The 57,671-nt window shown below is 44.5% G+C and carries 45 protein-coding genes and 5 tRNA genes (2 of these 50 running past the window's edge); 33 read left to right on the top strand and 17 right to left on the bottom strand.

Annotation, left to right across the window (positions count from 1 at the left end; all coding sequences use genetic code 11):
• The 18 genes from gspN to rplL form a co-directional block, all read left to right on the top strand.
• Positions 1–697, top strand: the 3' portion of a protein-coding gene (gene gspN / locus F897_RS01670; RefSeq protein WP_005232542.1) for a type II secretion system protein N. Its footprint begins 47 nt before the window's first position; the window shows 697 of its 744 coding nt (coding positions 48–744); its start codon lies off the left edge, out of view; the stop codon is at positions 695–697.
• Positions 697–1,554 carry a type II secretion system protein N gene (locus tag F897_RS01665; protein ID WP_005232540.1) on the top strand — a complete coding sequence of 286 codons (858 nt, stop codon included), beginning with the start codon at positions 697–699 and terminating at the stop codon, positions 1,552–1,554. The genes gspN and F897_RS01665 overlap by 1 nt, the downstream gene beginning before the upstream one ends.
• Before the next feature lie 38 nt (positions 1,555–1,592).
• On the top strand, positions 1,593–3,842 hold the full coding sequence (gene gspD, locus F897_RS01660; protein ID WP_005232538.1) for a type II secretion system secretin GspD: 2,250 nt from the start codon (positions 1,593–1,595) through the stop codon (positions 3,840–3,842).
• Between the two features lie 62 nt (positions 3,843–3,904).
• Positions 3,905–4,564 (top strand): FHA domain-containing protein, encoded by a 660-nt coding sequence (locus F897_RS01655; protein WP_005232536.1) that lies wholly within the window; start codon positions 3,905–3,907, stop codon positions 4,562–4,564.
• Positions 4,565–4,642: 78 nt separating this feature from the next.
• The gene (gene gph / locus F897_RS01650; protein WP_005232534.1) at positions 4,643–5,311 is read left to right on the top strand and encodes a phosphoglycolate phosphatase; all 669 of its coding nucleotides are present in this window, start codon (positions 4,643–4,645) and stop codon (positions 5,309–5,311) included.
• Between the two features lie 108 nt (positions 5,312–5,419).
• Positions 5,420–6,913: an anthranilate synthase component I gene (trpE, locus tag F897_RS01645; RefSeq protein ID WP_005232532.1), complete on the top strand. Its 1,494-nt coding sequence runs from the start codon at positions 5,420–5,422 to the stop codon at positions 6,911–6,913.
• 98 nt (positions 6,914–7,011) lie between these two features.
• Positions 7,012–7,087: transfer RNA gene (locus F897_RS01640), tRNA-Thr, on the top strand.
• 56 nt (positions 7,088–7,143) lie between these two features.
• Positions 7,144–7,227: transfer RNA gene (locus F897_RS01635), tRNA-Tyr, on the top strand.
• A gap of 36 nt (positions 7,228–7,263) precedes the next feature.
• A tRNA-Gly gene (locus F897_RS01630) sits at positions 7,264–7,339 on the top strand.
• A gap of 21 nt (positions 7,340–7,360) precedes the next feature.
• Positions 7,361–7,435 (top strand) — tRNA-Thr (locus F897_RS01625).
• 151 nt (positions 7,436–7,586) lie between these two features.
• Positions 7,587–8,777: an elongation factor Tu gene (tuf, locus tag F897_RS01620; protein ID WP_004781663.1), complete on the top strand. Its 1,191-nt coding sequence runs from the start codon at positions 7,587–7,589 to the stop codon at positions 8,775–8,777.
• A 46-nt stretch (positions 8,778–8,823) separates the two neighbouring features.
• Positions 8,824–8,899, top strand: a tRNA-Trp gene (locus F897_RS01615).
• A 76-nt stretch (positions 8,900–8,975) separates the two neighbouring features.
• Entirely contained in the window at positions 8,976–9,416 is a 441-nt protein-coding gene (gene secE, locus F897_RS01610) for a preprotein translocase subunit SecE (RefSeq protein ID WP_005232531.1), read from the top strand.
• 7 nt (positions 9,417–9,423) lie between these two features.
• On the top strand, positions 9,424–9,957 hold the full coding sequence (nusG, locus tag F897_RS01605) for a transcription termination/antitermination protein NusG (protein WP_005232530.1): 534 nt from the start codon (positions 9,424–9,426) through the stop codon (positions 9,955–9,957).
• Between the two features lie 117 nt (positions 9,958–10,074).
• On the top strand, positions 10,075–10,503 hold the full coding sequence (gene rplK, locus F897_RS01600) for a 50S ribosomal protein L11 (RefSeq protein ID WP_004781668.1): 429 nt from the start codon (positions 10,075–10,077) through the stop codon (positions 10,501–10,503).
• Between the two features lie 3 nt (positions 10,504–10,506).
• Positions 10,507–11,202: a 50S ribosomal protein L1 gene (rplA, locus tag F897_RS01595; RefSeq protein ID WP_004781669.1), complete on the top strand. Its 696-nt coding sequence runs from the start codon at positions 10,507–10,509 to the stop codon at positions 11,200–11,202.
• A gap of 298 nt (positions 11,203–11,500) precedes the next feature.
• Entirely contained in the window at positions 11,501–12,007 is a 507-nt protein-coding gene (gene rplJ, locus F897_RS01590; RefSeq protein WP_004781671.1) for a 50S ribosomal protein L10, read from the top strand.
• A gap of 48 nt (positions 12,008–12,055) precedes the next feature.
• A complete protein-coding gene (gene rplL, locus F897_RS01585) occupies positions 12,056–12,424 on the top strand; it encodes a 50S ribosomal protein L7/L12 (protein ID WP_004781672.1) in 369 nt (122 codons plus the stop codon).
• 62 nt (positions 12,425–12,486) lie between these two features.
• Here the strand turns inward: rplL and F897_RS17650 are convergent, their stop codons facing one another.
• Positions 12,487–12,738, bottom strand: coding sequence for a hypothetical protein (locus F897_RS17650; protein WP_034170979.1), 252 nt, complete (start codon positions 12,736–12,738; stop codon positions 12,487–12,489).
• Here F897_RS17650 and rpoB point away from each other — a divergent pair.
• The 3 genes from rpoB (at position 12,732) to F897_RS01570 (ending at position 21,788) form a co-directional block, all read left to right on the top strand.
• Positions 12,732–16,820 carry a DNA-directed RNA polymerase subunit beta gene (rpoB, locus tag F897_RS01580; protein WP_005232527.1) on the top strand — a complete coding sequence of 1,363 codons (4,089 nt, stop codon included), beginning with the start codon at positions 12,732–12,734 and terminating at the stop codon, positions 16,818–16,820. The two genes, F897_RS17650 and rpoB, sit on opposite strands and share 7 nt — an antisense overlap.
• A 143-nt stretch (positions 16,821–16,963) precedes the next feature.
• Positions 16,964–21,163, top strand: a complete 4,200-nt coding sequence (gene rpoC, locus F897_RS01575; protein ID WP_004781676.1) for a DNA-directed RNA polymerase subunit beta' — start codon at positions 16,964–16,966, stop codon at positions 21,161–21,163.
• Between the two features lie 259 nt (positions 21,164–21,422).
• Positions 21,423–21,788 carry a hypothetical protein gene (locus F897_RS01570; protein ID WP_005232525.1) on the top strand — a complete coding sequence of 122 codons (366 nt, stop codon included), beginning with the start codon at positions 21,423–21,425 and terminating at the stop codon, positions 21,786–21,788.
• Positions 21,789–21,855: 67 nt separating this feature from the next.
• Here the strand turns inward: F897_RS01570 and F897_RS01565 are convergent, their stop codons facing one another.
• Entirely contained in the window at positions 21,856–22,350 is a 495-nt protein-coding gene (locus F897_RS01565; RefSeq protein ID WP_005232524.1) for a DUF4442 domain-containing protein, read from the bottom strand.
• 117 nt (positions 22,351–22,467) lie between these two features.
• Between F897_RS01565 and F897_RS01560 the strand changes: the two genes are divergently transcribed.
• The 6 genes from F897_RS01560 (at position 22,468) to F897_RS01535 (ending at position 28,849) form a co-directional block, all read left to right on the top strand.
• Complete coding sequence (locus F897_RS01560; protein ID WP_005232522.1) at positions 22,468–23,349, top strand: alpha/beta fold hydrolase; 882 nt, start codon at positions 22,468–22,470, stop codon at positions 23,347–23,349.
• 98 nt (positions 23,350–23,447) lie between these two features.
• Positions 23,448–24,815 carry a Na+/H+ antiporter family protein gene (locus F897_RS01555; protein WP_005232521.1) on the top strand — a complete coding sequence of 456 codons (1,368 nt, stop codon included), beginning with the start codon at positions 23,448–23,450 and terminating at the stop codon, positions 24,813–24,815.
• 333 nt (positions 24,816–25,148) lie between these two features.
• Positions 25,149–25,784, top strand: coding sequence for an OmpW/AlkL family protein (locus F897_RS01550; RefSeq protein WP_005232519.1), 636 nt, complete (start codon positions 25,149–25,151; stop codon positions 25,782–25,784).
• Between the two features lie 175 nt (positions 25,785–25,959).
• Positions 25,960–26,304 carry a lysozyme inhibitor LprI family protein gene (locus tag F897_RS01545; protein WP_005232518.1) on the top strand — a complete coding sequence of 115 codons (345 nt, stop codon included), beginning with the start codon at positions 25,960–25,962 and terminating at the stop codon, positions 26,302–26,304.
• 154 nt (positions 26,305–26,458) lie between these two features.
• Positions 26,459–28,378, top strand: a complete 1,920-nt coding sequence (gene htpG / locus F897_RS01540) for a molecular chaperone HtpG (protein WP_005232515.1) — start codon at positions 26,459–26,461, stop codon at positions 28,376–28,378.
• Between the two features lie 198 nt (positions 28,379–28,576).
• Positions 28,577–28,849, top strand: coding sequence for a hypothetical protein (locus F897_RS01535; RefSeq protein WP_005232514.1), 273 nt, complete (start codon positions 28,577–28,579; stop codon positions 28,847–28,849).
• Positions 28,850–28,919: 70 nt separating this feature from the next.
• Here F897_RS01535 and F897_RS01530 read toward each other — a convergent pair whose 3' ends face one another.
• The 4 genes from F897_RS01530 to F897_RS17645 form a co-directional block, all read right to left on the bottom strand.
• Entirely contained in the window at positions 28,920–30,083 is a 1,164-nt protein-coding gene (locus F897_RS01530) for a hypothetical protein (protein ID WP_005232512.1), read from the bottom strand.
• A 94-nt stretch (positions 30,084–30,177) separates the two neighbouring features.
• The gene (locus tag F897_RS01525; protein WP_005232510.1) at positions 30,178–31,596 is read right to left on the bottom strand and encodes a hypothetical protein; all 1,419 of its coding nucleotides are present in this window, start codon (positions 31,594–31,596) and stop codon (positions 30,178–30,180) included.
• A gap of 9 nt (positions 31,597–31,605) precedes the next feature.
• Positions 31,606–31,785: a hypothetical protein gene (locus tag F897_RS01520; protein ID WP_005232508.1), complete on the bottom strand. Its 180-nt coding sequence runs from the start codon at positions 31,783–31,785 to the stop codon at positions 31,606–31,608.
• Positions 31,786–32,036: 251 nt separating this feature from the next.
• Positions 32,037–32,204, bottom strand: a complete 168-nt coding sequence (locus F897_RS17645; protein ID WP_004781698.1) for a hypothetical protein — start codon at positions 32,202–32,204, stop codon at positions 32,037–32,039.
• 415 nt (positions 32,205–32,619) lie between these two features.
• Here F897_RS17645 and F897_RS01515 point away from each other — a divergent pair, with 415 nt between their 5' ends.
• Positions 32,620–32,820 (top strand): dodecin family protein, encoded by a 201-nt coding sequence (locus F897_RS01515; RefSeq protein ID WP_005232506.1) that lies wholly within the window; start codon positions 32,620–32,622, stop codon positions 32,818–32,820.
• A gap of 60 nt (positions 32,821–32,880) precedes the next feature.
• Here the strand turns inward: F897_RS01515 and F897_RS01510 are convergent, their stop codons facing one another.
• The 4 genes from F897_RS01510 to ompR all read right to left on the bottom strand — a co-directional run bounded on the left by F897_RS01510 (position 32,881) and on the right by ompR (position 38,036).
• A complete protein-coding gene (locus tag F897_RS01510) occupies positions 32,881–33,576 on the bottom strand; it encodes a DsbA family oxidoreductase (protein ID WP_005232505.1) in 696 nt (231 codons plus the stop codon).
• A 201-nt stretch (positions 33,577–33,777) separates the two neighbouring features.
• Positions 33,778–35,295 carry an acetyl-CoA hydrolase/transferase family protein gene (locus F897_RS01505; RefSeq protein WP_004781704.1) on the bottom strand — a complete coding sequence of 506 codons (1,518 nt, stop codon included), beginning with the start codon at positions 35,293–35,295 and terminating at the stop codon, positions 33,778–33,780.
• Positions 35,296–35,500: 205 nt separating this feature from the next.
• A complete protein-coding gene (locus tag F897_RS01500; RefSeq protein ID WP_005232503.1) occupies positions 35,501–36,961 on the bottom strand; it encodes an ATP-binding protein in 1,461 nt (486 codons plus the stop codon).
• A 310-nt stretch (positions 36,962–37,271) separates the two neighbouring features.
• Positions 37,272–38,036 carry an osmolarity response regulator transcription factor OmpR gene (gene ompR, locus F897_RS01495; RefSeq protein ID WP_004781707.1) on the bottom strand — a complete coding sequence of 255 codons (765 nt, stop codon included), beginning with the start codon at positions 38,034–38,036 and terminating at the stop codon, positions 37,272–37,274.
• A gap of 336 nt (positions 38,037–38,372) precedes the next feature.
• Between ompR and F897_RS01490 the strand changes: the two genes are divergently transcribed.
• Together F897_RS01490 and F897_RS01485 are read left to right on the top strand one after the other, a co-directional pair.
• Positions 38,373–40,724 (top strand): Tex family protein, encoded by a 2,352-nt coding sequence (locus F897_RS01490; RefSeq protein ID WP_005232501.1) that lies wholly within the window; start codon positions 38,373–38,375, stop codon positions 40,722–40,724.
• An 81-nt stretch (positions 40,725–40,805) separates the two neighbouring features.
• Positions 40,806–42,773 carry a DUF2075 domain-containing protein gene (locus tag F897_RS01485; RefSeq protein WP_005232499.1) on the top strand — a complete coding sequence of 656 codons (1,968 nt, stop codon included), beginning with the start codon at positions 40,806–40,808 and terminating at the stop codon, positions 42,771–42,773.
• A gap of 36 nt (positions 42,774–42,809) precedes the next feature.
• Here F897_RS01485 and F897_RS01480 read toward each other — a convergent pair whose 3' ends face one another.
• The 6 genes from F897_RS01480 to F897_RS01455 form a co-directional block, all read right to left on the bottom strand.
• On the bottom strand, positions 42,810–43,127 hold the full coding sequence (locus F897_RS01480) for a hypothetical protein (RefSeq protein ID WP_004781714.1): 318 nt from the start codon (positions 43,125–43,127) through the stop codon (positions 42,810–42,812).
• A gap of 61 nt (positions 43,128–43,188) precedes the next feature.
• Positions 43,189–44,265: a patatin-like phospholipase family protein gene (locus F897_RS01475; protein ID WP_005232497.1), complete on the bottom strand. Its 1,077-nt coding sequence runs from the start codon at positions 44,263–44,265 to the stop codon at positions 43,189–43,191.
• A gap of 158 nt (positions 44,266–44,423) precedes the next feature.
• Positions 44,424–46,043 carry an ABC1 kinase family protein gene (locus F897_RS01470; protein ID WP_005232495.1) on the bottom strand — a complete coding sequence of 540 codons (1,620 nt, stop codon included), beginning with the start codon at positions 46,041–46,043 and terminating at the stop codon, positions 44,424–44,426.
• Positions 46,044–46,055: 12 nt separating this feature from the next.
• A complete protein-coding gene (locus tag F897_RS01465) occupies positions 46,056–46,769 on the bottom strand; it encodes a ubiquinone biosynthesis accessory factor UbiJ (RefSeq protein WP_005232493.1) in 714 nt (237 codons plus the stop codon).
• 14 nt (positions 46,770–46,783) lie between these two features.
• Positions 46,784–47,728: a bifunctional demethylmenaquinone methyltransferase/2-methoxy-6-polyprenyl-1,4-benzoquinol methylase UbiE gene (ubiE, locus tag F897_RS01460; protein ID WP_005232491.1), complete on the bottom strand. Its 945-nt coding sequence runs from the start codon at positions 47,726–47,728 to the stop codon at positions 46,784–46,786.
• A gap of 260 nt (positions 47,729–47,988) precedes the next feature.
• Positions 47,989–48,693 carry a DUF8198 family protein gene (locus F897_RS01455; RefSeq protein ID WP_005232490.1) on the bottom strand — a complete coding sequence of 235 codons (705 nt, stop codon included), beginning with the start codon at positions 48,691–48,693 and terminating at the stop codon, positions 47,989–47,991.
• 206 nt (positions 48,694–48,899) lie between these two features.
• Between F897_RS01455 and pap the strand changes: the two genes are divergently transcribed.
• Entirely contained in the window at positions 48,900–50,321 is a 1,422-nt protein-coding gene (gene pap / locus F897_RS01450) for a polyphosphate:AMP phosphotransferase (RefSeq protein WP_005232488.1), read from the top strand.
• A 48-nt stretch (positions 50,322–50,369) separates the two neighbouring features.
• Here the strand turns inward: pap and F897_RS01445 are convergent, their stop codons facing one another.
• The gene (locus tag F897_RS01445) at positions 50,370–50,873 is read right to left on the bottom strand and encodes a hypothetical protein (protein ID WP_004781723.1); all 504 of its coding nucleotides are present in this window, start codon (positions 50,871–50,873) and stop codon (positions 50,370–50,372) included.
• A 177-nt stretch (positions 50,874–51,050) separates the two neighbouring features.
• Here F897_RS01445 and F897_RS01440 point away from each other — a divergent pair, with 177 nt between their 5' ends.
• Both F897_RS01440 and F897_RS01435 read left to right on the top strand, forming a co-directional pair.
• Positions 51,051–54,761: an exodeoxyribonuclease V subunit gamma gene (locus F897_RS01440; RefSeq protein WP_005232486.1), complete on the top strand. Its 3,711-nt coding sequence runs from the start codon at positions 51,051–51,053 to the stop codon at positions 54,759–54,761.
• Positions 54,761–57,671: the 5' portion of a UvrD-helicase domain-containing protein gene (locus F897_RS01435; protein WP_005232484.1), read on the top strand. It continues 1,208 nt past the right edge of the window; the window shows 2,911 of its 4,119 coding nt (coding positions 1–2,911); it begins with the start codon at positions 54,761–54,763; the stop codon falls past the right edge of the window. The genes F897_RS01440 and F897_RS01435 overlap by 1 nt, the downstream gene beginning before the upstream one ends.

Raw genomic sequence — 57,671 nt, 5'->3', positions numbered from 1 at the left:
AGCCTTTTTTGTCTTTGTAATTCTGCAAGTTCCTGCAGCTTGGTTAATTTCAAAATTTTATAAGAATAATCAGGTCTTACATAATGTTAGCGGGAATATCTGGCAGGGAAGTGCGGACTGGAAAAAAGGTAATCTTCAGGGAAGTCTGAACTGGCAGGTTCGTCCTTTGGACCTGTTGTTGCTGAGATTAGGGGCGAATATTGATCTGCATAGCGGTAATACCCAGTTTTCGGGTGTGATGGGCTATGGTCTGAATAAAACTTTAACCGTCAAAAATCTTGAGGGACAACTTGCACCTGAAACTTTAAAGAAGATAGCTGACTGGCAATGGCCAACCAACCCGATTCAGTTTAAAGAACTTGATTTTAAATATAAAAAAGAGCAAGGCTTTAGCCATGTAGATGGCCAGATGCAGTGGAGCGGTGGTGAGCTCATTTACACGTTTGCCCAGCGTCAGGAGCGTATGAATGTGCCAGTTCTGAGTGGTCAGCTATCCGATGAGAATGGTCAGTTGCTGCTGGACGTGCGCGACAATCGCGATCAACGTATGTTGAGTATTAAACTGGATCCAAGCCTGATGCTGGATATTCAACTGACACAGCGCTTTTTACTCAATACCCCTTCTTATACCGGTAAAGCTGGACTGGATACTTATGTGATTAGTACCCGTCAGCCTTTAATGGGGGGCTTCAACTGATGGCAAGCCCACTTGATTATTTTAAAAATATTGATTTGAAACAGACAGAGCGTATCGCTCCAATTTTACTGTTTCTGCTGATTCTGTATTTATGCTGGAAATTGGCTGCTTTATTCTGGCTTCTGGTGGCTCCACCACAAGCGATGCAGATTGATCAGGTAGAACTGGGGTCACAACAGGCTCAAGTGCCGAACATTAGTGCCTTTTCACTATTTCAGGAAAATACTTACGCAACGAATACTGCTGAAACTGCCAATATTGTCTTGCAGGGGGTTGTGGTAGCGAGCCCAAGCTATAACTCTTCAGCAGTCTTGAAAATTAATGACCAGTCTGACCGTTATCGGGTCGGAGAAGTATTAGGGAATAGCGGTTTTACGCTGGCTGAAGTGTATTGGGACCGGGTGATTTTGCGTAAATCAAGCGGTGCTACCCAAGAAATCCTGTTTAAAGGGTTGGAAAATGGTTTAAACCAGCCAATCGTGCCGGATACCTCAGCAGCATCTTCAAATTCGATGCCTCCGACACATACGGAAAGTGATATGCCCGAACAACCTTCGCCACAGAGTGAAATCAATCGAGCCATCCAGCAGATGCAGGAAAATAAGGACCAGTATTTACAGAATATGGGGGTAAGTGCAGCAGAGGGTGGTTATGAAGTCACTTCACGGACACCGGCTGCACTGCGTAATCGCTTGGGATTAAGACCGGGAGACCGGATTTTGTCTTTGAATGGTCAGACCCTGTCACAAGGACAAACCGAAGCACAGTTACTGGAACAGGCTCGACGTGAAGGTCAGGTCAAACTCGAAATAAAACGTGGTGATCAGGTGATGACCATACAACAGGATTTGAAGTGATGTGTCATCACGCATAGGGTTAGGAAACACAAAAGTTTATGGCTTTATTTAATAATAATCGATCAGCATGGGCATTCTGTGTGGCCGCACCATTGGTTGCTATGGTCAGTACGGCAAGTTATGCGCAAACCTGGAAAATCAATCTTCGGGATGCAGACTTAACCGCATTCATTAATGAAGTGGCGGATATTACCGGTAAAAATTTTGCGGTAGATCCCCGGGTTCGAGGCAATGTCACGGTCATTTCCAACAAGCCACTGAATAAAAATGAAGTTTATGACCTGTTTTTAGGGGTCTTGAATGTCAATGGTGTAGTGGCCATCCCTTCAGGAAATACCATCAAATTGGTTCCAGATAGTAATGTCAAAAGCTCCGGGATTCCTTATGATGCACGTCATCGTGCGACTGGTGACCAGATTGTCACACGTGTGATCTGGCTGGAAAATACCAATCCGAATGACCTGATTCCGGCCCTGCGTCCATTGATGCCACAGTTTGCTCATTTGGCTGCTGTTCCAGGTACCAATGCACTGATTGTGTCGGACAGGGCGACCAATATCTATCAGCTGGAAACCATCATCCGTAATCTGGATGGCACGGGTCAGAATGATATTGAAGCCATTAGTCTGCAATCCAGCCAGGCCGAAGAAATGATCGAGCTGATTGACTCTATGGCAGCAACTGGTGCAGCTAAAGATTTGCGTGGTTCGCGGGTGCGGGTCATGGCAGATGTGCGTACTAACCGGATTCTGATTAAGGGTGATCCGGCGACACGCAAGCGCATTCGTCAGATTATTGAAACGCTGGATGTGCCTGCAGCAGACCGTCTGGGTGGCTTAAAAGTCTTCCGTTTGAAATATGCCAGTGCCAAGAATCTTTCGGAAATTTTGCAGGGATTAGTGACAGGGCAAGCAGTCAATACTGGTTTAGATAATTCTTCTTCTAGTTCGTCTTCATATAATCCGACTAATAACCTGAATAACAACAGTACTACTAACTCAAACAGCTCAACCGCATCCAATATTCAGCTCAATACTGGCATGAAAACCGAGCAAGGCGGGATTAGCAGCTTTAATGCCAATGGCGTCAGTATTATTGCGGATGCCACGCAGAATTCTCTGGTGGTTAAAGCAGACCCGCAACTGATGCGTGAAATCGAATCTGCCATTGATCAGTTAGATGTACGCCGTCAACAGGTTCTGATTGAAGCTGCAATTATTGAAGTAGAAGGGACAGATGCGGATCAGTTGGGTGTGCAATGGGCCCTGGGTGATATCAGCAGCGGAATTGGTCTGATCAATTTTGATAATTTTGGCACCAGCCTGAAAAATATTGCAGCGGGTTATCTTACTGGCGGTGGTACGGGTGCAGCGAGTACCGTAGGCGCAGGCAGTTCGCTAGTGATTGGTGATTATCGTGAAGGCAGTGATGGTTCACGCCGTTTATACGGCGCGATGATTCAGGCCTTAAAAGAAACCACCAAGTCTAATCTGCTGTCTACACCGTCGATTGTGACCATGGACAATGAAGAGGCTTACATCGTTGTCGGTGAAAATGTACCCTTTGTGACAGGTTCAGTTTCTACAGGAGCCGCAGGTGTTGCTAATCCTTATACCACCATTGAGCGTAAAGATGTCGGCGTAACCTTAAAAGTCGTGCCGCACATTGGTGAAGATGGTACGGTACGTCTGGAAGTTGAACAGGAAGTTTCAGATGTAAAAGCCAATAAGGGTCAAGCGCAAGATCTGGTCACTAGCAAACGTGCGATCAAAACCTCGATTCTGGCAGAACATGGACAAACGATCGTATTAGGTGGCTTGATTTCGGACAATACCAGTTATGGACGCCAGGCAGTACCAGGTCTGGGAGCAATTCCAGGGGTGGGACGTTTGTTTCGCTCAGAAGGTAAGTCTAATCAGAAACGTAACTTATTGATCTTTATCCATCCAACGATTGTGGGAGATAGAAATGAAGTGCGTAAACTGACGCAGCAACGTTATGGTCAACTCTATAGCCTGCAATTGGCACTCGATTCAGACGGTAATTTTGCCAAGCTACCGGAAAGTGTTGAAGATGTGTATCAACAGCGTATTCCAGTTTCCAAGACACCACTGACGAATTCGTCCTACCAGAATGTTCCGAGTGCGCCAACGCCGTCAGCCTCAGTAGTGGCTACACCGGTAGCAATTGAGCCGGGGATTCAGCGACAAGTGGTAGAGCAGCCAGTCCAGCAGGTTGAAAAAAGTAGAAATACCGTTACAACAACCACACTTAGACCCAAAAGCTAGACCATTCGCATTTGCATACAGCATGTTATGATAATGTCAAAGAGAATAGAGAAGTAGATTTCATGATTTGGAAAATACAGGCAATTACCGACGATTTGACCGGACAGGAAATAGCGATTGACCGTGACATGCTGGTGGGGCGTCATCAGGCGGCTGATATTGTGCTGCAGGCTGCGGAAATCTCGCGTAAGCATGCTGCTTTTCTACTGAAAGACGATGCACTGTGGGTACAGGATCTAGGCTCATCTAATGGCACTTTCGTGAATGACTTGCGTATTGAGCAGGAAACGCGATTAAAACAAGACGATGTAGTCCAGTTTGCCAGCTTGAAATTTCTGGTTTTTGAACCTGTAGCGCCTGTTGAAGTGGCGCCAGAAGTTGAAGAAACAGCAGAGCAAGTGGTTGAAGAAATCGAAACGGTTGAGAAAACCCCTGCCCAGCAGATGAATGATCAGGGTATTCCAGAATTGAGAGAGCGTGGTGCTTCAGTCAACTTGACCCGTGATGGTATGCCGACCAATGTAGGTATCCCAAAACCTGCGCCTATTGCTGAGGGTGTAGACCTGAGCTCAGTTAAGCCAGAACCAGCCCCAATTCCGGTGGAACAGCCTGTTTCTCGTGTAGAGCAGGAAAAAGAAGCACAGAAAAATGCATCTATTGGACTGATTTCACTGATCGTTCTGATTATTTTGGCGATTATCGCTTGGGTGTTGTTTAAATAAGCCCATGATTGGTTACAATCGAGGCATGCATCACGCATGCCTTTTTTATGGCTGCAAATAAAGAAAATGAGGGTCAGGATGTCAATTGCACAACTAGAACAACGTAAGCTGATTTTATTCGATCTGGATGGCACCTTGGTGGATTCAGCCCATGATCTGTATCGGGCCATGAATATGAGCCTGAATGTCTTGCAGCTACCACTGGTGACTGAGGAACAGGTACGGGTCTGGATCGGTAAAGGAACGTCCAAGTTCTGTGAAAGTGTACTCCAACATCTGGTGGGAGAAGTATTACCTGCCCAGCATCAGGAATTACTTACGACGTTCCTGGAAATTTATAATGCCGATCCTTGTGTAGATACCAAGCCATTTGATGGAATTATCGAGTTTCTGGAATGGGGTAAGGCTAATGACAAAAAACTGATCTGTGTGACCAATAAACCAGAAGAACCGGCACGCAGTATTCTGGATATCCTCGAAATGGCGAAATACTTTGATGACACCATTGCTGGTGATCGCTTTGCCGAGCGTAAGCCAGATCCGCGTCAGTTGTTGCATTGTGTGGAACATTATGGTGTGACCAAAGATCAGGTGCTGATGATTGGTGATTCGGTCAATGACATTGAAGCTGCGCGCCGTGCGGGTATAGATTGTATTGTAGTCAGCTATGGCTATAATCATGGTGAAAATATAGCAGACTGTGATCCTCAAGAAATTGTCGATGATCTACGTGAGTTGCTTGCTTAAATAAGGTACGAAGGAAATAAGATGAATAGTTGTAAGGTTTTTCGATGGCGTCGCTCAGTCCAATTCCATTTTCATACTGAGTAACTCCAATTTAAAGAGAAAAACCGAATGACAACGTCAGCTCAATTCCAGCAACTTGCATCTCAAGGCTACAACCTGATTCCTGTATACCGTCAGCGTCTAGCCGATACAGATACTCCTTTATCTATCTTTGCCCGTCTGAAACAACACCAACAGGCTTATCTGTTCGAATCTGTGGAAGGGGGAGAGAACTGGGCGCGCTATTCAATTATCGGTTTGGGTGAATCTACTGTGTTTTCCTGCAATGCAGGTGAACTCACAGTTCAGCATCCAGATGGCTCGATTGAAAAGCAGCATTGCAGCGATCCTTTCCAATATATTCGTGATTTCCAGAAGCAGTTTAAGGTGCCAACCCAGGCAGAGCTGCCAAGTCTGCCAAGCTTCACCGGTGGTCTTGTCGGTTATTTTGGTTATGACTCAGTACGTTATATCGAACCTAAGCTAAAAAATGTGCCTGAAGCCGATCCTGTAGGCTTGCCAGATATCTGGATGATGCTGTCCAAAACCGTCATCGTATTTGATAACCTGAAAGATACTCTGTTCCTGATTGTACATGCCGATGCAACGGATCCGGCAGCTTATGACAAAGCACAGCAGCAGCTGGATGAGCTGGAAAATATTCTGGCCACACCGGTAAGCCTGAAAGCAGAAAAACATACAGCACCGCATTTTGAGTCTTTAACTGGACATGACAACTTTATTGCCTCCATTGAAAAGGTAAAAGAGTACATTCGTGCCGGAGATGTGATGCAGGTCGTGCCAGGTCATCGTATGGTTTCTGATTTCGATGGTGAGCCTTTACAGGTCTATCGCGCATTACGTCACCTTAATCCATCGCCTTATTTGTTCCTGGTACAAGGGCAGACCCTAGAAAACAATACGCCGTTCCATATTGTGGGTTCTTCGCCTGAAATTCTTTCTCGTCTGGAAAATGGCATTGCGACTGTTCGTCCACTGGCGGGTACGCGTCCACGTGGCAAGACCAAAGAAGAAGATCTGGCACTGGAAAAAGATTTGCTGTCTGATGAAAAAGAAATTGCCGAGCACTTAATGCTGATTGACTTGGGCCGAAATGATGTCGGTCGTGTATCCAAAATCGGTAAAGTACAAGTCACTGATCAAATGGTGATCGAACGTTACTCGCATGTGATGCACATTGTGTCGAATGTACAAGGTGAAGTACGTGATGATGTCGATGCACTGGATGTTTTTAAGGCAACTTTCCCTGCGGGAACACTTTCTGGTGCGCCAAAAATTCGTGCCATGGAAATTATTGACGAAGTTGAGCCAGTAAAACGCGGAATTTTTGGCGGCGCTGTCGGTTATTTAGGCTGGCATGGTGAAATGGATATGTCGATTGCCATTCGTACCTGCGTGATTCGTGAAAATAAGGTCTATGTTCAGGCGGGAGCAGGGCTGGTTGCGGACTCAAATCCTGAGTCAGAATGGAATGAAACCCAAATAAAAGCTCGCGCAGTGATCAAAGCGGTTGAATTATCATCAAACGGATTGATTTTGTGAGTTTTTGGCGTTTTTTTTGAAAAAAACACTTGCACGGATTCTAAGTTTTGCTAAACTGCACACCGTTCCGATACGAAACGTACGAAACACTAGGAAACGCCGGCATAGCTCAGTTGGTAGAGCAACTGACTTGTAATCAGTAGGTCCACAGTTCGAATCCGTGTGCCGGCACCATCTTAGAGAGTTTGGAATGCGAAGTAAAGAACGACACTGATGTAAGTGTAAAAAATGGTGAGGTTCCCGAGCGGTCAAAGGGGGCGGACTGTAACTCCGCTACGAAAGTTTCGAAGGTTCGAATCCTTCCCTCACCACCAATTTTAAGACTTCAAAGTGGTAAGTACCAACATCGTGCGGGAGTAGCTCAGTTGGTAGAGCGGCAGCCTTCCAAGCTGCATGTCGCGAGTTCGATCCTCGTCTCCCGCTCCATTGTTTGAAGTACTAATATTTGCTCTTATAGCTCAGTGGTAGAGCACTCCCTTGGTAAGGGAGAGGTCTCGAGTTCAAATCTCGATAAGAGCTCCAGATTACAGTTTGGCAACGTGGTTGCAAAAATATTTCAAAAGCAGGCTATTTAGTCTGCTTTTCAAGTATTTGGTGTTTGGTTTTTTTTAAACGATATGTCGGAGCTGGGTTTTACTCAGAATTGTGTTCGACGTAAACGAGGAAGATTAACATGGCTAAGGCTAAGTTTGAACGTAATAAGCCACACGTTAACGTGGGCACAATCGGTCACGTTGACCATGGTAAAACAACTTTAACAGCTGCGATTGCAACTGTATGTGCTAAAAAATTCGGTGGTGAAGCGAAAGACTACGCTGCAATCGACTCTGCACCAGAAGAAAAAGCACGTGGTATTACAATTAATACTTCACACGTAGAATACGATTCTCCAACTCGTCACTACGCTCACGTAGACTGCCCGGGCCACGCCGATTATGTTAAAAACATGATTACTGGTGCTGCTCAGATGGACGGCGCGATCCTTGTATGTGCTGCGACTGACGGTCCAATGCCACAAACTCGTGAACACATCCTGCTTTCTCGTCAGGTAGGTGTACCTTACATCGTTGTATTCTTGAATAAATGCGACCTTGTAGACGACGAAGAGCTTCTTGAGCTGGTTGAAATGGAAGTTCGTGAACTTCTTTCTACTTACGACTTCCCAGGTGATGACACTCCTGTAATCCGTGGTTCAGCACTTGCTGCACTTAACGGTGAAGCTGGTCAATACGGTGAAGACGCAGTTGTAGCTCTTGTTGAAGCGCTTGACTCTTACATCCCAGAACCAGAACGTGCAATCGACCAAGCATTCTTGATGCCAATCGAAGACGTATTCTCAATTTCTGGTCGTGGTACAGTTGTAACTGGCCGTGTTGAAACTGGTATCATCAAAGTTGGTGAAGAAGTTGAAATCGTGGGTATCAAAGACACAGTTAAGACTACTGTAACTGGCGTTGAAATGTTCCGTAAACTTCTTGATGAAGGTCGTGCTGGTGAGAACTGTGGTATCTTGCTTCGTGGTACTAAACGTGAAGACGTACAACGTGGTCAAGTACTTGCTAAACCAGGTTCTATCAAACCGCACACTAAATTCGATGCAGAAGTATACGTACTTTCTAAAGACGAAGGTGGTCGTCACACTCCATTCCTTAACGGTTACCGTCCACAGTTCTACTTCCGTACAACTGACGTAACTGGCGCGATTTCTTTGAAAGAAGGCGTTGAAATGGTTATGCCTGGTGACAACGTAGAAATGTCAGTAGAACTAATCCACCCAATCGCAATGGACCCAGGTCTACGTTTTGCGATCCGTGAAGGTGGTCGTACAGTTGGTGCTGGTGTAGTTGCTAAAGTAACTGCATAATCATAGAATAGAAAATAAGCTGGAGTTTCGGCTCCAGTTTATCTACAGGCCAGTAGTTCAATTGGTAGAGCGTCGGTCTCCAAAACCGAATGTTGGGGGTTCGAGTCCCTCCTGGCCTGCCAAGTTTTTTTCAAAAGACGCTTGATGTCGGCAAAACTGGTCATATAATAAGTCGCGAAACCTACGACGAGTACAAAAATGTCGAATGATAAATCACGCGACGCATTAAGCGAAGCGGCAATTCCTCAAAGAAATAATCCTGCTGTAGATGTAAGTTCTAGTTCTCCATTAGACATTGTTCTATGGGTTATCGCCTTGATTTTATTGGTCGGTGCTATGATGGTAAACCAATACTTACCTGCATACTGGGCGCCTGCGAATGATATTTGGGTGCGCGTTGGGGTAATTTTGGCTTGTATCGTTGTGGCATTCGGTTTATTATACGCCACCCATCAAGGCAAAGGCTTTGTTCGTCTTCTTAAGGATGCACGAATCGAGTTAAGTCGAGTGACCTGGCCTACCAAACAAGAGACTATGACCACATCTTGGCAAGTCCTTGCTGTTGTAGTGATAGCAGCCATTGTTCTATGGTGCTTTGACTATGTTTTAGGCTGGTTAATGAAGTTTATTATCGGGTAAGAGAGCTATGAAACGTTGGTACATTATTCATGCCTATTCAGGTTATGAAAAACAAGTAATGCGTTCGCTTAATGATCGAATCCAGCGTAGCGCTGTTGCCGATAGCTTTGGTGAAGTCCTTGTTCCTACCGAAGAAGTGGTAGAAATGAAGGATGGCAAGAAGCGTAAATCAGAGCGTAAGTTCTTTCCTGGCTATGTATTAGTCGAAATGGAAATGAACGATGACACTTGGCATATCGTGAAAGAATGTCCAAAAGTGCTGGGCTTTATTGGCGGTACGGCTGAAAAACCGGCTCCAATTACGCAAAAAGAAGCTGATGCAATTCTTGCACGTGTACGCAATACTGGTGAAGCACCGCGTCCTAAGACCATGTTTGAACCAGGCGAAGAATTACTCGTAATTGACGGTCCATTCACTGACTTTAAAGGTGTGGTGGAAGAAGTGCTTTACGACAAGTCACGCTTAACGCTGACTATTAACGTATTTAACCGACCAACTCAGGTTGAACTGGAATTTCGCCAAGTCGAAAAAACAGTTTAATTTGTTCGGGTTGAAAACGCCTGATTTGCGTGCAAATCAGGCATTGTTATTGTAACGGTATCGTTACTTGAAATCATTGGGGAGCCTAGCGGCGTTTGCACCCAGAGGTAATTTGAAATGGCTAAGAAGATTGACGGCTATATCAAGCTGCAAGTTCCAGCTGGTAAAGCGAATCCATCTCCACCGATTGGTCCTGCACTAGGTCAACGTGGTGTTAACATCATGGCATTCTGTAAAGAATTCAATGCTGCTACACAAAAAGTTGAAGCTGGTCTGCCAATTCCAGTCGTGATCACTGTGTACAACGACAAGTCGTTCACATTTATCATGAAAACTCCACCTGCTGCTGTTCTTCTTAAGAAAGCTGCTGGTATCCAAAAGGGTTCTTCTGTACCTAACAAAACTAAAGTTGGTAAGTTGACTCGTGCTCAATTGGAAGAAATCGCGACTACTAAAGAACCAGATTTAACTGGTGCTGATTTAGACGCGCGTGTACGTACCATCGCTGGTTCTGCACGTTCTATGGGCTTGGAAGTGGAGCTATAAGACATGGCAAAGTTAACTAAACGTCAAAAAGCCATTGCTGCTGCTGTAGAAGCACAGAAAGTTTACACTTTAGAAGAAGCTGTAGAAGTTCTTACTAGCCTTCCAGCTGCGAAATTCAAAGAATCTTTGGACATCGCTGTAAACCTGGGTGTTGACCCTCGTAAATCTGATCAGGTTGTTCGTGGCGCGACTACTCTTCCTGCAGGTACTGGTAAAACTGTACGCGTAGCTGTATTTGCTCAAGGCGCTGCTGCTGAAGCTGCGAAAGAAGCTGGTGCAGACGTTGTTGGTTTCGACGATCTTGCTGAAAGCATCCAAGGCGGAAACCTTGACTTCGACGTAGTGATTGCTGCTCCTGATGCAATGCGCGTTGTTGGTAAACTGGGTACGATTCTTGGTCCACGTGGCTTAATGCCAAACCCTAAAGTGGGTACTGTAACTCCTGACGTTGCTACTGCAGTTAAAAATGCAAAAGCTGGTCAAGCACGTTACCGTGTAGACAAAGCGGGTATTATCCACGCTGCGATCGGTCAAGTAGGTTTCTCTGCTGAAGCTGTTCGTCAAAACGTTGAAGCTCTTGTAGCTGACCTTAAGAAAGCAAAACCTGCTACTTCTAAAGGTGTTTACATCCAAAAGATCACTCTAAGCTCTACTATGGGTCCTGGTCTGATCGTTGATGTAGCAAACGTTTCTAAATAAGTTTTAAACTTATACAGAATTTTAAAGCCCTGAGTAAAAATCAAAGCGCTGCTTTGATTTTTACGCAAGAAACGCTCCGTCTCTTGCGAACTTAGGCAGACTTTGAATTGATAAATGTAAATTTATCAGCGTCAAAGACCTCAGGCGAGGGGAGTTTTATGCTTCTTTCTTAATATTTCAGCCTGCGTAGACGCGGTGGTGTGATTTGTTCATCCTCCGCGTGTGATTTCAGAGATGAATTCACGAATTGGGAGTGTGCTTGTATCAGGCACATAAATCACCGTTAGGAGGTTTTACAATGGCTCTTCTTATTGAAGGCAAAAAACAGATCGTAGCTGAAGTAAGTGAAATTGCTTCTACTGCATTTGCCGCTGTTGTTGCTGACTACCAAGGTTTAACAGTTGAGCAATTAACTGCTCTTCGTGTTGAAGCTCGTAAACTAGGTGTTAAAACACGTATCGTGCGTAACACTCTGGCTAAACGTGCTCTTCAAGATACTCAATTCAATATCTTGAACGACAGCCTTGTTGGCCCAACAATCTTAGCTTTCTCGACTTCTGAAGACGACATGGGTGCAGCTGCACGCTTGTTCGAAGAATTCGCAAAAACTAACAAAGCATTCGAACTTAAAGCTGCTGCATTTGATGGCAAAGTTTACGAAGGTGCTGAAGTTAGCGTAATCGCGAACCTTCCGAACCAAGAAAAAGCGCTTACTATGCTTGCAAACGTTCTTCAAGCTCCTATTTCGAAATTGGGTCGCCTTATTACTGCGCTCAAAGAGAAAAACGAGTCAGAAGCTGCATAAGCTTAAATTTATTTCCACACCATTCAATTTCCATTTGGAGTTATTCTCATGGCTTTAACTAACGAAGAAATCCTAAACGCAGTTGCAGAAAAAACTGTTCTTGAACTTGTTGAACTAATCTCTGCTTTCGAAGAGAAATTCAACGTATCTGCTGCTGCTGTTGCTGTTGCTGCTGCTCCTGGCGCTGCTGCTGCTGCTGAAGAACAATCAGAATTCAACGTTGAGTTGACTTCTTTCGGTGCTAACAAAGTTGCTGTAATTAAAGCAGTTCGTGAAGCTACTGGTCTTGGCTTGAAAGAAGCTAAAGACATGGTTGAGGGCGCACCTACAGTTCTTAAAGAAGGCGTTTCTAAAGAAGAAGGCGAAGAGCTTAAGAAAAAACTTGAAGAAGCTGGTGCTACAGTTACTCTTAAGTAATTTCTTAAAGGAGCCGGTTTTTTATAATCGGCTCCAAAAATTGGCTGATGGCTCTTGGGTCATCAGCCTTTTTGCGTTACAATAATCGGCTCGATTTTTGTTTGCATGATATAAAATTCATACAAATTAAAAATAAACATAATGAACAAACGCTTACCAATATTTTTCATTAAAAAAATATTGTTAAGCGTTTTAATACCACTAAAAATTGCAGCATTTGTAAAGAGTGGTGGCCATATCGGCCAGCGTAATTCCTTCTGAGCCCGTTCTGCAGGCGGGCTTGGTTTACACTTTCCGAGGACTCCAGATGGCATACTCATATACCGAAAAGAAACGGATCCGTAAGAATTTTGGTAAATTGCCTAGCGTCATGGATGCTCCGTACCTGCTCGCGATTCAAGTCGACTCGTACAGAACATTCTTACAAGATGGCAAATCACCAAAAAACCGCGAAGATATCGGTCTCCAAGCCGCATTTCGTTCAGTTTTTCCTATTGAAAGTTATTCTGGCAATGCTGCTTTAGAATTCGTTGAGTATAGTCTTGGTAAGCCTGAGTTTGATGTACGCGAATGTATCCTTCGTGGCTCAACTTATGCAGCACCAATGCGCGTAAAAATTCGTTTGATCCTGAAAGATCGCGAAACTAAATCAATCAAAGACGTACGTGAACAAGAAGTCTACATGGGCGAAATGCCGCTTATGACAGACAACGGTACTTTCGTGATTAACGGTACCGAGCGTGTAATTGTATCGCAATTGCACCGTTCACCGGGCGTATTCTTTGACCACGATAAAGGCAAGACTCACTCAAGCGGTAAAGTCCTTTATTCAGCTCGTATCATTCCTTACCGTGGTTCATGGTTAGACTTTGAATTCGATGCCAAAGACCTGGTCTACGTACGTATTGACCGTCGTCGTAAATTGCTTGCGACTGTGGTGCTTCGTGCGTTGGGTTATGCCAACGAACAAATTCTCGACATGTTCTACGAGAAAGTACCTGTGTATCTGGACATGGGTAGCTATCAGATTGATCTTGTTCCAGAGCGCCTGCGCGGCGAAATGGCACAGTTCGACATTGCTGACAAAGACGGCAAAGTCATTGTTGAACAAGGTAAACGTATTAACGCACGTCATGTACGTCAAATGGAAGCATCTGGTCTTGAGAAGCTTTCTGTTCCTGATGAGTACCTGTACGAACGTATCACTGCTGAAGACATACCACTGAAAGATGGTGATGTGATTGCAGCCAATACTGTTCTGAGCCATGAAATCATGGTGAAAATTGCAGAAGGCGACGTGAAACAGTTCAATATCCTGTTTACTAACGATATCGACCGTGGTCCGTTTATTGCGGATACATTACGTGCTGATACCACAGTAAGCCGTGATGAAGCGCTTGTAGAAATCTACAAAGTCATGCGTCCAGGTGAGCCACCAACAAAAGAAGCTGCTGAGAACCTGTTCAACAACCTGTTCTTCTCTTCTGAGCGTTATGATCTGTCTCCAGTCGGCCGTATGAAGTTCAACCGTCGTTTGGGTCGTCCTTACGAAGTGGGTACTGACCAGAAGTCACGCGAAGTTGAAGGCATTCTCTCGAACGAAGATATCACTGATGTATTAAAAACATTAGTAGAAATCCGTAACGGTAAAGGTGAAGTCGACGATATCGACCACTTGGGTAACCGTCGTGTCCGTTCTGTGGGTGAAATGACCGAGAACCAATTCCGTGTAGGTCTGGTTCGTGTAGAACGTGCTGTTAAAGAACGTCTGTCTCAAGCTGAAACTGATAACCTGTCTCCGCAAGACCTGATCAATGCGAAGCCAGTGGCTGCTGCAATCAAAGAATTCTTTGGTTCAAGCCAGTTGTCTCAGTTCATGGACCAAAACAACCCGTTGTCTGAAATTACACACAAACGTCGTGTATCAGCACTGGGGCCTGGTGGTTTGACTCGTGAACGTGCGGGCTTCGAAGTACGTGACGTCCATCAAACTCACTACGGTCGTGTATGTCCAATTGAGACTCCTGAGGGTCCAAACATTGGTTTGATCAACTCGCTGTCTGTTTATGCGAAATGTAACAACTTCGGTTTCTTGGAAACTCCATACCGTAAAGTGGTTGATGGTCGCGTAACTGATGACGTTGAATACCTATCTGCGATTGAAGAAGTAGGTACTGTGATTGCACAGGCCGACTCTGCAGTAGATAAAGATGGCAACCTGTCTGAAGAATTCGTTTCTGTACGTCACCAAGGTGAATTCGTACGTATGCCTCCTGAAAAAGTGACGCATATGGACGTATCTGCTCAGCAGGTTGTATCTGTAGCAGCATCACTGATTCCGTTCCTTGAGCACGATGACGCCAACCGTGCATTGATGGGTTCGAACATGCAACGTCAGGCTGTTCCTACGTTAATTGCTGATAAACCACTGGTTGGTACCGGTATGGAAGCGAACGTAGCACATGACTCTGGTGTATGTGTAATCGCGAAACGTGGTGGTCGTATTGAATTTGTTGACGCTTCGCGTGTTGTAATTCGTGTCAACGAAGACGAAATGGTTGCGGGCGAAGCAGGTGTAGATATCTATAACCTGATCAAATACACACGTTCTAACCAGAACACTTGTATCAACCAGAAAGTTCTTGTGAACCTGGGCGATAAAGTAGGTCGTGGTGACGTTCTGGCTGACGGTCCATCAACTGATGGCGGTGAGCTTGCGCTTGGTCAAAACATGCGTGTAGCGTTCATGACCTGGAATGGTTACAACTACGAAGACTCGATCTTGTTATCTGAGCGTGTTCTTCAAGAAGACCGTTTAACCTCTATTCACATCCAGGAACTTTCATGTGTTGCACGTGATACCAAATTGGGTGCTGAAGAAATTACTGCCGATATTCCGAACGTGGGTGAAGCAGCGCTTTCTAAACTGGACGAATCAGGTATCGTTTACATCGGTGCTGAAGTGACTGCGGGTGACATCCTGGTAGGTAAGGTGACGCCTAAAGGTGAAACTCAGTTAACTCCTGAAGAAAAACTGCTTCGTGCAATCTTCGGTGAAAAAGCGGCTGACGTAAAAGATTCTTCTTTACGTGTTCCATCGGGTACTAAAGGTACTGTGATCGACGTTCAAGTGTTTACACGTGACGGTCTTGAAAAAGACGAACGTGCTCAAGCAATTGAAAAAGCTCAGCTTGATGCTTACCGTAAAGACTTGAAAGAAGAATACAAAATCTTCGAAGAAGCAGCACGTGAACGTATTGTACGTCTGTTGAAAGGTCAGGAATCTAACGGTGGCGGTACTACTAAACGCGGTGACAAACTGTCTGAACAATTGTTATCTGGTTTAGAGCTTGTTGATCTGCTTGATATCCAACCAAGTGATGAAGCAATTGCTGAACGTTTAACTCAAATTCAAGTGTTCCTGAAAGAGAAGAGTCTTGAAATTGATGAGAAATTTGCTGAGAAAAAACGCAAACTTTCTACAGGTGACGAACTGACAACTGGCGTATTGAAAGTTGTTAAGGTTTACCTGGCAGTTAAACGTCGTATCCAGCCTGGTGATAAGATGGCGGGTCGTCACGGGAACAAGGGTGTAGTTTCTAACATCCTGCCTGTTGAGGACATGCCGCACGATGCCAATGGTGTACCAGTAGATATCGTACTGAACCCGCTCGGTGTACCATCACGTATGAACGTGGGTCAGATTCTGGAAACTCACTTGGGTATGGCTGCTAAAGGTCTTGGCGATCAAATCGACAAGATGCTGAAAGAACAGCGTACAGTTCTTGAACTGCGTGATTTCCTAGACAAGATTTATAATAAGGTTGGCGGTCAGCAAGAAGATCTTGACAGCCTGACTGATGAAGAAATCTTGAAACTGTCTGGTAACTTGCGTAAAGGTGTTCCTCTGGCAACTCCAGTATTTGATGGTGCTGAAGAAGGTCAGATCAAAGAATTACTTGAGCTTGCTGGCTTGTCACGTACGGGTCAAACTGTATTGTACGATGGCCGTACTGGTGAACGTTTCGATCGTCCTGTAACTGTAGGTTACATGTACATGCTGAAATTGAACCACTTGGTTGACGACAAGATGCATGCGCGTTCTACTGGTTCTTACTCTCTAGTAACGCAACAGCCGCTGGGTGGTAAAGCACAATTCGGTGGTCAGCGTTTCGGTGAGATGGAAGTCTGGGCACTGGAAGCATACGGTGCAGCATATACGCTTCAAGAAATGCTTACTGTGAAGTCGGATGACGTTGAAGGTCGTACCCGTATCTATAAGAACATTGTAGATGGTAACCATTATATGGACCCAGGTATGCCTGAATCGTTCAACGTATTGACCAAAGAGATCCGTTCTTTAGGTATCAACATTGAACTGAAAAATGGTGATTAATTAATCCCCCGGCCCCCTTTTTCAAAGGGGGAGTTCCCCTCTTTAGTAAAGAGGGGTTAGGGGAGATTCCAAATTTCAGTTAAAAAACAATATTTGTGACCCAGTCGGGAAGTGAAAATCTCCTCGACACACGGAGAAAAAAATTGAAAGACTTGCTCGATATCATGCGCAAAAAGACGGATTCCGACGGTCATGCTCCAGTAGAGTTTGATCGCATCCGTATTGGTCTTGCGTCACCAGAAATGATTAAGTCGTGGTCTCATGGTGAAGTTAAAAAGCCAGAAACCATTAACTACCGTACGTTCAAACCAGAACGTGACGGTTTATTCTGTGCCAAAATCTTTGGTCCAGTAAAAGATTACGAATGCTTGTGTGGTAAATACAAGCGTATGAAATACAAAGGCGTCATTTGTGAAAAATGTGGCGTTGAAGTAACAACTGCGAAAGTTCGTCGTGAGCGTATGGGTCACATCGAGCTTGCGTCTCCAGTTGCGCACATCTGGTTCCTGAAATCACTGCCTAGCCGTATCGGTCTTTTATTAGACATGACGCTACGTGATATCGAACGCGTATTGTATTTCGAATCTTATGTTGTCACTGACCCAGGTATGACTCCATTTGAGAAATACCAACTTCTTAACGATGAAGAATATTTCAATGCGTTAGAAGAACACGGTGACGAATTCACCGCGAAAATGGGTGCAGAAGCAGTTCAAGACTTGCTTAAAGATATCGATCTTGAAGCTGAAATTGCGCGTCTACGTGAAGAAATTCCAAATACAACTTCAGAAACTAAGCTTAAAAAAGCCTCTAAGCGTCTGAAATTGATGGAAGCATTTAACGATTCGAACAACAAGCCAGAATGGATGGTGATGAACGTACTTCCAGTACTTCCACCAGATCTTCGTCCGCTTGTACCACTTGAAGGTGGTCGTTTCGCGACTTCTGACCTGAACGACCTTTACCGTCGTGTGATCAACCGTAACAACCGTTTAAAACGTCTTCTTGATCTTGCGGCTCCAGACATCATCGTACGTAACGAAAAACGTATGTTGCAAGAATCTGTAGATGCATTGCTGGATAACGGTCGTCGTGGTCGTGCGATTACTGGTTCTAACAAACGTCCGCTTAAATCTTTGGCAGATATGATCAAAGGTAAACAAGGTCGTTTCCGTCAAAACTTATTGGGTAAACGTGTCGATTACTCTGGTCGTTCGGTAATTACCGTAGGTCCAAGCCTGCGTTTACACCAATGTGGTCTTCCTAAGAAAATGGCGCTTGAACTGTTCAAGCCATTCATCTTTGCGAAACTGCAAGCATCTGGTCAGGCTACAACCATTAAAGCTGCGAAGAAAATGGTTGAGCGTGAAACTCCAGAAGTTTGGGACGTTCTAGCATCAGTCATTCGTCAGCATCCAGTGATGTTGAACCGTGCGCCGACGCTTCACCGTCTAGGTCTTCAAGCATTTGAACCTATCCTGATTGAAGGTAAAGCGATCCGTCTTCACCCACTCGTATGTGCTGCGTTCAACGCCGACTTCGATGGTGACCAAATGGCGGTACACGTACCATTAACACTTGAAGCTCAGTTAGAAGCTCGTGCGTTAATGATGTCGACCAACAACATTCTGTCTCCAGCGAACGGTGAGCCAATCATTGTACCGTCTCAGGACGTTGTCTTGGGTCTTTACTACATCACTCGTGATGCGGTAAATGCCAAAGGTGAAGGCATGGTGTTCGCGGATACTGACGAAGTAAACCGTGCGCTTGCGACTGGTCAGGTGGATATGCACGCTCGCGTGAAAGCACGTGTACATCAAACCGTGATCAACGAAAACGGCGAACGTGAACAGCAAACGATTATCGTAGATACGACTCCTGGTCGCTGTCTGCTTTGGGAAGTTGTGCCTGAAGGTATGGACTTCCAGCAAATTAACGTTGAGATGACCAAAAAGAACATCTCTAAGTTAATCAACTCTTGCTACCGTAAACTGGGTCTGAAAGACACTGTTATCTTCGCTGACCAATTGATGTACCTTGGCTTCCGTCAAGCGACTCGTTCTGGTGTTTCTGTTGGTATGGAAGACATGGTCATTCCACCACAAAAACAAGCGATTATCGGGAAAGCAGAAGCTGAAGTTCGTGAAATCGAACAACAGTTCGAACAAGGTTTCGTAACTGCTGGCGAACGTTATAACAAAGTGGTCGATATCTGGGCGCGTACTAACGACCAGGTAGCGAAAGCGATGATGGACAACTTGTCATTCACAACTGTTAAGAACAAACAGGGTGAAGACGAGAAACAGAAATCATTCAACAGCATCTACATGATGTCTGACTCTGGTGCCCGTGGTTCCGCAGCTCAGATTCGTCAGTTGGCTGGTATGCGTGGTCTGATGGCGAAACCGGATGGTTCGATCATTGAGACTCCAATTAAAGCAAACTTCCGTGAAGGTTTGACAGTACTTCAGTACTTCATTTCAACACACGGTGCGCGTAAAGGTTTGGCCGATACAGCACTGAAAACAGCGAACTCTGGTTACCTGACTCGTCGTCTGGTAGACGTTGCGCAAGACTTGGTCATCACTGAGCCGGATTGTGGTACGTTGTCTGGTCTTGTCATGACTCCGTTCATTCAAGGCGGTGACGTGATCGAGAACCTGGGTACTCGAGTACTAGGTCGTGTAGTAGCTGAAGATGTGAAACGTGCGGGTACTGAAGAAGTTATTCTGCCGCGTAACACATTGATCGACGAAAAACTTGCAAACTACCTGGAAGAGCAAGGTGTCGACGAAGTTAAAGTACGTTCAGTGGTATCTTGTGAATCTACTTTCGGTGTTTGTGCGAAATGTTACGGTCGTGACCTTGCACGCGGTCACTTGGTAAACCCAGGTGAATCTGTAGGTGTTATGGCTGCTCAGTCGATTGGTGAGCCGGGTACACAGTTAACCATGCGTACCTTCCACGTCGGTGGTGCTGCGAGCCGAACTTCTGCTGCAAACAGCGTACAAGTTCGTAATAAAGGTACTGTACGTTTCCACAACGTGAAAACTGTACAACATGCCAAAGGTCACTTGGTATCAACTTCACGTTCAGGTGAAATCGGTATTGCAGATGACTTAGGTCGTGAACGTGAACGTTACAAACTGCCATACGGTGCGTCTATCTTGCTGAAAGATGGCGAAGCTGTAGAAGCAGGCGGTATCGTAGCGACTTGGGATCCGCATACACATCCACTGGTTACAGAAGTTGCCGGTAAAGTTCGCTTCAGCCAAATCGCTGATGGTGTAACTGCAACATCGAAAACTGATGATGCAACTGGTATGACCACTGTTGAAATCTTGCCTGTAACAGCACGTCCTGCTTCTGGTAAAGATTTACGTCCAGCTGTTGTGCTTGACACAGTAGATGGCGGCGAACAGTTCTACTTCTTGCCACAAAACACCATTCTTTCTGTCCGTGATGGCGAAACCATTGGTGTGGGTGACGTAATTGGTCGTGTACCACAAGAATCTTCACGTACTCGTGATATTACCGGTGGTCTGCCACGTGTTGCTGACTTGTTCGAAGCACGTAAACCGAAAGAACACGCAATCCTTGCAGAAGTGTCAGGTGTTGTAAGCTTCGGTAAAGAGACCAAAGGTAAAAACCGTCTGGTGATTACTCCGGATGATGGTTCTGAGATCTACGAAGAACTGATTCCGAAATGGCGTACCATTAACGTGTTCGAAGGTGAACATGTGAACCGTGGTGAAACCATTTCTGATGGTCCACAGAACCCGCATGACATCTTACGTCTGAAAGGTGAAGTGGCGTTGACCAACTACATCGTGAACGAAGTTCAGGACGTTTACCGTCTGCAAGGTGTAAAAATCAACGACAAGCATATTGAAGTGATCGTACGTCAGATGCTGCGTAAAGTGGACATCACTGACGGTGGCGATACAAGCTTCATCAAAGGTGAACAAGTGGATTACATCCGTGTGATGCAAGAGAACCAAGCTGTTCTTGCGCAGAACAAGTTCCCTGCGAAGTTTGAACGTCAATTGATGGGTATTACCAAAGCCTCGCTTTCTACTGACTCGTTCATCTCTGCTGCATCGTTCCAGGAAACTACTCGTGTGTTAACTGAAGCGGCTGTAACAGGTAAAGAAGATGATCTACGCGGTCTGAAAGAAAACGTAGTTGTAGGTCGTCTGATCCCAGCGGGTACAGGTCTGGCTTACCACTTAGAGCGTCGTCGTCAAGAAGCAGAAGCTGCAGAATTTGAACTGCACAATGACTTCTCTGATGTAGATCAAGCGTTAAGCCAAGCATTCAGCGATGAATTTAACGGTCTGTAATTAGCCGCTAAATCATTTTAAAAAGCCACCTTCGGGTGGCTTTTTTATTTCCCAAATTATTCATATTTATATCGCTAGAAAAGGTCAAATGATCTGGAAGTTACTTGTTCTAAATATAGATAAATCATCAATAGAACATGATCTTTCATGCGCTCTTTACAAAATAAATCATGAGGGTTTCAAGATTTAACATCTTGTTATGAATCGCTCCTTAAAATCAGGTTAATCTTAAGTCAAAGCACGAAGGAAGGCCAAGATCATGAAAAAGTTAATGAGCGTAATAGCTGTTGCAACTATCTCTACTTTTATGTTGGCAGGCTGTGAAAATATGTCTGCTAAAGATCAGCGTATTGGCGCAGCTGCGCTTGGTGGTGCAGTGGGTGGTGGTGTAGGTAACAGAGTGGGTGGTGGTGTTGGTGCAGCAGTTGGCGGTGGTGCCGGTGCAGCAGTCGGCAGTAAAGCTCAAGGCGGTTCAAACCGTAATGCGACCTATAGCGGTGTCGGTGGTGCTGTAGGTTCTGCTGTGGGTAAAAGCATCTTTGGCGGTACAGGTGGTGCTGCAATTGGTGGTGCCATCGGTGGTGGTGCTGGTGCAGCGATCGAACAGAATAACCGTCGTCGTTAATCGACAGAACTATCCTCCAGATAGATTTAAAAGCGCCTCAATGGCGCTTTTAGTTTATTCAATTTCGTTATTTAGCTTCTCGAGGCTTGCCTTTACTTTGTTTAAGGCGGATATAAACGGTCTTTTGTACCTCAGCGATACGCACACCGGAATCATCATAAATATTGAGCTGATACTGGCGATAAACCGGACTATGGTCAGCTGCCAGTTCTTTCACTGTTTGCACTTCCTGCCTAGAAATCCGGATGTCCGCATAGACCGTTCCACGTCCTGGTGCTAGAAACTGAATGGTAGAGCTTTTATCCCAGACAATGTATTTCGGACCCAGATGGTGCATCAGTAATAACATATAAAAAGGGTCGACCATGGAATACAGGCTGCCACCAAAATGTACTCCGACAATATTCTGATTCTTGCGAGTCAGTGGCATTTTCACGCGAACGTGATAATTGGCAAAGTCCATCTCATCAATGACAATTCCTGCTCCACGATAGGGGGCATAGCGATTCAGGATAAATTTGGATAACAAAGGCAGTTGCTGAATTTTTCGTAATAGGCTCATGCGGATATTCTTTTTTCTGGTCTTGTATGCATACTAGAACAACAAAAATAAGCTGGCATTGATAAATCGTGCCTATTTCAACAATAAAAGAGTCAATCAGCGAATAAGGATACATCTATGCAAAAACATAGCTTGTGGGTAGATACCAGCGATCATCAACGTCTCTATGTGAAAACCTGGGGCGAGCCTGAGCGACCGGCTTTGGTGCTGGTTCATGGTTATCCTGACCATCAGGATGTTTGGGAAGCGGTGATTTCTCACCTCGTTCAGGATTATTTTGTGGTGACCTATGATGTGCGCGGAGCAGGAGACTCCAGCGTTCCCAAGGAAATTCGGGATTATCGTCTGGAACGTCTGTGTGCAGATTTAGAGCAAGTGGTTGATCAGGTCTTGCAAGGACGAGCTTTCCACCTTGCGGCTCATGACTGGGGGTCAATCCAGGCTTGGGAAGCAGCCACCGAACCTAAATTTAAAGGTCGGATTTTGTCTTTTAGCACCATGTCAGGTCCATGTCTGGATCATGCTGCTTTCTGGATGCGTGAACAGTTTAAACAGCATAAGGCCAAGTTTTTTAAACAGATGACCAGGTTCTGGTATATCGCGGTATTCCAGTTGCCTTTTATAGCGCCTACAGCATGGAATTTCTTTAATGCAGAACGTTGGGGCAAAATGATCAGTCAGCTGGAACAGCAGGAAAATCTGCCGCTAAACCAGAATATTGTGAAAGACGGCAAATATGGCGTCAATCTGTATAGGGCGAACTTTTTGCCGCGTTTATCTCGGCCTAGACAGCGTTTTGCGGTCTGTCCGGTACAGGCAATTGTGCTCAAGAAGGACCAGTTTGTTGGCCCGGATCTGATTGATGAAATGCCAAAATGGGTAGAAGATTTTTCCCGGATAGAACTGAATGCCAATCACTGGGCAATTTTGAGCCAACCGGAACAGGTGGCTCATCTGATTCATAATTTTATTCAGCAAAAATTAACAGCGGCCACTTGATACGGAGATTGGGAATGTGACTCGGCAAGGGATAAGTGGAAGAATTTTTATCCGGATTTTCTGATAAAATAGCCGTTTTCTCTCATTCCCAATTCATTATGTTCGCAATTCTTGCTGCTATTGGAGTCATGTTTGGACTCTCATTGGCACGTGTACCTGTGGTTTTTGCCTTGGTCATTGGTGCTGTTACGGGTGGTTTGCTGGCAGGTCTTGGCCTCCAGGGAACTTTAGACGCATTTAACAATGGTCTGGGTGGTGGCGCTAAAATTGCCTTGGCTTATGGCATCCTGGGTGCCTTTGCTTTGGCCTTGGCACGTTCCGGTCTGCCTGACTTGCTGGCCTATAAAATGATTACTACCTTAAAAGGTGAGGCATCAGAAAAGGCACAGAACAAGGTTAAATATCTGATCTTCTGTACCGTGGCATTGGCTGCCGTTTTCTCGCAAAACGTGATTCCGGTACACATCGCCTTTATTCCGGTTCTGATTCCACCGTTATTGCTAGTATTTAACCATCTGAAGCTGGATCGCCGTTTGGTGGCCTGTCTGCTGACCTTTGGTTTGGTGGGAACATATATGCTGGTTCCAGTCGGTTTTGGTGCCATCTTCCTGAACGATATTTTGGGCCATAACATCAATACCTTTGGTAAGCCCTATGGCTTTGAGATTACTTATGACCAGATTCCCGCTGCGATGGCGATTCCGGTCTCAGGTATGTTCGTGGGTTTGCTGGTGGCCATGTTTATCAGCTACCGTAAGCCGCGTCTCTATAAAGATATCCATGTGGAACAGCAGCAAAGTATCTCTGCGGAACTGGGTGTGGAACAAAAATCAGCAAAGCCACAAATTGCTAAATTTACTATCTGGATGGCAGCGGTTGCTGTCTTTGCAACCCTTGCAGTACAGCTCTATTCAGATTCGATGATTCTTGCGGGTCTGGTGGGTGTAGCGATCTTAAGCTGTGCCGGAATCTTTAAATGGAAAGAAGCAGACGATGTGATCATTACCGGTATGCGTATGATGGCTCTGGTTGGTTTTATTATGATTGCCGCGCAAGGTTTTGCTGCCGTAATTGAAGCGACTAATCAGGTACCAGCCTTAGTCGAAGCTTCGGTGAACTGGATTGGCGATAGCCAGGCACTGGCTGCTTTCCTGATGTTGTTGATTGGTCTGTTAATTACATTAGGGATCGGTTCATCATTCTCGACTGTTCCAATTCTGGCGATTATTTATGTACCGCTCTGTATTCAATTTGGTTTTAGTCCTGCGGCAACTATTGCAATCATCGGGACTGCGGCTGCTTTGGGTGATGCCGGTTCTCCAGCATCAGATTCAACCCTAGGCCCAACATCCGGTCTGAATATGGATGGTCAGCATGACCATATGAAGGATAGTGTGGTTCCAACCTTCATTCATTTTAATATTCCACTTATGATTTTTGGCTGGATTGCAGCCATGGTTCTGTAAGTCAATTTTAATCTGCTCTGATATAAACCGGAGCAGATTTTCCTGGATTTAAAATAAATTATAAGATGTATTTAAAATATATATTTAAATATAAAATTAATATAAACCTGATTATTTTACTCTGAATATTGTTATATTAACCTGATTAATTTACTGGGTATTTAAAACCAACCAATATAGTCAATTTAAAATAAATATTTAATAATTAGATATACTTAAATAATAAATAAAATTTAGTTTTATAATCTCTATTGCATATTAATTTAAGCCATGTTTATTATTAGTTAAGAAATATTTTCTTAATAATTATTTTTCCCTTGGGGGTATTTTAAAATGTTAAAGCAAATAGCTCTAATTGCATTAATGGGTCTTTCAGCATCTGCGATGGCAGGGCAATGGCAAGTGAAAGTGGGGGCTTCTGTATTAGCACCTACTCAGGAAACTGACCTGATTCCTGGTGTAGTTGAAGATGCTAAAGCAAGTAGCGAACTCAATTTTACTCCTTCAGTCGAATATTTCTTCAATGACAATATTTCAGCCGAATTATTATTGGCTACCCCATTTAAACATGATGTTGAGATGGCGGGTGATGTGAAAATTGCATCATTAAAACATCTACCACCAACAATCACAGCCAAATATAATTTTAAAAATTCAAGCCGCTTTACTCCATATATCGGTGTAGGTGCTACGGTATTCATTCCATGGGATGAAGAATTTAGCCAAACTGCAAAAGACGCATTAGGTGTAGCAAAGCTTGATGCAGATGTTGCTTATGGGGTAGCTGGCCAAGTCGGTTTTAACTTCCAGCCAGCGGATGCAAAAAACTGGGGTGTCTTTGTTGATGCACGTTATGCAGACTTAGATACAGATCTGGAAGCAAAGACTGCTGATGGGACAAAAATTAATTTAGGTGAATTTGGAATCGATCCTTGGGTTTATACGATCGGTTATAGCTATAAATTCTAAGCTCCAATTTTTTGGTTTACTTTTTCCAAAAGCTTCATCAAGAATGGGGCTTTTTTTCAAAATAACAACGATTTATAACGTATTGAAATTGAGCAGATTGGCAATACTCAAATATATTAAAACGAATAAAGTAAATATTAATTGAATACGACTTAATAATAAGGAAGATCAAAGCATGAGTTTTTTGTCGAAGAGTCTTTTGATCTTCAGTACGCTGTTTATTTCACAGAGTTATGCTGCCAGTTTTAATTGTCAGAAAGCGACAACTGCGACTGAGAAAACAATTTGTGAACATCGTTTGCTGAATGATGCGGATGTCAAAATGAGTACCAGCTATAACATCTTGCGCCGTATGGTGCCGATGGGAACACGTTCGGTAATTCAACGCGATCAGGTGAAATGGCTGCAATTTCGTGACCGCTGCCAGGAATCCGTATCCTGCTTGAGTCAGGTTTATAACATGCGTCAGCAGCAGCTGGATCTGCATTTCGATCGTATCTATAAACTGGGGCCTTATTAAGTCTTGTCCATCCCATCAATTAAACTGATAAAAATGAAAGTCATAAAAATATTTTTTGCGAAAAAATTATTTTGATGCTATTGAAAATTATTGAACTCACTCCATTCATATAGGCAGCAGTTAACATCTGTATCTAAAATAATAGGAGTGATTCATGAGCGATTTAAGCGTACAAAAACACAGTTTCCAGGCTGAGGTAGCGCAGTTACTGCACCTCGTGACCCATTCGCTTTATTCAAATCCTGAAATTTTCCTGCGTGAATTGATTTCTAATGCTTCAGATGCGTGTGACAAATTACGTTTTGAAGGGATCAACCATCCTGAATATTATGAAAATGATCCTGACCTTCGCGTACGTGTTAGCCTCGATCCAGAAAATAAAACTATTACTATTTCAGATAACGGGATCGGTTTAAGCCAGCAAGAAGCCATTGAAAATCTGGGGACGATTGCCAAATCAGGGACCAAAGACTTTATGTCAAAACTGACGGGTGATCAGAAAGCTGATGCGCAGCTGATTGGCCAGTTTGGTGTCGGTTTCTACTCAGGCTTTATTGTGGCTGATAAGATTACTGTAGAATCACGTCGTGCCGGTACGGATACCTCAGAAGGGGTGCGCTGGATCAGTGGCGGTACTGGTGAATTCGAAGTTGAACAAATCACTAAAGAAGGTCGTGGTACCGATATTATCCTGCATCTGCGTGAAGATGCGCTGGATTATCTGCAAAGCTATAAAGTCAAACAGATCATCAATAAATACTCAGATCACATCAGCTTGCCAATCCAGATGCAAAAAGAAGTCTGGCAGGAAGAAGAAGCTGCTGAAGGGGAAACACCAAAAGGCGGTCAATATGTGAAGACCGATGAGTGGGAAGCGATTAACTCGGCCAGCGCACTGTGGACTCGGAATAAATCTGAGATTACTGAAGAGCAATATACCGAATTCTATAAAAACCTAACCCATGATTTTGCTGCACCATTGGCTTGGGCGCATAACCGTGTTGAAGGTAGTACTGAATATACTCAACTGCTTTATATCCCAAGCAAGGCACCACAGGATATTTTCACCCGTGAAGCCAAAGCCGGCATCAAACTCTATGTGAAACGTGTCTTCATTATGGATGATGCGGATAACCTGATTCCAAACTATCTGCGCTTTGTACAGGGTGTGGTGGACAGTGCCGATCTGCCATTAAACGTGAGCCGTGAATTGCTGCAGGAAAGCCGTGATGTGAAAACCATCCGTGAAGGCAATACCCGCCGTATTCTGACCACTTTGGATAATCTGGCAAAATCTGAAGATGAAAAAGATCAGGAAAACTTCAAAACTTTCTACCGCGAATTTGGCGCGGTGCTGAAAGAAGGTCTGGGTGAAGATTTCGGTAACCGCGAACGTATCTTGAAACTGCTGCGCTATGCAACTTCGACCAATGATGAAGTGAGCACTTCATTGGCGGACTATAAAGCACGCATGAAAGAAGGCCAGAAAGCGATTTACTACATTACCGCTGAAAGCCTGAATGCTGCGAAAAACTCACCACAACTGGAAGTGTTCAAGAAAAAAGGCATTGAAGTATTGCTGATGTCAGAGCGTGTTGATGAATGGGCAATGAACTTCGTGCATGAGTTTGATGGTACACCATTGCAAAATGTCTCTAAGGGTGCAGTGGATCTAGGTGATTTACAAGATGCGGAAGAGAAAAAAGCACTTGAAGCTGCTGCTGAACAGTTCAAACCTGTGGTTGAAAAGTTGACAGATTCTCTGAAAGATAAAACTAAAGAGGTGCGTGTAACGACTCGTCTGGTTGATTCACCAGCGTGTCTGGTCACAGGAGAAGGGGAGCTTTCTCCACAACTGATCCGTATGCTGAAAGATGCAGGTCAGCCTGTACCTGATGTTAAGCCGATTCTGGAAATTAATCCGGAACATCCATTGGTGAAAAAACTGGAAGGTTCTGCCCAGTTTGATGATCTGGCCAATGTAATCTTTGATCAGGCGATGATTGCAGAAGGTGGCCTACCAGAAAATCCGGCTGAGTATGTAAAACGTATTAACAGTCTATTGTTGGGTTAATTTTTATATTTCAAAAATCCCTCTACGGAGGGATTTTTTATATTCTGAATTTATCGTTTAAGACTTGAATTCCCCTTTAATGATTTAAAAAAGCGATAGCCAGAATAAAAAAATACCTTTAAGTTTTAAATCTAAAAAATAGATAATAATTAAAATATTAATTTATAATAACGATTATTAAGTTGAGAGAATTCTCCCATGAAAAAATCACTGATGATGAGTCTGAGTGCAATCATTCTGATGTCAATAAGCGCAGCCACAATGGCCGATACTGAGTCCAAAAAAGTGACTCGTAGCGATCGTATTACTTTTCAGGCACCAATGAAAAAAGAAGCGCCAAAAGTAAAACGAATGCAGCGTACAGACCGCGCAGTATGGAATATGCCACAGATGGAACAGCCTTCTTTGCAGCAAAAACGTGTGATTCGTAGTGATCGTATTGCCTTTACAACGGTTGAGCACCGCCAATAAAAACTTATTGGATTCAGTCATTAAAAAGCCCATATTTTATGGGCTTTTATAGTTTCGGATTTGTTCAAATTTAGAAAATGGCCTCAAGACGTACCATCGCACCCAGATAATGGCTTCGGTCCAGTCGGTCATCATTCAGATAGTTCAGGTCGCCTTGCACAAAGAACCATTCACGTAAGAAAGGCTGTCTCCAGGACACATAAGGTCCCCAGCGATTTAAGCGTAAATCTTTATCATCCAGATAGCCGCCCGTATAGATGCCATAGTTAAAGCGGTTGCCCTGGAAAAATTGATGCTGTCTGAAGGTATAGTTGTCCCAGGTCAAATCGTCTTCCTGCTCATCTGCATAGGTTAAACTTAACTGATTGGAAAAAAAGGCCTCATTGGGACGAGCATGGATCAGTTCCAGGTTGGTCCGCAAATAATTTTCACTCTGCAATCCATAGCGATAAATCTGTTCGGCATGAAAAGAGAAGTCATTCTGCATCGCCCAGTCTTTACTGATTTTGGCCCGTACATAGATATCATCCCCAGAACGTACCCCCAGATCCAGATCGCTATCGAAAGGTAGGCCATTTGAAAATTCTGACCAGCGTAGTGCAAACGAGCTGTTGTTTTCACGGGTACGGCGAATATCCAGATTTTTATCCCGGGCATTGCCAGGATTTTCATTGGTAATTGCGACATTGCTATCCAGTTCGTTATCCAGGCTGTCATCACCAAAGACCAGACTTAACTTTTGTTCCAAGGTTGGAAGCTTGATTTTTCCTCGAATCCTCGGCTTGATTTCATAGTTTTCATATTTGTCCCAGCTATTATCCAGGATGATTCGCAAAGTCGCAGTTGCTGGCTCATCCGGGTTGGTCTGGCCAAACCAGTTATCAATCTTATGTGCGGTGCGGTCTGCCCATTCACGGATTCTTTTCTGCTTTTTGTCAGCCCAAGATTTATCTTCTGTTTCTTCGGTGGTGGGCACCATCGCTTCGTCTGACTGTTCAGGTAAAATCGTAGGCGTGGCATCGATCAAGCGTGGAATCTGATCTAAAATACCTGTACCTGTACCTGTACCTGTACCTGTACCTGTACCTGTACCTGTACCTGTACCTGTACCTGTACCTGTAGGCTGTTCTGTTTCTGCAGGTTCTGTAGGAGATGCTTCTGCCCAAACTGGGCTACTACTTAATCCCACGCCAAGTGATAGCAATAAGATTCGAGTAATTTGGTTTATTCGCATGAGTTGATTCTTGCTCTTATCGTATTTTATTTACTGCGCTAGTTTTCTAAAAAATAAGGAAAAAAAGCAAGGATAAACTACATAACTACATCAATTATTTAATGATTTGTGCCTGAATTGCCATATAAAAATCTAAAACCCGTACCGGCTGTGACAATCCTAAAACAATTTGATGAATTTTTTGCCAATTCAAATCCTTATCACGTTTGAGCATTAAATAAGGATAAGCGATTTCCTGATTGGACAATGCCAGGCGACGTTCTCCATGAATCACCCGAATTTTCTGATGTTCCTGTAGCAATAAAATTGGAGTAGAAAAATCAGCGGGCGCTTCCTCAAAATTGATAAATTTCTTTTGATGAATACACCGAGCCGGAATATAGGCATAGCTTTCCTCAGGCATCCAGACCGTTTCGGCTTGTTGCAGATATATTTCACTGAAAAGATCTATCTGATCAAGACAGGCACCTAAAGCTGCCCATGATATGGATTTTATCTCTATACAACGCCGTCCACGTTGCGTGCCCCAGTGCTGGATACAGGAATTGGCCTGCAAGAGGCTCGGTGCGCCTAAGAGCATCAGATATTTCAGACCTTGCCCTTGCTGATCGGTCTGCATGGAGAGATAAACAGGACGTGCCTGCCAGTGCTCTTCCTCGGCATAATATAGCGCTATTTCCAGATCGGCCGGTTGGGAGACAGTCGGTTGTAATTCTAGGGCACAGAGACGCCGTATAGTCGCTCCAGCATGTTCTAATGGATGCAGCAGAGCAGAGAATTCACCTAGCTGTATAGATTCAGGGAAAGTAATATTTTCATCTATTATCAAAAGAGAGGATGAACTATCTGTGTTGTCTATTTCTATAGACAGCTCAGCTGTTTTAGCTTCTTCTGTTTCGCTAGTTGCTCTGTCTAAATCAGGTTTAATTGTTTTAGACAGTTGAGGTGCAGTGATCTTGGTCTGGATCTGCAAACTGCCCTGATGATAACGCGCGATTTCCAGGGTAAGCGTATCGAATTCGGCATCCTGAACAGATAAAGCCGGAATATCCAGTTGGGGATCGAGAGGAAAATATGCGCCTTGTTGCTGTTGTTGTAAAAGCCAGTTGCGGGAATTTACTAATTCATCCCATTCACTATGTAAAAAATCAGATTGGTCTACAGGACCCAACCAGATTTGCCAGCCTTTTTGTGGCTGATGAAAAAAGGCCCAACCTGTTTCTGAATGTGCAGTGAGTGCCTGTTGCAGCTGGACAAGGTCCTTAAAATAACCGCGATAACGGTGATGAAACTGGGTGCTCGCTGCAAACTGATGTGCTGCCATCTCCGGCTGGACACGGGATTTAAAACTTAAAATCTGATTTTTAAAAACAGGTTCATCACAGAGATGAAAAATATCCTGGAGTCGTTTTTTGGTTCGGGCGGCTTCATATAAACTGAGGGATTTATGTTCTAGTTGCTGCCCCAATTCATTTAATTCTTTAATTAATTTTGCTTTTTCTAAAGCATTCATTTTAGCTCTCTAGATATATTTGAGTGCTTTATCCAGTGTCTTGGCCATGATTATATTGACCGCGAGTTCTACCAGTTTGTATTCGATAGAGTTGGGATCTGGATAACGCTCAGCCATTTCAATCAAAAAATCCACAGAAATTGCCTGCGGAGAAATTTTTCCCTGTATTAATGCTTGAAGCTGGTTCATAACAAGAAAGTCTGAAATCAATAAAAGATCAGGTTCTGATTATAAGCATCTGTTTGACAAAATACTTGATTATTTTGAGTATTTTTTAAGCGAATTTGGTAGTTGTTTTTGAATAAAAAGTGAATGAAATCAAAATAAAAAATAATGAGGTTTTTAATGCTCTTTAAATAGAAGAACAAGTTAAATTTTCGAAGCCCTGAAATAAAAACAGGCTGAAGAATTCAGCCTGCTGGGAGATTTCGCTTAAAGACTTAAGCCGCTTTTTCAGTTTCTGCAGTTGCAGTATCTGTTGCTACAGTTTCAACTGGTGCTTTGCTCACAGGGAAATCTGGAAGATAAACCACTTGAGCCATTTGTGCTGAAGCTTGTAGAGAAAAAGCCATCACAGTTGCTGCGCATAAAAATTTAACAGTTTTCATAACATGACCTTTTGATATCTGGGTGTTCAAGAGTTTGAACAAGGGAAAAGTTAGTCCTAAATCACGTGAAAAATAATATCAAATGGCAATTAATAAAAAATGATCAAATCGGCAAGAAAAGCAACTAAATTTAGATAAAATACTCTATAAAACAATGTATTAGAATATTTGCTCTAGACGGTTTTGGATTGTTTTTTATACATTTTTTAGATGTTTTAGAAGCTTTTAAGCAAACATTTATTTGTTGATTATCGAAAATAGAGAACTAGATTTAAATTTTTTTAAAACAGTAATGACAGATTAGTATTTGTTCATTCCCTGTAAGTTTTTGCTATCGCTTGTTTGCTAAGAGCTGTAGAGAAATTTAAATCAACTAAGATGAATGTTTCTATCTTCACAGAGTGAGTGTTGAATCATGGCAATTGCAAAAGTGGTAGAAGTCAATTCAAGCAGTAGTAAAAGCTTTGAGGATGCAATTCAGACTGGCATCGCGAAAGTCACAGAGACGATTAAAAATGTTCAAGGTGCTTGGATCAATGAACAGAAGGTCGTTATTAATGACAATAAAATTACCGAATATCGTGTCAATCTAAAGATTAGTTTTCTGGTTGAATAATTCATATCATCCATAAAAAATCCCCATCTTGAATGGGGATTTTTTGATTTGATTTAGTTTTTATTCAGGCTTTGCCGGAACATCACAAGCATCTGTAGAACACTGATCAGCTGCTGGCTGTTCCTGTGGCTCCTCTAATGCCTTTTCAAGGACTTGCAAGAAAACTTCCTTCGGCTGAGCACCTGCCAAAGCAATACGCTGGTCAAAAACGAAGAAAGGTACACCGGTAACTTTGAGCTGGTCACGCGCTACTTCCTGGTCAAATTTAACAAAATCCGCAAATTCATCCGAGTCGAGTAAATCATCTACTTCAACCGGGTTCAGGCCAATACGCGCTGCGACATCTTCCAGCGTTTCACGTTCACCAATTGGCAGGCCTTGCGTCATATAGCTGTAGAAAAAGGCTTCCTGAGCTTCATTGCCTAGACCTTTGCTTTGTGCCAGGTGAATGATGCGATGCGCATTCAAGGTATTGCCAGAATTGGCGCCTTCCCAGTTAAATTCAATGCCTTCCTGTTTAGCCATGGCTGCAATATTGCGCTGCATGTCTTCAACTTCTGGCACTGAGCGGCCATATTTTTGTGCCAAACGCTCAGAGTTGGAAACTTCCTGACGGACTGGTGCTTCAGGATCTAGCTGAAAACTATGCCAATGGACTTCAAGTTCAATCCCACTTTCCTTTGCAGCAGCTTCCAGACGTTTTTTACCAATATAGCAAAAAGGGCAGACCACATCTGACCAAATATCTACGCGCATGTCATGTCTCTAATCTTTGTCTTGGTAGAAGTATGAGGGTGAAGAACTGGAATTTAAAGCCCTGCATCCAAACTAAGTGCAGTTTAATCATTCAAAATATTTAAGAAGTTAATCTGATCAGATTTTTATAGATGGATTTGTCCTTGTTTATTTATTTTTCCATAAAAAAACGCCCCGTAGGGCGTTTTCTGAATCGGTCAATTAAGCAGTTTTGACTGCAGCTTCTACTGCAAGCATATGACCATTTTCTTCAAAGTTAGAGTGCCAAGATAATGCTTCACGAAGCAGGTGAGGTGTATGGCCACCTTTCGCACATGCACGGTCGAAGTAGTCATTCAATGCATCACGGTACATTGGGTGTGCACAGTTATCGATGATCGCACGAGCACGTTCACGTGGCGCCAGACCACGAAGATCTGCCAGACCTTGTTCAGTTACCAGAATATCTACATCATGTTCAGCATGGTCTACGTGAGACGCGAATGGTACTACTGAAGAGATGTCGCCACCTTTCGCAATTGATTTGGTCACGAAGATTGCCAAGTGCGCATTACGTGCGAAGTCACCTGAACCACCGATACCGTTCATCATTTTGGTACCACAAACGTGAGTTGAGTTCACGTTACCGTAGATATCGAATTCAAGCGCAGTGTTGATCCCGATAATACCTAAACGACGTACCAGTTCAGGGTGGTTAGAGATCTCTTGTGGACGTAATACCAGTTTGTCTTTGTATTGCTCAAGGTTGTTAAATACTTTCTCGCCATATTTAGCAGAAAGTGTAATTGAAGAACCTGAAGCAAACTTCATCTTACCTGCGTCGATCAATTCAAAGGTACAGTCTTGTAGTACTTCTGAGTACATGATCAAGTCTTCGAAGTTTGAATCTTTCAGACCCGTCAATACCGCATTTGCGATTGAACCAATCCCTGCTTGAAGAGGCCCGAGGTTTTTCGGTAGACGGTCTTCAGCCACTTCTTTTTCAAAGAAAGCGATCAAATGGTTGGCAATACTTTGAGTCTCATCATCTGGTGCGGTCACAGTAGATGGAGAGTCATGCAATTCGCTGTTAAATACGATACCAACAATTTTAGATGGATCGATATTGATCGCATGCGTACCGATACGCTCATCCACTTGAGTCAATGGAATCGCTTGACGCGTTGGACGATATGTCGGGATGTAGATATCGTGCAAGCCTTCAAATGCCGGGCTTAAATTCGTATTGATTTCTACAATCACTTTTTCAGCAAAAATTGCAAAACTTGCAGAGTTACCTACAGAAGTTGTTGGAATGATGCCGCCATCTTCAGTGATCGCAACTGCTTCAATTACCGCTACATCAGGTTTTTTCAACTGCTGGTTACGCATCTGTTCAACTGTTTCAGACAAATGCTGATCGATGAACATCACTTCGCCTTTATTGATCGCTTTACGTAAAGTGTTATCGACCTGGAACGGTAAACGGCGTGCCAATACACCAGCTTCAGTCAATTGTTTGTCTAGATCGTTCCCTAGTGATGCACCAGTAATTAACGTGATCTTTAATGGATTTGCTTTTGCGCGTTGTACTAAAGCTAAAGGAACCGCCTTCGCTTCACCAGCGCGAGTAAAGCCACTCATACCCACAGTCATACCATCTTCGATGAATTCAGCAGCTTGTTCAGGGCTGATGACTTTGTTGTGTAGGGAGGCTAAACGGATACGATCTAAAGACATTTCAACTCTCATAAATTCTTAAATAATGATACGGATTGTACCGATCAAAAAATGTATTTTGCATAGGTGTTAGGCTAAGGTCTAATTTTTTAGCTAAATGTAGGTATAATGAAAAATGATGTTTTTTAAATAATTGAATTATTGAAAATTAAAATGAATTGTATAGAAATACTAAAAAGTCGTTTGATGCTTTTGTGATCACTTACTAGAAGTGATCAGTGAGCGTTTGACGAATTTTATCCAAGGTGGTTGGGGCAGTAGGTGCCTCTGAATCTGCTGTTTTCAGAGGTAAGGCAATAATGGCTTCCAGACCGCCTTCAGGCCGATTCTGGATATGCAGCTCACCTGAGTGAATATCTACAATACGTTTGACAATGGCCAGACCCAGACCACTGCCTTGTACGGTACGCGCAGAATTTCCACGAACAAAGGGTTGCATCAGCGCTTCAATCTGGTCTTCTGGAATCCCTTCACCATGATCGGCCACACTGATCATCAGTTTATGGTCCTGCACATAGGCAGCAAGCTCAATCGGTTCTGCACCATAGCGTTTCGAGTTGTTGATCAGGTTACCAATCAGGCGTTTCAGCGACATACTGCGTACTTCAACCAGTGGTATCTCTTGAGGTGTAAAGCGAATATCGAGTGGCTTAAACTGCTTGACCAGTTCCTGCAACAGTACATTGACATTGGTTTCTTGCAGCTCTTCATCGGAGCCATCCCGCATATAGGAAATGAACTGGTTCAGAATGGCATCCATATCCTCGACGTCATAAATCAGGCCTTCCTTGAGAAAGTCTTCATCCGGCATCATTTCTGCGCTAAGACGGATACGGGTCAACGGTGTACGCAGGTCATGTGAAATCCCCGCGAGCATGATTCGACGATCACGCTCGGTTTGATCCAAGGTATAAATCATCTGGTTAAAGGCATGATTCACCTGACGGATTTCCAGCGGACCATGATTGGTATCCAGATAAGGAGCGGAACCATTTTTACTATAGCTGTTTGCTGCATTCTGCAAGCGGCGTAAAGGGCGGTTCAGCTGACGCACCAGGGTCAGGATAATAATTCCGGCAATGAGTGGCGTACCCAACAGCCAGCCTAGAATCAGTTCAGGGCTATAGTTGGCATAGGTTTTAAGAGGCTCACGTACCCAGTTGCCATTCATTTCTGGAGTTTGAATCCAGATGCGTGGACTTGGCTTGAACTGGAAATAAACGGTTGCCTGTTCGATTCTTAATTCTTTGGCCAGTTTGGTTTCAATCTGGTTAGTAAAGAATTCGGCAATGACCTTGTCTTTTACATTCGGATATTCAGCCGGATTGGTGACATATTCGATTCCGATCCGGTTTTTGAGCCAGGTATCAATATCGACTTCCTGTTCTTTATGATAAAGACGCAGGTCCGGATTATTGAGAATTTCCAGCTCCATAGCCAAATAACGTGCATGTTGCTGAATTTCAGGTAAATAAAGTGTGCGCCAGAAAAACCAGATTGACATGAACAGGCTGAAACAGACCACAAAGACCACCAGTACAGTGGTTCGCATTGCTGCAGAGCGCGGTTTGATTTTGTCCAGAAAGCGTTCCCAAGGGGTACGTTTTTTTTCTGAGTAGCTGACAAAATCGGTAAATTTTTGTGGGTCGATGGGGTCGAGTTTCACTGAGCAATCCTGTGCTATGACTTCAGCAAATTATTATGAGTTGATTAAAAGGCCTTATCACACCGGAGTCAAACCATCTGTAATTTAGATATAGGTTGAAACCTTCGGTTCGACCTACTTTTGTTTCGGCAAAAGTAGGCAAAACCATTTTCATTCGCAAAACTCGTCAAATTGCGGCAAGTAATCAATTTATCGCAGAAACATTAGAGATGAATACCTCCTGCCTCAAACAGTTGCGAATGAATTTGTCACGTAATTAAAAACTAAATTGATAGACGGACGAATATTTTACTTTCTTCTAATAAGAAAATTATTCAGCACCATCTGGAACAAACACATAACCGACACCCCAAACGGTTTGAATATAACGCGCACGGGCAGGGTTTTCTTCAATCAAACGACGTAAGCGTGATACCTGAACGTCAATTGAACGTTCCATCGCACCCCATTCACGACCACGCGCCAGATTCATCAGCTTGTCACGAGTTAAAGGTTCACGTGGGTGTTGTACCAGCGCTTTTAATACTGCAAATTCACCGGTAGTTAAGGTCACCACCTGTCCTTCACGAGTCAGAGTACGTGTCGACAGATCCAGTGACCAGGGGCCAAAGGATACCACTTCCATTTGCTGGCTAGGAGCGCCTGGAACTTCACGGACTTGACGACGCAAAACTGCACGGATACGTGCCAGCAATTCATTTGGATTAAATGGTTTAGGCAGGTAATCATCTGCACCGGCTTCCAGACCTGCAATACGATCTGAATCGCTGCCACGTGCGGTGAGCATAATGATTGGAATATCAATATTCGACTGGCGTAGGCGACGACAGATGCTGAGGCCGTCTTCTACAGGCAACATAAAATCGAGCACAATCAGAGAAAACAGTTCCCGCTGTAATAGTCGATCCATCTGGGTAGCATCGTGCGCAGTTTTAACGACGAAGCCTTTATCTTCAAGGAAACGTTGTAACAGGGTACGCAGACGCACATCATCATCGACAACCAGGATGCGCTCGACCCGGTCGGTTTCGGTATGTACAGCATCGGGTTTTTCAGCAGGTACCACTAAACTCATGAGGTGCTCCTTTATTCTTTATTGTCGTCATAAACAAAAAATGAAATATGCTTTGAGTATACGATTCATTACTATTAATTGACTATGCTCTAAAGCATCAAATATTGCAGTTAAAATCAAGACATAGATACCAAATATATACATCTATATGCGAAAAAAATCGTCTCGGAACAAGAATAAAATGCAAAGTTCATGCAAACTTTAGTGGAAAAACTGGAAAACGATCGTATACGGTTATCTGAAGCTTATATAAATTAATAAAAACAATGGTGGATTTTATAGACCTGGTCTTTATAATCATGCCATTTAGTACTTATCCTTGTGGGATCAAACACGATGACTGACTTAGTTCAGCAGTTGGCAAAAGAACTTGCCGTACGTCCAAATCAAGTAGAAGCTGCCATCAAACTGATTGATGAGGGTGCCAGCGTTCCTTTCATTGCACGTTACCGTAAAGAAGTAACGCAGGGCTTAGACGATACGCAACTACGCCAGCTCGATACACGTTTATCGTATTTGCGTGATTTATATGAACGCCGTGAAAAGGTAATCGAATCACTAAAAGAACAAAATAAATTATCTGATGATTTATTGGCACGGGTGAATGCGGCAGAAACTAAAAATGCCCTAGAAGAAATTTACGCACCATACCGTCCAAAACGTACCAGCAAATCGTTTAAAGCCAAAGAAGCCGGTTTAGGTCCGATTGCAGAAAAAATCTTTACTGAAGCCGTGGATCCAGCAGAAGCTTTAGCGGGCTTTAGCCATGAAGATTATCCAGATCAGGAAAGCCAGCTCGATGCAATCCAGCACATCCTGATTGATGACTGGGCACAGAATATTGCGTTGACCACTGAGCTTAAAGCAATGTTTGCTAAAACTGCCGTGCTGAAAAGTCTGGTCGCTAGCGAAGAGAAAAAAGAAGTTGGTAAAAAATTCCGTGATTACTTCGATTTCTCTGAAAATCTGAACAAGGTACCTTCGCATCGCTTATTGGCAATGCTACGTGGCCGTCAGGAAAATGTACTGGGCCTTAAAGTAGATGGCGAAGATGATGCACCATTGGCACGTATTGAAACTGAATACAACCTGGATACCATTCAGCCGCAATCTCGTCAGGATTTCTTAAAGCAAACTGCGAAACTGTTCTGGCTTGGTAAAGTTCGTCCAACGATCGAACATTCATTATTGACTGAAAAACGTCTGGCTGCTGAAGCTGAAGCAATGCAGGTCTTTGCTGAAAACCTGCGTCATTTACTGCTTTCTGCGCCTGCAGGTGCCCGTACAACTCTGGGTGTAGACCCTGGTATCCGTACTGGTGTGAAACTGGCAGTGGTGAATGAATCAGGTGATGTACTGACACATAGCACCATTTACCCATTTGCACCGAAAGATGATAAAGAAGGTTCACTGACTGAATTGGCGCGTCTTTGCCGCGAATTCAATGTTGACCTGATTGCAATCGGGAATGGTACGGCCAGCCGTGAAACTGAAGCATTGGTTGCTGAAATGATGGCTGCAAATAGCGACCTGAAATTGACCCGTGTTTCTGTTTCAGAAGCGGGAGCTTCTGTTTACTCAGCATCTGAACTGGCTTCTCAGGAATTGCCTGAATTGGATGTATCGATCCGTGGTGCAGTATCAATTGCACGCCGTCTGCAAGATCCATTAGCAGAACTGGTGAAAATCGATCCTAAGTCCATTGGTGTAGGTCAGTACCAGCATGATGTAAACCAGACCGGTCTGGCAAAAACTCTTGAAGCAGTCGTTGAAGACTGTGTGAACTCGGTCGGTGTGGATGTGAATACTGCATCTGCTGCGATTTTGGGTTATATCGCAGGTCTGAACAAATCAATCGCGCAGCAAATCGTGGACTTCCGTAAGGAAAATGGCCGTTTTGACAACCGTCAGGACCTGAAAAAAGTGCCACGTCTAGGTGAACGTACTTTTGAACAGGCAGCGGGTTTCTTGCGTATCCAGCAAGGTTCAGAACCATTAGATGCGTCTGCAGTTCACCCTGAATCTTATCCACTGGTATCTAAAATTGTTGAAGCGAAAGCAACGACTGTAAAAGATATTATTGGCAATACTGAAATCATTCGCCAGGTCAATGCTGAAGAGTTTGTCGATGATAAATTCGGGCTGCCAACCGTTCAGGACGTTTTGGCTGAACTGGAAAAACCTGGCCGTGACCCGCGTCCAGAATTCCGTACCGCAAAATTCCGTGATGATATTACTGAAGTGGCTCAATTGACTGAAGGCATGCAGCTGGAAGGCGTAGTCACCAATGTGACTAACTTCGGTGCTTTCGTGGATGTTGGTGTACATCAGGATGGTTTGGTACATATTTCTGAATTAGCCAATGAATTTGTGGCTGATCCGCATAAAGTGGTAAAACCAGGTCAAATCGTACAAGTTCGTGTACTGAACGTTGATGTGGAACGTAACCGTGTCAATCTGTCGATGCGTCCTGAAGGTTCGGAAGCGCCAGCGAAAGCACCACGTCAACCACGTCGTGACAATGAGCAACGCGGTGAGCGCAAGCCACAAGGCAAACGTCCACAGCATGCACGTCCACAAGGTGACCGCCCGCATGGCAAGAAACCTCAAGCGGCTAAACCACAAGAAAATAAAATTGGTGGTTTAGGAGCACTATTACTTCAAGCCGGGATTAAAGGTTCGAAATAATCTTTAGGCTCTAAACGAAAAACCTCCCAAAAGGGAGGTTTTTCGTATCGACAATATTAAAAAATCTCAAAGAATCTAAAAATGCTAAGAAGTTATTATCAAAGTTCCATCCAAGATTTTTTATCTAGCTCAAATGACTTAATCTTAGGTAATTTGGCACAGCATCATGAATTTGCACTTGAAGATTTACAGAAAAATGCTTGGTTAGCACAAATAGATATTTTAAAAGCAAATTTAGTTGGTATAGCAAAGGGTCATCTTTACTTTGAGTACAGCATTCCTCGAATGGGGAAGCGTGCTGATAATATTCTGATTATTCGTAATTTAATCTTTGTTATTGAGTTTAAGGTTGGGGAAAGTTTTTACTCTACAACTGCAAAAAATCAGGTGATTGATTATTGCTTGGATTTAAAGAATTTTCATTCACAAAGTCATGATAAAAAAATTATTCCAATTCTTATAGCTACTGAAGCGGATACACAAGAGATCATTTGGGAGGATGTAGATGATCTTGGAGCACCCATTTGTTGTCATCAGTACAATTTAAACCAAATGATTCTACAGGCTCTTGCGCATTATGATGTGGGTATGGACATTAATATCCAAGAGTGGAATCAAGCCAGCTATAGACCGACACCCACAATCATTGAAGCAGCGAAAGCACTTTATCAAGGACATCAAGTTGAAGATATTTCCAGAAGTGATGCAGGGGCGATTAATTTAAAAATAACTTCAGCACGTATTGAACATATTATTGAAACAACAAAAGAAAAACGACATAAGGCAATTTGTTTTCTTACAGGAGTACCGGGTGCTGGAAAAACATTAGCAGGGCTGAATATTGCTAACCAGCGACTAAAAAAAGACGAATCAGAACATTCAGTTTTTCTCTCGGGCAATGGCCCACTTGTTGATGTGCTAAGGGAAGCGCTGATTCGACAAACAGTCGAAACAGCAAAAACTGAAGGTCAACTTGAAACCAGATCAAGTGCTGAAAGAAAAGCAAAAGCTTTTATTCAAAATATCCATCACTTTCGAGATGAGTACTTAAGGTCATTAGAAGCTCCTATTGAAAAGGTGGTAGTATTTGATGAGGCACAAAGAGCTTGGCGCAAAGAACAAGTTTCTAACTTTATGAAGCAAAAAAAGGGAATTCAGAGCTTTGATAAATCTGAACCACAATTTTTGATTGAGGTAATGGATCGGCACACAGATTGGTGTGTGATTATTTGTTTGATCGGTGGCGGTCAAGAGATTAACACTGGAGAAGCAGGGGTTATCGAATGGTTAGATGCTTTACAACAGCATTATCCTGAATGGCAGATTTATTATTCTGAGAAAATTTTAGAGGATCGTGTCTATATACAAGATCAAAGCCGAAAGCATCATTTAATTCAGTATGGTAATAAAGAACCTGATTTACATTTGGCGGTATCAGTAAGGTCGTTTAGAAGTGAAAGAGTTGCTGAACTTGTCCAAGCAATTTTAGATGGGGATGCGACGAAAGCACAACATATTTATAGCCAAGTTATAAAATCCTATCCAATTGTTTTAACAAGGAACTTGGAAAGAGCCAAGTCGTGGCTAAAACAACAAGCTAAAGGGACAGAGCGTTACGGCATGGTTGCGAGCTCAGGCGCAAGAAGACTCAAAGCAGAGGGGATTGATGTTAAAAATAAAATCACACCATCTGATTGGTTTTTGAATTCTACAATTGATGTACGTTCTTCATATTACTTAGAAGATGTCGCCACAGAATTTGATATTCAAGGATTAGAATTAGATTACTGCTGTGTTGCGTGGGATATTAATTTTTACTTTAAGGATGGTTGGTGTTATCAAGCATTTAAAGGAACAAAATGGCAGAACATCAATCAGATGGAAAAGCAAAAATATCTACTGAATACTTATCGTGTTTTGTTGACTCGTGCGCGTCAAGGAGTGGTGATTTACCTACCGAATGTAGATGATAATGATTGGACCAGACCGAGTGAATTGTATGATTCAACATATCAATTTTTAAAAGCCTGTCATCTCAAAGAAATTTAAAAAAAGCCTCCCCATCGGGAGGTTTTTTATTTTGGATTAACTATTAATAATCGGAACAATCCAGCTGGTAATAATCAATAAAATACCCAGATGTCCCAGTTTACGTGTCACATAAACCAGTTTAGACGGTGGTTGTTCCAGCTGTTTGGCATACTCTTCCATGGTGATGCCTTGTTTGCCTTTACTAGTATATAAAAACACACCCAAATCCAGACAGATCAGAATGGTACCAATATCTGCCACCAGTTCCATCAGCTCAAATTGCTGGGTATACAGCGACATGCTAACGCTATAAATCAGATAAAGTCCAAAGGCTATACATGCATATTGCAGGATCACTAAAAATTTCTGCATAAATCTCAACAGTTCAAAAAATTAAGGCAATTATACAAACAATTCGGACAGACTGCGCCCATTACAGACTTTGCATCACATCGGCAAAATTCTGCTTCTCGACTAGTTCCAGAAATTCATCTCCCAAGCGCTGACTTTCTGCAATACATTGCTTCCAGAGCTGAATCCGCTGGGCTTGATCCAAACCCTTCAAAGTGAAGTCCTTACGATCCGGTAAACGACCCAAAGGCAAACTTTGCTGATATTCCTGAGAGGGAGAAATTAGCAAAGTTCGTGCCTGATTTTCCGGGCTTGCCGTGCGTTTAAACAGCTTATCGAACCAGCCAGGAGTAATGCTGTCAGTAAAATGCGGATACAGCACGATGCCTTTGCTCTGAAACGGCAGGTCAATATGATAGTCAATCAAGCCACCATCACGATAATAACCTTGCGGTGCATCCGGAATATTATTGACCGCTGCCATCACGCCCGGAATAGAAGCAGAAGCCATCAGCCATGACAAAACACTTTGCTCAGTCAGGGCATGATAATGTGTAGTAAATCCATCATCGGCAATTTTAAACTGTTCACCGGTATTCGGCTGGCTGATCACACGTTGCATAAAATGGCGACTATGTTTGCGCGCTACAGCGGTAGTTCCCACAATGCCAGCTACAGAGGCGAGTAGGGGGAGCGCCTTGTCACTTTGGAAAATGTGCTGGGCTTTAATCGATAATACCGTCAGATGATAATCTGGATGATTCACTAAATCGGTTTCTTTGCCTTGTACCAGATCCAGCAGCATGCCACGACAAACGTCACTGACCTCCTTACGGGTCATTTTCTTGTGAAAGTATAGATGGGTATACAAGTCGGCAAGACGTTCAGTGCCTGCTTTGGCTCCCCACGCCGCGACACTGGCAAAACGCCAGCTGCCAATGGATGAACCGACTAGCGTTCTACGCTGAGGGGCACGGGGGAAAAACTCGCCAAAAATGGCCTGATCCAGTCCCTGAATGCCAATACCCTTGGGGCCACCTGCAGCACCCGGCACAATATCGACCTGTTCGGGTTGCAAACCTTCTTTCAGAATCAGCTCACGAGCCTGATGCCCAGCACGGATTTTCAGAGCAGGCGCATGTTTTTGTAAAATCTGCATAAAGGTTCAACCCATATTTGACCAATGAGGACATATTTTAAGCATCTGGTCACAGAGCCCAATGGCAAGATGTATCCTAAAGTGACTTAGGAGTCATAGGGGAGGAGAAAAATAAAAAAACCTGAACAATGTCAGGTCTTTTAAGAAGGTTATTTCAGTTATTTTGCAATCCGCCAGACTGCGAGTACGCTTGCCAGTACGATCAAAATCACTGACACAAACCATGGTGAAATGATCGCAATCGAAAGCAGAATGGCCATGATGCTGCCAAAAATCCAGCTACGTTTTTGCTGATGTTCCATTTGCAGGCGCATGCTTTGCAATTCATTAAGCTGCTTGGCATGCCAGGCGGACTGGTTTTTCAGACCGTTCAGGCTGTCGATCATCAGGGTCGGTAGGTCCTGCGCGCCCAAAAGCAGATCCGGGATTTTTTGTCCGAGTTCCTTGATATTCTTTTGCGGATTCATCTGGGCTTTGACCCAATCGGTGAGGATGGGTTTCGCCAGACTCCAGATATCCAGTTCAGGATATAAATCTGTTCCCAGGCCTTCCACATGTACCAATGTTTTCAGTAACAACATCAGTTGTGGCGGGATTTCCAGATGGAAACGACGGGCGATGTCCATGACCTGAATCAGAATCCCGGCAAAATCCAGTTCATGCATCGGCTTGGAGACCATTGGACCCACGGTACGACGCATTTCGCGTGCTAGTGCGTCCTGATCGGTACCTGGTGGAATCCAGCCGGCCTGATGCACAATCTGAATCAGCTGCATGAAGTCACTGTTCATGACCGCCAGCAGCATACGTGCCACGGTCATCTGGTCATGCTTGGACAGCTCTCCCATAATCGCGCAGTCCAGCGCAATAAAGCGCGGATTGGCCGGATTGATAGTTTCAACAAAGACATTACCCGGATGCATATCCGCATGGAAGAAGTTGTCGCGGAACACCTGAGTAAAGAAAATCGTCAGACCTTTACGTGCCAGATCAGCACGGTCCATACCCAGTTCATCAAAGGTGGCAATATCCGAAATCGGAACACCGGTAATCCGTTCTGCCACCAGCACGTCCTTACTGTCCATATAGACTTCAGGCACATACATCATGCTGGAGCCAGTGAAGTAGTAACGCATACGGCGGGTATTGTCCGCTTCCAGAGTCAGGTCCAGCTCATTCAGAATGATCTGGCGATAGTCCTGAATAATTTCTGACAAATGCAGGGCACGCGCTGCTTCCAGACGTTTTTCCAGAAAATCACCCAGCCAGCTTAGAATTTCAAAATCCTGCAAGATCTGCTGGCGAATATTCGGACGGGTCACTTTGACCACCACTTCACGGCCATCATGCAGGGCTGCGGTATGCACCTGTGCAATCGAGGCAGCTGCCAGTGGCTGAACATCAAATCGGGCGAACAGGGTATTTACATCCGCTTTTAATGATTCCTGAATACGCATCTTGGCGACATCATTATCAAAAGGCTTAACCTGATCCTGTAACAGGACCAGTTGTTGCAGCACTTCAGGCGGAATCAGGTCACGACGGGTCGAAAGCAACTGACCCAGCTTGATTGCCAGCGGTCCCATTTCTTCCAGTGCCAGTTTCAGCTTGAGTGGATTCTTACGCTCACGGCTAGACCAGGCTGCCGGATGCATACGGATCAAAGATAAAATATGCCGGGCTTTTTCAGGAAGTTCTTCCGCAGGAAACAACGTGTCGAGTCTATAGTGCGCGGCGATGCGCCAAAGTTCGAGTAGACGTGAAACATGCGGAATCATAAAGCGGTGTACCTAGTATTGAGAAGGAATATGAGGTGTAGCTGGAGTAAATGGCTGATCAGTAGAATCGTCAGATTCAATCTGTGCCTGAAGCTGACGGATTTTGGCTTCAACGCGATCCAAATTCTGATTCAGGATGCGAGTATCCTGATTCAGGTCATCCATTTGCCAGCGCGGGGCAAAGAGACCACTATCTTCTTTCAGGGCATCTTCAGCAAAAAATAACTGGCTTTGTAAAGTGCGTTTTAAATGCTTCGGAGCCAGCTGCAACTTGCCAATTTCATGTGCCAGAGCAGGGCCAATCCAGGGACTCAAATGAGCTGCCAGATCAGGCTCAGCCTGCTGCATGATGCGCTGGATTTCTTGCAGAAGTTTATAGTCACCTTGCAATGGAATATTGCCGACTTCATCAGCAAGCAGCAGTTTAAGCAGCTCTACGACATTGCTCACCTGCAGCGTCGCCGTTGCTTCAGGAGTTTGAGCACTATTGGCTTCATAAGGGCGCTGTTCAAATATCGAAGAGTCTTCAGTATGACCGGTTGGCGTTGGCTCCAGACGAACCTTGCCTTCATCAAAGAAGACATCGACGGACAGCTGCGGTGAAGTAATGACCACCCGCAGCATTTTCCCAGCCAAAGCATTGAGCTGAATGCGGGTAATCGCATCCAGATCAATCATATGATGAATCAGGCGTTCAACAGCACCGAGTGCGAGAAGTGACCACATATTGGGTACAACCCTTAAAGCTTGAAGCCACGGTGAACGGCAACGATACCGCCGGTCAGATTGTGATAATCACAGTTCTGGAAGCCAGCATTTTCCATCATACCTTTTAAAGTACGTTGGTCTGGATGCATACGGATTGATTCAGCCAGGTATTTATAGCTTTCTGAATCATTCGCCACGATTTTGCCCATGATTGGTAAAGCGGTGAATGAATACAGGTCATACAGTTTTGAAAATGGCTCGAAGACTGGTTTAGAGAATTCCAGAATCAGTAAACGGCCGCCTGGCTTAAGCACACGATACATGGCTGCCAGTGCTGCATCTTTATCGGTCACGTTACGCAAACCAAACGAAATGGTCACCAGATCAAAGCTGTTATCGGCAAATGGCTCTAGAGTTTCTGCATTCGCCAGAACGAAATCAACATTGGTACAGCCGGCATCAATCAGACGGTCACGGCCAACATTCAGCATGGATTCGTTAATATCAGACAGTACTACATGACCGGTAGGGCCCACTTCACGGCTAAATACTTTGGCCAGGTCACCCGTACCGCCCGCAATATCCAGCACATGCTGGCCACGGCGTACACCTGACATATTAATCGCAAAACGTTTCCATAGACGGTGAATACCGAATGACATCAGGTCATTCATGATATCGTATTTGCTGGCCACCGAATGGAATACTTCAGCCACTTTCTGGGCTTTTTCATCACTGCTCACGGTCTTGTAGCCGAAGTGTGTGGTTGGACCGACGTTACCGGTATTGGCACCGCGTGGCAGGTTATATTTAGGGACAGTTCCAGTCACAGGGGTATCGGTCAGGCGTTGTTCTAGAGATTGTTGCTGACCTTGTGGAGCGCCTTGCGGAAGCGGAGTGGTTAAGAATGGGCTCACTTTGTCTGTCTGTTGTGCCGACTCGGGTGTAGGGGTAGGCGTTTGATTTTCATTCGACATTGGAGTCACTCCTAACATATCAATCGGGTTAATCTTGCATTGCCTGCATAATGACAGATTCTTGGATGTTATTCAGCAATCATGATGCAATTGTTATGAATAATATACAGAAAAATAGGAATGTGGGCGGAAATCTTCACCGCCAGTGATCGAATAATTCATATGATTTATCACTGGCAATGTCCTGCCATACAAACCCGAAAATATCAGGATCAGGCAGGACCGCAAGCCTTCCTCATCATGGATGGGAAAGGAATCTATTATTGAAATGGCATTGGGTCGCCTGAATGCACCTTATCAATAATGCCACGTTCAATCGCAGTAAAGTCATGCACGAATTTTTCTGCCGATTTTAACGGTTTCATGGCCTGGAAACCGTCCTGCATAAACTCATACATCACCTGAAAATGATATTTATTGGCTGCACCTTTACACATCTTGAAAGCGGTATAAACCACAAAGGAACGCATATATTTATCCAGGCTAACACCTAGCTGATCCAGCAATGCCAGCTGTTTCAAGCGTGCTTCCCCCTGATCCAGTTTCAGATAGGTCACGCGCATCATTTCATCGGTCAGTGGTGTGTTGGCAGGATAATCCTCTAAAAGCTGGATTGCGACCTGTTCATCCAGTTGCACGGCCAAGATCGCCAGTTCTACGCCTGAGGTTCCGGTTTTCAGGGCATTTTCCGGAATCATTTTTTCTGCCTTGTGCGCATATTTCATCAGTCGGGCAATCTGTTCGGCCAGTGCGTCAAAGTCTGGGCCGCCATAGAGCCGATTCAGGAAATATTCGGCCATCAGCTGGTTATTTTTTTCAGAAAAATGCTGATGATGGCTGCGCTGCATCCGTGCCTTTTGCCATGCCTGCACATCCTGTAAACGGCTTAAAATTTCAGGCTGAGTGTGATACTTCAGCTGATAATACTGTTCTAAGAGTTCATCTAATCGGGCAAGTTTGGACATGTATTTTCAAATATGATTTTTCGATCTCAGAATCTTAGAGGGTGTGGCGCAATCTCGCTATGACAAATTGATCAATGATTCCTTATTTGAATGTCAATTTGCTGTTTAAACAGACAATCTAATCGTGTGAAAAACGTTGCTAACGCTATTTTTGCCTTCAAACTCCTCGCTATACTGCCCACAAGAATAAAAGATGAGGGATCTCCATGCGTACAGAAGAACAAAGTTTCCAGTTAATGGATGAAGACAAGCTATCCCTTGCGCTGATCAATGCCCAGTATGATCTAAGGAAAACCCAAGGTCAGAAAAATGGCAAAAGCCTGATTGTTCTGGTCAATGGAATCGAATTGGCAGGTAAGGGTGAAGCAGTCAAACAGTTACGTGAATGGGTAGATCCTCGTTATTTGCAGGTAAAGGCCGATCAGCCGCAAGTATTAGGAGAAAAACAGACCTTCTGGCAACCCTATACACGGTTTATTCCTGCCCAGGGCCAGATCATGGTCTTGTTTGGTAACTGGTACAGCGATCTGCTCAGAACCACCATGCAGACCAGTGCCATTGATGATGCCCAGTTTGATGCCTATCTGGAGGATATGCGTACCTTTGAGCAGGATCTGAAAAATAACTATGTTGATGTGGTCAAGGTCTGGTTTGATTTGCCCTGGAAAACGCTACAAAAACGCCTGGATCAGATTGATCCGAGTGAAATGCAATGGCACAAACTGCATGGCCTGGACTGGCGCGACAAAAAAAAGTACGACACCGTGCAGTGTTTGCGAGAGCGGTTTACTAAAGACGAAGACTGGCTGATCATTGATGGGGAAGATGAAAAACGGCGTGACCAGCAGTTTGCGCAGCATATTTTGCAGTCTTTAAAACATTGTCCTAATCATCCGGTTCGAGCCGAGGGACGATGGAAGCAAGCCAAAATTCCAGAATTATTGCAGCATCCTTCGCAAGAGCTTGCCAAGACAGAGCACTATAAGGCGGAACTGAAAAAACTGTCTCCTCAGGTGGCCAAGGCGCTGCGCTCAGACCCACGCAATGTGATTTTACTGTTTGAAGGGATGGATGCAGCAGGCAAGGGCGGAGCGATCAAGCGGATTGTGAAAAAGCTGGATCCACGTGAATATGAAATCCAGACCATCGGGGCGCCGGAAAAATATGAACTGAATCGACCTTATTTATGGCGTTTCTGGAACAAGCTGCAAACTGATGATGATATCTGTATTTTTGACCGTTCTTGGTATGGTCGGGTGCTGGTAGAACGGGTAGAAGGCTTTGCCAGTCCGGCAGAATGGCAGCGGGCCTATGATGAAATTAACCGATTTGAACAGAGCCTGATTAACCATCAAACCGTAATTATTAAATTTTGGCTGGCGATTTCCCAGGAAGAGCAGGCCGCCCGTTTCAAGGCGCGTGAAGATACTCCACATAAGCGTTTTAAAATCACCGATGAAGACTGGCGTAACCGGGAACGTTGGGAGGATTATTTAAAAGCGGCCGCCGACATGTTTGAACGTACGTCGACAGAACAGGCACCATGGCACATTATCGCCACTGATGATAAAAACACCGCTCGGGTCGAAATTTTGAAAACAATTTTAAAGCAGCTTCAGGCAGATTAATCTGCCTGAATTATGAAAATTTTGAGGATAAAAAATGGGGCGGGCAATTTATTTGCTTTGAGCAATCTGTTTTTGCTGAATATTTTTTGCTGTGCGATAGCAATCTTCCACATGCGCTTCAGCAATTTTTTTCATCACAAAATAACCGAGGCTCGCGGCTACCAGTTGACCACCGAGTGGAATGAATTTTGTGACTTGCTTTGTGATCACTTTCGCTGCAACATTGTTCAAAGATTTTTTGACTGCTGTGCGTGCCACCACCAGACCGGAAAACTCGATTCCGCGTTTACGCAGTTCATTCCAGTGCACCTGCTTGGTTGCAGGATCAAACACACTGATCTGTTCAGGGGCTAGACCAAAGCGGGCATTGATCTCCGGAATCAGTTGCGACAGAATGCCGACATCAATGACCACGTCCAGAAATGGCACCGGAATCACAGCTGCTCCGGCAGAATAATAGGCACGTTTTTTGGTTAGCTCTAAGCACTCGTTGCGAATTCTGTCTAAATCTAAACTTGGATCGATACGATCTGGAATTTTGTCTAATTTCATGGGCATTACCTAAAGCTAGATGTTGTTTTTTCTGTTCAAACATCAATAAGATGCTTTTTTCAAAGAACTTTTTTGACTGAAGTATGAGTTTTAAAGTGACATAGACAGTTCAGTAAGTATAGTAAATAATCTTTATCATTTTGTAGTACTGCTCCATCTCATTTTTCAGGGGAAACGATGGCAATTCATGTTATTCAGAGTCAACGCATTGATGTGCTTTTGGATAGTATGCTGCGTATCGTCAACCAGAGCGCAAAAAATCCCTTGGCCGTGTTACAGCCGCGGCATTTTATTGTACCGTCTCCTGCAGTAGAGGCCTGGCTCACCCAGAAAATTGCTGAGAAAAAGGGCATCAGTGCCAATACCCAGTTTCATCACCGGATCCGTGCCTTTCAGTGGACTTCCTATCAGTGGGTGCTAAATAATCCAAAAGAAGTCGAACAAGTCCGTGAAGCCAATATTCCCCGAATTATTATTAAATGGCGGGTATTTCAGGCACTACGTAAATGTATTTTGCCTGAGCAGATTCCATTAGAGATCGATCATCCGCTGTATTCGATTATCAAGCGGATTTATGACAGTGCAGATCGTCTGGAGCAGGGTACAGAGAAGCAGCTGAAAAAACAGAGCATGCTGTACTGGGTATCTGAACAGGTCTCGCGCCTGTTTAGTCATTATATGGACTATCGTGGCTATTGTGCGCGGAATTGCCCGCCACAGGAATGCCGTTGTCCGACCAACTGGCTAGCGTCCTGGGGACAGGATATCGCGCTCGATCTTGAGCAGATGATCTATATTCCTAAAGATGAAAATGGCTATGAAATTCCGGTGGCGGACTTCGTCAAGATTCAGGCACGCGAACTGGAAGCCTGGCAACGCTGGTTGTGGCAGCATGTCTTTCAGGACGATTATGCCAAGATTCTGGACATCGAACAGATGTACTGGGAACGTTTGGAGAATGAAGATACCCAGGCACAGGCTTTAAAACGCTTACCACAACAGGTCGTGGTCTTTACCTTGCTAGAATTGCCACCGAGTCAGCTGGATTTCTTGCGCCGTCTCGGTCAATACATCGATATTTATATTTTCCACTTTAACCCTTCACAGGAATACTGGGCCGATAGTGTCGATCCGGACTGGAAAGCACGTTATGACCTTGGCGTGCAGGAACGTTTCATCAAGAAATTTGAAAAATCTCAGGGACGTTTGCCGACTGATACCGAAATCCAGCATTTCTTTGCAGCCTTTCAGCTGAACTTTAATGCCGAAGACCGGGAATCGCGTCATCCCTTGCTGACCCGCTTTGGCAAGCAGGCACGTGATCATTTCTCGTTATTGTCCAAACTGTCTTCGGGTGAAGAAGGTCTCTGGGCCGATGCTTTCGTGGATGAGTATCAAGACAAGTTACTGGCCAAAATCCAGTCGGATATTCTGTACCTGCTGGAACCAGAAAAACACCAGTATCCGCTCAAACCAGATGATGATTCGGTACAAATTCATGTCTGTCATTCCTCACTGCGCCAGCTGGAAGTTTTAAAAGAACAGATGATTCACTGGCTGGCCCAAGGTACCGAAGATGCCCCACGGCAGCCGAGCGATATTCTGGTACTGGCCCCGAATCTGAAAGAGCTGGAACCGGCGATTCGGAGTGTCTTTGCACCGCCGCCACGAGAACGGGAAGGCAATAGCCAGCGTCTGCAAAAAGATAATCTATATTTACCGATTCAGATTGCCGGGGTATCCCGACTCGATGTCAGCAATGCCTGGCGCGCGGTACTGGGCCGGATTCAGCTGGTGCATCGACGTTTCAGTATCGAAGATTTTGCCGACTGGCTCAGCCTGAATGCGACCCAGCAACTATATGCGCTGGACTACGCGCAAGTTGAGCGCATGTTGCAGTTACTGGGTGAAGCGGGCTTTAAACGCGGTCTGGATCAGCAGCATTTACAGCAAAGCCTGACCGCAGGCGATGAAGACTATCGCTTCAGTTTTAAATTTGCATTGGATCGGCTGGCACTCGGACTTGCAGTTCCGGAACATGCCCTGTTTCAGGATACCTTAAGCTATGCTCGGGTCTTGAGTAGTGATTTCCCTCTCATCTCGACTTTAATCCAGATTTATCAGGATCTGGTACAGCGCCGTGACTGGCTGATTTTGCATGAACAGGAACAACGTACCCCGGTAAAAACTTGGCTGGAATATCTGCGTGAAGACTTGAATGAGTTCCGTGAAGCCGGCGTCGAGTCCTTAAAGACGGTCGCAGAAATCATTGACAAGCAGATGCGGATGCTGACGTTGGCCGATTACCATGATCAGGATGATCCGCAGGCCAGCCAGGAGCTGGTCGCCTTAAGTCTGCCATTGCCTTATGTACTGGAAGAAATTCAGAATACGCTGGAGATGCAACTGGATCAGGCCGAGCCGACCGGACAAATTACCTTTAGTCAAATCGGCCAGATCCGTCCGTTGCCATATAAACTGGTGGTGATGCTGAATCTAGATACCGGTAAATTTCCGAGCCGGAAGCAGCAGGTGCCATTTGACCTGATGAACAGTTTGAAGCCGCAACTAGGGGATCGTTCCCGTCTGGATGATGACCAAGGCGCTTTTCTGGATGCATTGCTACTGGCACAGGACAATTTATGGCTGTTCTATAATGGCTTTGATGTTGATGATGGTGAAGCGCGTGATCCATCCACTTCATTGCAGGAACTGATCCAGCATATTGCCTTGATTTGCCAGTCAGACCAGCCCGATGCTGAAGTCGATGAAACGGTTGAGATGAATGGTTTGAGCGTGGCCAAGCATATCCGTCAGCTCTATCATGTGCATCCACTACAGCCGTTCGATCCGATCGGTTACGTCGAATCTCATACTCCACGTTATCAGACCCAGTGGTTTGCTGTAGCAGAATATATTCGCAGTGCAGAGGGCAAGCGCAGCAGCTGGATCAATGCCCATTATCCGGCCTTGATGCAGAAAGAAATCCGGGTGCTGAAAGGGGATGAGTGGATTCGTGACATGATTTTCCCAGCACGTCTATTCCTGAAAAGTATCGGTGTTTCCAGTGTGAGATATGCCGATCTGCCAAGTTCACGAGAACCCTTATTGCTGAATAAACTGGAACAGTATCAGGTCCGTGATTTCCTATTACAACAGGATCAAGAGATTGAGCCACAGCTGATGTTGGACCGCTTACCGGTCGGAAAAACTCAGGAAGCGACCTGGCTCAGCAGTCAGCAGGAACAGCAATCGCTAAAAGAACGTTTATTGCAGCTGAATAAAGAGCTGACACCTGTAACGCAGCAAACTTGGCAATATAACCCTGAATTGCTGATTCATATTACCTTGCCGCAAGTGCCGCACAGCAGTTACTGGCTGAGTATGCAGTCTTCCTCCGCTTCGGAAAAACGTCGGGCACAGGTCTGGCTGGAATATCTGCTCTGGCTGGCCTATCTGAATAATGATGAACTGTCGCCGCAGCTGGAACGGATTGTCATTTTCAGTAATAAAACCCTGAAATTCTCCGGACTGCGTTCTAGTCAGGCACGTCATCATTTACAGGCCTGGCTGAAAGCTTGGGAAGTGGGACAGACCCAGCCGCTGGTATTGCCTGCCGAATTGCTGATGAAAAAGGCCTGGGAATGGACTGAAAATGAACAGGGGCAGATCACTATTGCCGAGATGCAGGAACTGCTAAAGGCCTGGAACAACAGCTATGAAAGTGCCAAGCCTTTGGCCAGCGATGAATCCAGCCAGCTGCATCAGGACTGGCAGTTTATTTTGCAGGATCAGGACCCGGATCTGGCCTTGCAACGCTGTTGCCATGATTTTGCCCATGCGCTATATGCGCCGATTCATGAACATCTGGAATGGATAAAAGAATAATGACCATGTTACCCAACCAGAACAAAAAGATTTCAACCAATCCGATTCAGGACATGCGCTTTAGCGGCCTGCACTGGATTGAAGCTTCCGCGGGGACCGGTAAAACCTATACCTTATCCAGTTTGATGGTACGGATTTTTCTGGATCAGTATTATCCGCATCAGGTCATTGCCACAACCTTTACCCGTAAGGCTACAGCTGAACTGAAAAACCGGGTACGTCTCAGAGTCGAGGAAACGCTGGCCTTCATTCAGCGTCATCAGGAGCTGAATTCGGTCGAAATCACCGCCAAAATCCAGGCTGAATCGGATCCACTATTTCAGCAGGTATTAAAAGATTATGGCTCACGCATGGATTATGCCCGGCGCCGTTTACGTCTGGTACTGAACCAGCTAGATGAGCTGTTTGTCGGGACACTGGACAGCTTTAGCCAGAAATTATTACGTGAATTTGCTTTTGAAAGCGGCAAGATTGAACGGGCTGAACTGACTGAAGATCAGGATCTGTATATCCAGCAACTGATTCATGATGTGTTGCGGGAATGGATCCAGCAGCAGCCGCAATATATGATCAATCATCTATATCTGCAAAACCTGTTGAAACCAGTAGAACATTATACTGGACTAGTTCGTGATGCTCTAAATTTCCGTGTGCAATACTTTCAGAAGGTAGAAAAAGTCGAATGGGATCTGACTGAACTAGAGCACTGCATTCAGCGTCTGTTCGATGTACATGAACATGAAATTAAGATCATTCGGGAGTATTGCCAGAATTCTCCGAAGTATTTTCATAAGAGTTTTTTGACCAGATTAAGTGACGTTTGTGAAAACTTTATGACCTGGATGGCGGCACTGAAAACCAAAGGTGTGATGAGCTTTTTTGATCCAGAACTGCATGCGATCTTATTGAATCTGTGTTATTTGCGCCGTAAGAAAACCGATTTTCAGCCGACGACTCAAGTGTTTAACAAAAGCTGTCCGGAAGCAGAGCAGCAGCAGATTCTGCAACATAGCCTGATTCAGGCCATTGATGGATTGTGCGAAGTCAAAGAGAAGATGGATGCACAGTTGAAGCAGCTGACCACCTATCTTGAATATCATATTATTCGCAGTGTGCAGAACCGTCTGCCGCAAACCTTGCAAAAACAGGGTGAAACCACATTTTCCCAACAGATTCGAACCTTGGCTGAAGCTTTACAGGGACAGCAAGGTCAACGCTTTGCCCAGTTTGTACAGGCACGCTATCCACTCATTCTGGTGGATGAATTTCAGGATACCAACCAGGATCAGGATGATCTGCTGGCTAAAGTCTGGCGTGATCCGAACCGGGTCAAAGCCGGCTGTATGATCATGGTGGGCGATCCGAAACAGGCGATTTACGGTTTCCGTGGCGGCGACATGCTGACCTATAACAAGGCGCGTGCCGATGTGCTGCAAAAGCAGGGCCGTGAATATACCTTGATCCAAAACCATCGCTCGGTAAAACCTCTGGTCGAGGTGGTGGACGCGTTGTTTCAACGCCAGATGGATTTTGGTGAACAGGTGCATTACACCCTGATTCAGGCGGGGAGCCGGCCACATCCGGATTTAATCGATAAAACGCTGAGCAATCCGCATCCACTGCGCTGGATTCAACTCGGTGAACAGGATGTTGAAGCGGATCAGGTGGTCTGGAAAATCCGCCAGTTATTGAATCAGTCTGAACAGCAGCACCTGTATTTCCAGCAGGGTGACAACGTTCAGCACTTAAAAGCGGATGATATTGCAGTTCTCAGTTTTGGCCATTATGCGCTGGAACAGGTCAAGCAGCGTCTGCAACGCATGGGGATTCCCTGTTATAAGGAATCTAAGCAGAGCGTCTTTGCCAGTCCGGTGGCTCAGGATGTTGCAGCTGTTCTGACCGCGATCATGGAGCCTTTTAACGAAGCCAAAGTCAAACGTGCTTTATTGACCCGTTTATTGGGCTTTAACCTGAAAAAGTTAATCGAACTGCAAGAGCAGAGCGAAGGTCTGAGCCATTATATTGCCGACTTTGATGCTATCCGGGAAATGTGGTTTGAAAAAGGGTTTCTGACGGCCTGGAATTATGCTTTAAATCTGTTTCAGGTCTGGACCAATCTGGTTGCAAGCCAGAGCCTGGACAATGAACGGGTAGTGGTGAATTTACGTCACCTAACCGAGATCCTGTGTCAGCAAAGTGAATATTATCAGGGTGCTCAAAAGCTGTATCACTGGTATTTGCGTCAGTTGCAATCACCTTCAGGCAAGGATAACGAAAAAGAGCGAAAACTCTCTGGCGATCATGGGGTACAGCTCTTAACCATCCATGCTTCCAAAGGTCTGGAATTTAAAGTGGTGTTCCTGTTAGGTGCCGATGCACCTTTTGATGTGAATAAAGGAAATCTGAACTTTTCCCTGTCAGCCGCGGAAAATGTACTGGAACAATCCCGGGTGATTGCAGTTAATCATAAGGACTTGCATGAGCAGGCGATTTTGCAAAATGCGGCCCGTAATGCCGCAGAAAATCACCGGCTTTGGTATGTGGCACTGACCCGGGCCAGTCACCGGGTTTATGCCATGCTGCAAGATCAGAGCGGACAGGCGGATTCAGGACTGGCATTCTGGCGTGGACAAGGTGAGGCGGCCTTTCAGCATGCCCTAAGTCTGCTGGAACAACCTCTGGCTTCTGAGCCGCCTAGAATTGTGGCAAAACAGACAGAAGCACCGTTACAGATGCAGGCTCATCCTTTACCGGAGCGACAGTTCTATCCACGGACTAAAACCAGCTTTACCGCGCTGTCACAGCATCTCCCGCATCAGGCGATATTGCAGGATGATCTGGTCATCGCTTCTGAACGTCCGGACAGTGCCGCAGATGAAATGAATCTGCTGGAACTGGAACAGCAGATAG

It is taken from the genome of Acinetobacter variabilis (genome assembly GCF_000369625.1).
Taxonomy (GTDB): Bacteria; Pseudomonadota; Gammaproteobacteria; order Pseudomonadales; family Moraxellaceae; genus Acinetobacter; species Acinetobacter variabilis.
The sequence above is the reverse complement of the archived record's forward strand: the minus strand, read 5'-3'. Positions and strand labels throughout refer to the sequence as shown.

Excerpts from the sequence above, each read along its gene's own strand:
- F897_RS01665 (WP_005232540.1), top strand. The coding sequence starts at position 697 with ATGGCAAGCCCACTTGATTATTTTAAAAATATTGATTTGAAACAGACA.
- gspD (WP_005232538.1), top strand. The coding sequence starts at position 1,593 with ATGGCTTTATTTAATAATAATCGATCAGCATGGGCATTCTGTGTGGCC.
- F897_RS01655 (WP_005232536.1), top strand. The coding sequence starts at position 3,905 with ATGATTTGGAAAATACAGGCAATTACCGACGATTTGACCGGACAGGAA.
- gph (WP_005232534.1), top strand. The coding sequence starts at position 4,643 with ATGTCAATTGCACAACTAGAACAACGTAAGCTGATTTTATTCGATCTG.
- trpE (WP_005232532.1), top strand. The coding sequence starts at position 5,420 with ATGACAACGTCAGCTCAATTCCAGCAACTTGCATCTCAAGGCTACAAC.
- tuf (WP_004781663.1), top strand. The coding sequence starts at position 7,587 with ATGGCTAAGGCTAAGTTTGAACGTAATAAGCCACACGTTAACGTGGGC.
- secE (WP_005232531.1), top strand. The coding sequence starts at position 8,976 with ATGTCGAATGATAAATCACGCGACGCATTAAGCGAAGCGGCAATTCCT.
- nusG (WP_005232530.1), top strand. The coding sequence starts at position 9,424 with ATGAAACGTTGGTACATTATTCATGCCTATTCAGGTTATGAAAAACAA.
- rplK (WP_004781668.1), top strand. The coding sequence starts at position 10,075 with ATGGCTAAGAAGATTGACGGCTATATCAAGCTGCAAGTTCCAGCTGGT.
- rplA (WP_004781669.1), top strand. The coding sequence starts at position 10,507 with ATGGCAAAGTTAACTAAACGTCAAAAAGCCATTGCTGCTGCTGTAGAA.
- rplJ (WP_004781671.1), top strand. The coding sequence starts at position 11,501 with ATGGCTCTTCTTATTGAAGGCAAAAAACAGATCGTAGCTGAAGTAAGT.
- rplL (WP_004781672.1), top strand. The coding sequence starts at position 12,056 with ATGGCTTTAACTAACGAAGAAATCCTAAACGCAGTTGCAGAAAAAACT.
- rpoB (WP_005232527.1), top strand. The coding sequence starts at position 12,732 with ATGGCATACTCATATACCGAAAAGAAACGGATCCGTAAGAATTTTGGT.
- F897_RS17650 (WP_034170979.1), bottom strand. The coding sequence starts at position 12,738 with ATGCCATCTGGAGTCCTCGGAAAGTGTAAACCAAGCCCGCCTGCAGAA.
- F897_RS01570 (WP_005232525.1), top strand. The coding sequence starts at position 21,423 with ATGAAAAAGTTAATGAGCGTAATAGCTGTTGCAACTATCTCTACTTTT.
- F897_RS01565 (WP_005232524.1), bottom strand. The coding sequence starts at position 22,350 with ATGAGCCTATTACGAAAAATTCAGCAACTGCCTTTGTTATCCAAATTT.
- F897_RS01560 (WP_005232522.1), top strand. The coding sequence starts at position 22,468 with ATGCAAAAACATAGCTTGTGGGTAGATACCAGCGATCATCAACGTCTC.
- F897_RS01555 (WP_005232521.1), top strand. The coding sequence starts at position 23,448 with ATGTTCGCAATTCTTGCTGCTATTGGAGTCATGTTTGGACTCTCATTG.
- F897_RS01550 (WP_005232519.1), top strand. The coding sequence starts at position 25,149 with ATGTTAAAGCAAATAGCTCTAATTGCATTAATGGGTCTTTCAGCATCT.
- F897_RS01545 (WP_005232518.1), top strand. The coding sequence starts at position 25,960 with ATGAGTTTTTTGTCGAAGAGTCTTTTGATCTTCAGTACGCTGTTTATT.
- htpG (WP_005232515.1), top strand. The coding sequence starts at position 26,459 with ATGAGCGATTTAAGCGTACAAAAACACAGTTTCCAGGCTGAGGTAGCG.
- F897_RS01535 (WP_005232514.1), top strand. The coding sequence starts at position 28,577 with ATGAAAAAATCACTGATGATGAGTCTGAGTGCAATCATTCTGATGTCA.
- F897_RS01530 (WP_005232512.1), bottom strand. The coding sequence starts at position 30,083 with ATGCGAATAAACCAAATTACTCGAATCTTATTGCTATCACTTGGCGTG.
- F897_RS01525 (WP_005232510.1), bottom strand. The coding sequence starts at position 31,596 with ATGAATGCTTTAGAAAAAGCAAAATTAATTAAAGAATTAAATGAATTG.
- F897_RS01520 (WP_005232508.1), bottom strand. The coding sequence starts at position 31,785 with ATGAACCAGCTTCAAGCATTAATACAGGGAAAAATTTCTCCGCAGGCA.
- F897_RS17645 (WP_004781698.1), bottom strand. The coding sequence starts at position 32,204 with ATGAAAACTGTTAAATTTTTATGCGCAGCAACTGTGATGGCTTTTTCT.
- F897_RS01515 (WP_005232506.1), top strand. The coding sequence starts at position 32,620 with ATGGCAATTGCAAAAGTGGTAGAAGTCAATTCAAGCAGTAGTAAAAGC.
- F897_RS01510 (WP_005232505.1), bottom strand. The coding sequence starts at position 33,576 with ATGCGCGTAGATATTTGGTCAGATGTGGTCTGCCCTTTTTGCTATATT.
- F897_RS01505 (WP_004781704.1), bottom strand. The coding sequence starts at position 35,295 with ATGTCTTTAGATCGTATCCGTTTAGCCTCCCTACACAACAAAGTCATC.
- ompR (WP_004781707.1), bottom strand. The coding sequence starts at position 38,036 with ATGAGTTTAGTGGTACCTGCTGAAAAACCCGATGCTGTACATACCGAA.
- F897_RS01490 (WP_005232501.1), top strand. The coding sequence starts at position 38,373 with ATGACTGACTTAGTTCAGCAGTTGGCAAAAGAACTTGCCGTACGTCCA.
- F897_RS01485 (WP_005232499.1), top strand. The coding sequence starts at position 40,806 with ATGCTAAGAAGTTATTATCAAAGTTCCATCCAAGATTTTTTATCTAGC.
- F897_RS01480 (WP_004781714.1), bottom strand. The coding sequence starts at position 43,127 with ATGCAGAAATTTTTAGTGATCCTGCAATATGCATGTATAGCCTTTGGA.
- F897_RS01475 (WP_005232497.1), bottom strand. The coding sequence starts at position 44,265 with ATGCAGATTTTACAAAAACATGCGCCTGCTCTGAAAATCCGTGCTGGG.
- F897_RS01470 (WP_005232495.1), bottom strand. The coding sequence starts at position 46,043 with ATGATTCCGCATGTTTCACGTCTACTCGAACTTTGGCGCATCGCCGCG.
- F897_RS01465 (WP_005232493.1), bottom strand. The coding sequence starts at position 46,769 with ATGTGGTCACTTCTCGCACTCGGTGCTGTTGAACGCCTGATTCATCAT.
- ubiE (WP_005232491.1), bottom strand. The coding sequence starts at position 47,728 with ATGTCGAATGAAAATCAAACGCCTACCCCTACACCCGAGTCGGCACAA.
- F897_RS01455 (WP_005232490.1), bottom strand. The coding sequence starts at position 48,693 with ATGTCCAAACTTGCCCGATTAGATGAACTCTTAGAACAGTATTATCAG.
- pap (WP_005232488.1), top strand. The coding sequence starts at position 48,900 with ATGCGTACAGAAGAACAAAGTTTCCAGTTAATGGATGAAGACAAGCTA.
- F897_RS01445 (WP_004781723.1), bottom strand. The coding sequence starts at position 50,873 with ATGAAATTAGACAAAATTCCAGATCGTATCGATCCAAGTTTAGATTTA.
- F897_RS01440 (WP_005232486.1), top strand. The coding sequence starts at position 51,051 with ATGGCAATTCATGTTATTCAGAGTCAACGCATTGATGTGCTTTTGGAT.